This window comes from Allomuricauda sp. TY007 (assembly GCF_010468565.1).
Lineage (GTDB): Bacteria > Bacteroidota > Bacteroidia > Flavobacteriales > Flavobacteriaceae > Flagellimonas.
Window position 1 is genome coordinate 115,344 of sequence record NZ_WUEG01000008.1, and the last position, 57,671, is coordinate 173,014.

Here is a 57,671-nt window from a genome sequence, read left to right on the forward strand (position 1 = left end):
AGCAGCTCTGTACTCCTTAACTTCAGCCTTCATTTCTTCAGGAATATCAACAACATCAAAAGTAGAACCGAAGTTATCTTCGTGCCACACAACAGCTCTGTTCTTGGCCAAGTCAACGATCCCCTTAAAGTCAGCCTCATCACCAATTGGCAACACAATCGGCACTGCATTGGAACCCAACATCTCACGAACCTGCTTACACACGTTCAAGAAGTTAGAGCCTTGACGATCCATTTTGTTTACGAACCCGATTCTTGGCACTTTATAGTTATCGGCCAATCTCCAGTTGGTTTCGGATTGAGGTTCAACACCATCAACGGCACTGAACAAGAAAACCAATCCATCCAACACACGAAGAGAACGGTTTACCTCAACCGTAAAATCAACGTGTCCGGGAGTATCGATAATGTTAAAGTGATAATCCTTTGTATCCGGCAATGCTTGCGCGTTCTCCATTGGGAACTTCCAAGTACATGTTGTAGCCGCAGAAGTAATGGTAATACCACGCTCTTGCTCTTGCTCCATCCAGTCCATGGTGGCCGCACCATCGTGCACCTCCCCAATTTTATGACTCACACCTGTATAGAAAAGAATACGCTCTGTAGTAGTTGTCTTTCCAGCATCAATGTGAGCTGCAATACCTATATTCCTTGTATATTTTAAATCTCTTCCCATTGTATTGTTTAGAATCTAAAGTGTGAGAACGCTTTATTGGCCTCGGCCATTTTGTGTGTATCTACTCTTTTCTTCACTGCCGCACCCTCTTCTTTGGCCGCCGCTAAAATCTCAGCCGCCAATTTTTGCGCCATGGATTTTTCGTTACGCTTTCTTGAAAAACTGATCAACCATTTCATGGCAGTGGATATCTTTCTATCTGGACGAATCTGCATTGGAATCTGAAATGTTGCACCACCCACTCTTCTACTTCTAACCTCAACGTGTGGCATAACATTGGAAAGAGCATCTTTCCAAAGTTCCAATCCGGTTTTTTCTTCGTCAGTATTTTTCTCATCAACGATTTCTATTGCATCATAGAATATCTTGAACGCAATTGACTTCTTACCATCCCACATCATCATGTTCACAAAACGCGTAACAAGTTGATCGTTAAATTTTGGATCTGGTAATAAAGGTCTCTTTTTTGCCTGCTTTTTTCTCATCTCTCTTTCTTAAAAATGATTAATTTTTAGGACGCTTTGCACCATACTTAGATCGTCGTTGCGTTCTTCCCGCAACACCTGCGGTATCCAAAGCACCGCGAACGATATGATATCGCACACCAGGCAAATCCTTTACTCTTCCGCCCCTTACCAATACTATCGAGTGCTCTTGGAGGTTGTGTCCTTCTCCAGGGATGTATGCGTTCACCTCTTTACCATTGGTCAACCTTACCCTTGCAACTTTACGCATTGCAGAGTTTGGTTTTTTTGGTGTAGTAGTGTAAACACGTGTACAAACCCCTCTCCTTTGAGGACACGAATCCAAAGCAGCCGATTTACTCTTCTTGGTAATCGTGGCCCTTCCTTTTCGTACTAATTGTGAAATTGTTGGCATTAAATTCCTTTTAAAAACTAAATAACCCTCATTTTGAGGGCTGCAAATGTAATGATAATTCCCAATAATTCAAACCCCCTGTAATTAAATTTAAAAGGAAACTGAAAAAAGTTAAGACACAAACTTAAAACCAGCCGTTCAACAGTAGAGAACAAACACAAAAAACAATCAAAATCAACCCCCTTATATATTAAGGTATAAAGCCCCAAAAGCCAATTCCACCCTATTAACATTGCCATAACACTTTCAAAAGACCCTTATTTACCACTTTTAAAATCGACCATATATCGACAAAAAAAACACACACCCCTATTATCTTTAGGGTGAAAAAATGAATTTTATATATAAAACAATTACATGCCCTTAAAATTACATAGCTATCAATAAATTTTACTCATTTTGTAGTTATTTCAATTAATGATGTTCTCTTAAAGATTTTATAAAATTAGTTTGGATTATTAACATGAAATTATGATTTTAGCGATTAGCTAATTCAAATAATTTAACAATGAGAACAAAACTTAATGGATTGTTAACGCTATTATTGGCGTTTGTTGTGCATATATCCTATGCGCAAGACAAGACGATTACAGGTACAGTTACGGATGCCGATGGGCTTCCGCTGCCTGGGGTCAACATTGTCGTTGAAGGGACCACTACTGGTACCCAAACAGATTTTGATGGAAATTACGCCATCAGCGCAAGTGAGGGGCAAACATTGCTTTTTACTTACATTGGGCAAAGACCCTCGACAAAGGTTGTCGGCGCTAGCAGCGTAATCAATGTCCAAATGGTGGAAGACACCCAAGCCCTTGAAGAGGTAGTTGTTACCGCACAAGGTATTAAACGTGAAAAGAAAGCCTTGGGTTATGCGGTTTCTTCTGTTGGTGAAGAAGACTTGGAGCAACGTGCCGATGGTGATGTTGCCAGAGTACTTTCCGGTAAAGCTTCTGGTGTTAACATTACCGCTGCGGGTGGTATGTCCGGTTCTGGTACCAATGTTGTGATCAGGGGTTTAAGCTCCTTTAGCGGAAGTAACCAAGCACTTTTTGTAGTGGACGGTGTTCCTTTTAGTAGCGACACTAACGCTCAGGGCAACTTCCTTGATGGAAACACAGGTTCTTCCAGGTTCTTGGATTTGGACCCGAACAACATTGCCAGTGTGGAAGTACTTAAAGGTTTGGCCGCTGCCACATTATATGGTACACAAGGTAAGAATGGTGTAATCTTGATTACAACCAAAGCCGGTTCTGGTGAAGGCGGTGCCAAAAAAACAGAGATTACTGTAAACCAATCTTATTTTGTCAATGCCATGGCTTCCTTGCCAGATTATCAAGATGAGTATGGTGGTGGTTTTGACCAATCTTTTGGATGGTTCTACAGTAACTGGGGACCTAAATTCGAAAGAAGTGGAGTTGCAGGATGGGGAAATCAACCTGCTATCGACGACAACGGTACACTGCCACACCCTTATTCGACAACTGCGATTCAAGCTACAAGGGACGCCTTCCCAGAGCTCCAAAATGCAAGATATGAATGGAGACCTTACGATAGTGTTGAAAACTTCTTTAGACCGGGTGGTGTAAGCAATACATCCATCAATATTAACGGTGGTACTCAAGATGGCTCTACATCATTCAACGTAAACCTAGGTTACTTGAACGATGAAAGTTTTGTCCCTGGCAACGATCTACAGCGTTTTAATATCTCTGTTGGTGGTAGAACACAACTTACAAACAAATTTACCATTAGCGCTGCCATGAACTATTCCAGAACTGACTACCGCACCCCTCCAATTGCGGCAAGTAGAGGTAATGGTAGTTTAGGTTTCTCTACGTTCGGTGCTGTATTCTTTACGCCAAGGAACGTTGACTTAATGGGATTGCCTTTCGAAAATCCTATAGACAATTCCAGTGTGTACTATAGAAACGGTAACGATATCATGAACCCAAGATGGATTGTGAAAAATGCACAAAACTCCCAGTTGACCAACAGGTTCTTCTGGAATGCTTCTGCTAACTACGCACTTTCCGACAACTTGGACCTAACCTATAGAGCAGGTATGGACTTCTATACCGAAAGAAACACTCAATATTCAAATAAAGGTGGTGTAACTTTCAACAATGCCATCTTCGGTTTCTTGAACACATACGACAACAACAATACTATCTGGGACCACTACTTGGCACTTAATGGTAATTATGACCTTTCTGAAAAATTGGGTATGACTTTCACCGCGGGTGCTACAACAAGGTCTACCACGTTTGACCAGCAAGGAGTTCAAAGTACAGGACAGTTGGTCTATGGAGTGGTACGTCACTTTAACTATTCCAACCAATTACCTATCCAGTATACCGAAAGAAGAAACATCGCCGGTGTTTTAGGTCAGGTAACCTTGGATTATGACAACATGTTGTTCTTAACAGGTTCCACCAGAACAGATTGGGTATCTAACTTGATTACGGAAAACAATAGTAGAACATACCCCAGTGGAAGTATTTCTTTCTTACCAACGGCTGCATTCCCAGAATTGCAGTCCCAAGGAGGCCTTAACTTCTTAAAGTTGAGAGCTGGTATCGGTTCTTCCGCTACTTTCCCAACAGCATACCCTACTGTAGGAATTGTTGAGCAGAACACACAAGTATTTGGTGAAGGTGGTGAGGTCACTACCAACCAAGTTGCAAACTTCAAAGCAAATCCAGACTTGAAGCCCGAGCTATTGTCTGAATTCGAATTAGGTTTTGAGTCCAGATTTTTCAATAGCCGAGTTTCCTTGGATTTCACATACTTTGACCGTACAACCAAGGACTTGATCGTACGCGAGCCTTTATCACCATCTACAGGGTTTACTTTTACTCAGAGTAACGTTGGTAAAATTGAAGGTGATGGTATCGAAATCGATGCTTCCGTGGACTGGTTCAGAAGTGATTCTCCGGATGGATTTAACTGGAACACTAGAGCAAATTTCTCCACGTACAATCCAGTAGTTACAGAACAAGAGCAAGACATCATTATATATGCAGGTAGTTCCACCCTGTTCGTGGGTGGTAACGCTGCAATTAAAGGTAAACCACTCGGAGCCATGGTAGGTACAGCTGTTGGTAGAGATGCAGATGGAAATTTCCTAGTAAATGATGCCGGTGATTATGTTATTGTTGAGCAAGATTTGGATGGGAATGTTCCTATAATTGGTGATCCAAACCCAGATTACATCATGAACATCATCAATACCATGTCCTTCAAAAACTGGAACTTTGGTTTCCAATTGAGCCACACCAAAGGTGGTGACATCATGTCAAATACAATCGCTACCCTTCTTGGGCGTGGTTTGATTACTGAAACTTTGAATAGGGAGAACACTTATATTTTGCCAGGAGTCTTGCAAAGCACAGGCGAAGTGAACAACAAACAGACAAACAACGCATCTTACTACTTCGACAACGTTTTGTTCGGTCCGGCCGAATTAAAGGTTTACGATGCTTCGGTAATCAGATTGCAGGAGGTTTCTTTGGGCTATTCTTTCCCGAAAAAGTTTTTGGACAAGACTCCATTTGGTACTTTGACCATTACTGCACAAGGTTTCAACCTTTGGTATGATGCCTACAACACACCAGATGGTGCTAACTTTGATCCAAACGTTCAAGGCGCGGGTATCGGTAATGCCCAAGGATTCGATTTCATCAACGGACCTAGTGCTAGAAAATACGGTTTAAGCGTAAAAGCATCGTTTTAAATAAAAAAATAGCTAAAATATTATGAAAAAAATAGGTAAATACATAACCGTTGTCTTTCTATTAGCAGGATTATTAAATTCTTGCGAGACAACCGATTTGGATCTCCGGGTGAGTCCTAACGACCTTGCTGCCGACCAGGCAGACCCTGCATTACTACTGAATTCGATTCAGCTCGCCTACGCGGCTAACATTTTCGATATCAGCCTGTTAGGAGGTGAATTAACAAGGATTGAGTATATGAGCGGAAGAAACTACTTTAACAACTATCCGGGTTCAACACTCGACGATGTTTGGGAAAGAACTTATAGTAGTGGTTGGGGGGACGATGAAGTATATTCAAGCGATTATGATTTGGGTATCTTCACTAATGTTCAAAGACTAGAGGACATCAACGCAACAAGCGATGTGGATTATTCCTTTCATATTGCAGTGGGCAAAACAGTTCAGGCCCACATGCTTATGTTGATTACCGATTATATCGGTGGGGCGGTTTACTCTGAAGCGGGTGACCCAGACCAGTTCTCAGCTCCATTATTGGACGATGGTGAGGCTGTTTATGCCAGTGCATTGGCTTTGTTGGACGAAGCTGAAAGTTTATTCGTCAAAAATACTGGGACAGTGGGAGCCACAGATTTCTTTTACGATGGAGATACTTCCCTATGGATCAAAGCGATAAATTCAATCAGGTTAAAAGCCTATATCACTACTGGCAACACTAGTGCTTTTGATGCTGTAATTGCTGAAAACAATTATATTGATGAAGTAGAGGAAGATTTCCAATTCCAATATGGAAGCCGTGAATTGCAACCGGATACTCGTCACCCTGACTATGCGGACGATTACACTCCGAGTGGCGCAGATCTTTACCGTGCCCTTTGGTTAATGGAGTATATGCAAAATGTGGACGATCCTAGAATTCGTTATTACTTTTATCGTCAAACTGGTGCTACTCCTGGAGCTCCTGGAGTTGATCCAGACGAAGAGTCATTAGCCTGTTCCTTAGCAGTACCTCCAATTCACTATCAAGAAAGTGAATGGCAATATTGCAGCCTACCAAACGGTTATTGGGGTAGACAACATGGCAACAACGAAGGTACACCCCCTGACGGATTTTTGAGAACTGCAATAGGCGTGTACCCAGCAGCCGGTAAATTTGACGACAGTGATTTTGCTGTAGATGAAGATGACCCCAGCTATGACCCAACAGTAGGTTTGGGCAAAGGTGGTGGCGGAGCTGGTATACAGCCGATTATCCTTTCATCCTATGTAGATTTCTGGAAAGCCGATAACGCTATGGCCAAAGGGGAGTCCGATGCCGTAGTTGCGGAATTTTTTAGGTCTGCACTCACCAAATCCATGGCAAAAGTAAGACCGTTTGGTGCTTTAGACCCAACTGCCGATTTAAGTTTTGCACCTTCAGAAGCGGATGTAACAGCATGGATAGATGGTATTATTGCCGATTTCTTGGCAGCTACTGGAGATGACCAAATGAACATCTTTGCCGATCAATATTTTGTTACTCTGTATGGTGGTTCGGCCGAGGCCTACAACTATTATAGAAAAACAGGATATCCAACGAACCTGGCCCCAAACTGGGAAGCTAATCCAGGCCCGTTCCCAAGAACCTTCCTTTACCCTCAAACCGAGGTTATCACAAATCCGAATTTGACACAAAAAACGGATATGACAGGACAGGTTTTCTGGGACACCAATCCGGCATCACCAGCATTCCCAGAAGCTCAATAACATAAAAAAATTGAAAATCATGAAATTTATAAATAAATCACTTTTAGCCGCAGCTCTAGCGCTAGTAGGATTCACATTCAATTCGTGTGATGATGGTGACGCTGTGATTGACGAAGTATTTGCCAATACCACAAGTGGTATTGTGCTAAGGACAGTGAATGTGGAATCGGACGAACTGCCTATTGGGCAATCCGACTCCTACTTTGCTGTCGAATTAGAAATGCAGGACGAAGAAGACGGTGCCCTGGTAGAAAGCCTAGATGTATACGTTTCCTTTAAAGACAACACAATTGAAGAAGGAGAAACGGATTTTAGTGCTGCTGAAGTTCAAGTTGGGACCGTTTCCAGTTCCGAGTTCACTATTGGGGAATATGGATTTCCAAGATACTCCTATAGCATTACTCTTCCAGAAATGTTAAGCGCACTTTCTCTATCCGAGTCCAACGTAGATGGAGGCGATGTATTCTCCATCCGTTTCGCAGCCAATTTGGTAGACGGAAGGACGTTCTCAAATGGTCAGAACACAGATACTTCTACAGGGTCTTTCTTTGCATCTCCGTTCCAATACAATGCAACGGTTGTATGCCCTCCAACTCCTCCAACTTCTGGGGAATGGACGATAGACATGCAAGATTCCTATGGAGATGGATGGAACGGTGCTTCAGTCTTGATAACCATTGACGGTGAGGCTACCAACTATCTAATAGAGGATGGAGCTGCAGCATCTGAGTCTTTCAATGTTCCTGATGGAACTGAGGTTATCTCCATTGAATTTGTATCTGGAGATTGGGATTCTGAAATAACCTTTCAAGTCACCTCTGCGAACGGTAATGTGATTTTGGACCTAGGTCCAAGTCCTACTGCCGAAATTGAATTGTTGAACTACTGCTTGGACAACTTATAGTCCATCAAACATTCAACCAAAAAAAACCTGGATTCAAGAATCCAGGTTTTTTTGTTCTTAATTAGAATTATCCTACGTAATTTCTTATCTTTTAATCACAAATAAAAACACAATACATTAACATTCAATTACATGAAAAAATTCATCACACCATTACTACTATTTCTAACGGTCAATCTAATGTCGGCTCAGTATGCCGGTCAAGTAGCATCGGGCAGTTCTTACAACGCTGCGTCCAATGCACTGGTCTCGTCTGTAATCGGCGACATGGATGATCAATATGATCGCCTATCCAAACAAACAGGAATCGACGATTTTGCCGGTTCCCCATATACGAATGATACATTTGTGCAAACCCCTGTTTTTTATGATGATGAAAGTATGGGCTCTTACTTTTACAGATACAATGCATACAACGAAGAGATTGAAATAAAAAAAACCAATTTATCAGAAGAAAAGATAGCTGCACTTACCAAAGATAAATCCATAAAAGTGATGGTAAACGGTAAACCTATGGGCTTTGCCACCTTTATTGACAAAAAAGGAAATACCCTGAACGGCTATCTAACCACAGTTTTAGATGGCAAAACCTACGACCTCTACAAAAGGGTAAATGTAAAGTTTACCGAGGGACAAAAAGCACAAAACTCCTTTGTTAAGGCTGTTCCCAATAGGTTTACACACTTTATTGAATACTACTACCAAGAAAAAGGGGTAAACAGAATAGATGAGGTTCCCTTGAAAACCAACAAAGTGGCCAAACTGTTCAAAGAGCCGTTAAGATCAGAGGTGAAAAACTACATTAAGGACAATAATTTAGATGTTAAGGAGGAGTCGGATTTAATTAAAGTATTCAACTACTTGAACGAGAAATAACATATCCTTTTTCCTTAATCAACCTACACATGTTAAAGTCATCAATCAAAATATCTCTGGCAGTAATTTGTTGCACACTCCTTTTATCTTGTTCCAACAACGACAACTCCATTACTCCCGAAGAGTCAGGAGAAGAAACCCCGGAACAAGGAGAAACACCAACGGAAGAAACTCCACAAGAAAACAACAAAGAGGTTGTGGAAGGTGATTTGGGCACAGCAACCTACTTTAACAAAGCTTTGGCAGAAGACCATTACATCCTGGTAAACGACGCCATGAGCAACCGTGTTTATTTAATGGACAAAAATGGTGGTTTGGTGTACGAATGGCCATTGGGAGACCGTAAAATTGGAAACGATGTTGTGCTGCTTGAAGATGGAACGCTATTAGCCGCATTACAAGCTGAAGGACCCGATATATTGTTTGGTGGCTTTGGAGGGAAAATCCAGATAATCGACAAAGAAGGCAATGCGCTGTGGGACTTTACCTATTCCAATAGCAACCACCGTTTGCACCACGATGTAGAATTATTGCCCAACGGCAACGTGTTGGGCATTGCATGGGAAAAAATGACCCAGGAAGAAGCCTTGGCCAATGGCTCCAACCACAATACCGACCTTTACCCGGAATCCATTCTGGAAATTAATCCTACCACGGATGAGATTGTTTGGGAATGGCATGCCAAAGACCATTTAATCCAAGATTTTGATGATACCAAATTAAATTTTGGGGAGGTTGCTGCAAACCCGCAATTGATCGACCTAAATTATGTAAATGCTGAAAACGGCAATATTATGCACATTAACGGTCTTGGTTACGATTCCATCAACGACCTGATATTTTTGAGCGTTAATTTTTACAGCGAAGTATGGATTCTCGACCACAGCACCACAACCGAAGTGGCGGCATCCCACTCGGGCGGAAATTTTGGAAGAGGCGGAGACCTGGTGTATCGCTTTGGTAACCCAAGTGCCTATGGCGACGATGATTCCGAAAGGATGTTTGTAAACAACCATTACCCAAATTTATTCGAGCCTGGAAAAATGCTCATTTTCACCAATGGAGGTGACCTTGGCCAATCCACTGTCCATGAACTGGCGCTTCCCGATGCACTTGACCAAAAGTCGGTTCCAAACCTTACCAATCCTGAAATCCTTTGGAGTTTCACCGATACGGAACTGTATTCCCCAAAAGTTTCCGGAGCTGTTCGCCTTCCCAATGGAAACACCCTTATTACCGAAGGTGATTATGGTATTTGGGAAGTTACAACCGAGGGAGAAGTGGTTTGGAAGTTTTCAGGAGATGGTTTTTTCTGGAGATCTTACCACTATGCTAAGGACCACCCTGGAATTATTGCTTTAGACTTATAAGTCTTGTTGCTACTTATCTTAAAAAATAATGCCCCCATTGGAAATGGATAGGCTACTTTATTGCATCTTTGCATTTAAATTGCAATAAAAATGAGCAGTCAAATCTATGGGATACGGGCCGTTATGGAAGCCATCAACGCCGGACAGCCCATCAACAAGATATTTGTCCAAAAGGGTCTCAAAGGCGAACTTTACAAAGAACTGGAGTCCACCGTTCGTAAAAATGGCCTTAGCCTATCCTATGTTCCGGTTGAAAAGCTGAACCGCCTCACCCGAAACAACCATCAAGGGGTAGTAGCGCAAATATCCCCTGTACAGTTTCATCAATTTGAAGAGTTGGTGGAACAAGTGCTATCCAAGGAGCAACTTCCCTTGTTTTTGATGCTCGACGGAGTTTCAGATGTTCGTAATTTTGGTGCCATTATCCGAACTGCGGAATGTAGCGGAGTGCACGGAATCATAATTCCAAAAAACGGAGCTGCACCAATTACCGACGATACGGTTAAAACCTCGGCGGGAGCAGCCTTTAATGTACCCATTGCCAAAGCGGACCATCTAAAAGATGCCATTTTCTACCTGCAATCTTCAGGTATTGTGGTTACCGGAGCTACCGAAAAAGCCGATGATGAGATTTACGGAGTGGACTTTAACCGGCCTACTGCCATCATCATGGGATCTGAAGAAAAAGGCATCTCCCCTTCTACCCTAAATATTATTGATCACCAAGCAAAATTGCCACTAATGGGAAAAATTGGTTCATTAAACGTTTCCGTGGCCTGTGGTGTTTTTCTTTATGAGGTGGTTCGGCAACGGAGAGGTTAATCATCACTGGACTTTTTATAGTGATATTTAATTTCGATTTTCTGTTCGGATTCTTCCGTAGTGGTCTCGATAAAATTACCATCTTCATCAAAATGTTTTAGGAAAGGGTCGTTGGCCTCATTAAAATCTTCCCGTTCCCAATCATATTTTCGAACCTCGGGAATCCGTACCTTGGTGACCAGCGCAAGCGCAAGCCCCGTAGCAAATCCAGCAAGGTGCCCTTCCCATGATATACCATCCTTTACAGGAAAAATATACCAAATCATGCTCCCGTAAATAAAAACCACGATCAATGACAGTGCTACCAACCGATAATGTTTGGCAAAAATTCCTTTAAAAAAAATAAAGCTCGCCAACAAATAAATTACACCACTTGCACCAATGTGGTACGATGGCCGGGCAATGGCCCAAGTAAGCAATCCGGACGCCAGTGTTCCGAACAATAATATCCGAAGCGCCGCACTTTGGTAAAAATAGAACAGAAAAGCCGTTAACACGGCCAATGGAATGGTATTGTTGTACAAGTGCGTTATGGAACCGTGGATAAATGGGCTAAAGAGTACTCCTTTTAATCCAGATAACTTTCTTGGGTAAACTCCATAATCGTTTAGGTTGATGCCAAACTGCACCTCGGCCCAAAAAACAATCCAAATAGAAAGTACGGCTACCAATGGCGCCAACACTACTGCATTAGAAAACTTAAATGTATCTGAATCCATATACCTACAAAATCAAACATCCCGCCACAACCTTAAATGTATACAAATTGTCAGGTCGACAACAAAAATCCTTTCCAAATTAAGAACAATGGACCATCAAATTTATTTTATTTTTGATGCATGAACGAACCTTTGGCAGAACGAATACGGCCTAAAACTTTAGAGGATTACATCAGTCAGCAACATTTGGTGGGAAAGCAGGGCGCTTTAACCACCCAAATCAAAAACGGTGTTATCCCCTCCTTGATTTTTTGGGGTCCCCCTGGAACGGGAAAGACCACCTTGGCCAACATTATTGCTTCTGAAAGCCAACGGCCCTTTTACACTTTGAGCGCCATTAGCAGTGGTGTAAAGGATGTTCGAGAGGTGATTGACAAAGCAAAGCAAAGTGGAGGATTGTTCACTTCCAAAAACCCTATCCTTTTTATTGATGAGATTCATCGTTTTAGTAAATCCCAACAGGATTCATTGCTTGGTGCGGTGGAAAAAGGTTGGGTGACACTTATTGGAGCAACAACGGAGAATCCCAGTTTTGAAGTGATACCTGCACTTTTATCAAGATGTCAAGTATACTCCCTAAACCCATTTGGAAAGGATGACCTTATTGCGCTGTTGGAACGGGCCATTAAAACGGATGTCCATCTTTCCAAAAAACAAATTGAGTTGAAGGAAACGGAAGCCCTGTTACGCCTATCGGGGGGAGATGGACGAAAATTACTCAACATTTTCGAGTTGCTGATCAATTCGGAGGGTAACGACAAAATTACCATCACCAACGATTTAGTGCTCAACAAGGTTCAGAAAAACACGGTGCTGTACGACAAAACCGGTGAACAGCATTATGATATTATTTCAGCCTTTATAAAAAGTATTCGGGGAAGCGACCCGAATGCGGCTGTATATTGGTTGGCCCGTATGATCGAGGGCGGTGAAGATGTAAAATTTATTGCAAGGCGAATGATCATCTTGGCATCCGAAGATATTGGAAATGCGAATCCCACGGCCCTTGTATTGGCCAACACCACTTTCCAGTCCGTTACCACTATTGGATACCCTGAGGCTAGGATAATCTTGAGTCAATGCGCCACCTATTTGGCAAGTTCGCCAAAAAGTAATGCCAGTTACATGGCCATTAACGAAGCCCAACAAAAAGTGCGTCAAACTGGAGATCTTTCAGTGCCTATACCACTCCGGAATGCCCCTACCAAATTGATGAAGGATTTGGGGTATGGAAAAGGATATGACTATGCCCATAACCACGAAAATAATTTTGTGGATTTTGAATTTCTTCCTGATGAAATTACCGGAACTACTTTTTACAAACCAGGAAACAACCCAAGGGAAAATTCCATGAAGGATTTTTTAAAGAAAAGATGGAAGAACAAGTATGATTTTTAGAACTTGATATTCAGTTCTTCCTGTACTTTTTTACCGTTCTCGGAATACTCCAACAGCCATTTGCCGTCTTTTTGAAAGACCACAGCATTGTTACCCTGGAAATCGGTCATAAAAACATTTTCCATTGAAGTAGCTTCCAGCCTTAGCACAACTTTCGGCGTCCTGTCCACCAATTGGTAGCCATTTTCGGTAGGTTGGGCATATAAAAGGCTTTTGGGAACCGTGGTCATCTTATCTTTACCGGAGTCCCTTATAATTGTTGAAGGTTTTGGCTCTACACTTTTATAAACCTGTTCTTCCATAGTGGCCTTTTGTTCCACAACGTGCTCTTTGGACACTTCTTCAACCGATTTTACATCATCCTTAAAACTAACAGTAACAGGTGCTTCCCTCTTTACTTCTTCTTTTTTGGGCTCATATGCATAATCCATACCGGCATAGGAAACAAATGCTTCCTGTATGGCATTTTTATAGGCCTTATCATATTCCTTGATCTTACTTTTCCCCTCAACGGACCTAAATACTTCAACATTGTTACAATCCTTGAGGGCAATGGTCACTTTTGTGGAAAAAAGCGAGGAATCATCAACCAAGTCGGCCATAAGTCCCAGACATCTATTGCCTGCCAAATCTACAGGCAAGGCATCATCATAAACAACATTAAAACCGTTTTGCTCAAAATAGTATTTTACCAAAGTGCTGGTCTGATACTCGTTTACTGATTTGAAAGCGTCAAACTTTTTTGGGACTATAATATATTTATAGCTGTTTAATTGTGCGTTTACGGCACTGCTCAATCCCATTGCCAAAAGCAATATGTACAATATTTTAGATTTCATATAGTGAAAAGTAATCAATTACTGTTCCAAGATATGATATTAAATCCGAACTGTAAAGAGGCGTAATGACTATCGGCCACATTGCTATAGCTTAAAAGGTTGTCTGCCAATACATAGAAATTAACGGGCCCAAATTGAAGGTTTGCACCCAATCCAATATTTGTAAAAGAATATTTATCAACGGTATATGTGGCTTTTAAGGATGCGGTTTTTCCAAACCTTCTTTGGTAAAAACCGGTCAATGCAGCCTGTACGCCCCGAGGCCTTTTCATCATAAACAATTGACCTCCGACACTATTTCTAAAATAATCAAGGCTACTTCCTCCTCCACTTCCACCATTAACAGCGCATCCACAATTGTCCAAAACAGATCCACCTCCCTGGCCAAAATCATATTTTATGGAGCCGTACACCTTTACTGGTCGCCAAGAAATATAACTGGATTGGTTTTCGCCTTGTGGCAGCGCCGCATCAATCTCATCTATGAGTTCCTGCCATAAATCGTTGTCCACATTGTTGATGTCCTCCGGAAGAAAAACAGAAATCCCGTCGGTAGTTGTACTTCCGCTAAAGGTGTAGTTCCATACATCTTTGGAGTTATTGATAAACCCAATATCCAAAACACTTCCCGTTATTGTGGTCTGCGGATTAAGATTATAACTAAACCCAAAATCAAAACCAAGCCCCAGGTTTCCACCCAACAATACCCGCTCCGTAAAAACACTTGCCAAATCTTTTTTTGTGGTGCCCGTATCTTCTTCAAGAATATCGTAAAACTCCCTTATGCCTGCCGTTTGGAGCTGCATATTGGCATTTATTGTGCTCTCGTATACATTATTCTGACCTTGTCGCGTAGTAAAGGAACCTGAGTTGTTTATGGACTGGAATTGAAAAATACTGGAATATATTTTAGCCCTTGCCCCCAAGGTAAGTGACTCGCTCACCTTTCTGTTGATTCCAAAATGAAACACATTGATCATCTCTCCACGAAGATTTAAATCCCCTAAATCAAAACTCCGCCCAATGTTGTTGCCTCCATTACCTTCAAATGCCAAAATAGCCAAATCCTTGGGCCAATACGAGATGATGTCCATTTCACCGTACATTCCAAAGGAATAATAATCATCTGGTCTGTTCTTGCCCCTAAACCCTACGGTGATTCCCTCTATCTGGCTTGTGGTACTGAAATCGTCTTTGTCCGACATTACATCCAACAACCGTTCTTGGACTTTTGTGGTAAAATCAACACCATCGTTGGCAAAGAGATCGTTCACGGTAACACCACTGGTTGCACCTTGTACAGATAGTCCAGAAATCACCGGAATGCCGGCATGCCATTTTTGAGAAGTCTTGACCCCTGGATTTACCATCAAAGATTGTGGGATTTCATAAAAATCGTACAACAACTCCTTGTTTTGGGCAAAAACAGTGGTACCACAAAATAAGACAATAAATATAAGTTTTGGGGCTATTCTCATTGTAGTTGAAATACAAATTGCGCTCCAGAGCGTAAAATAATTTTAGGGTCTTCGGCCGACGAAACACTTATGCTGTCACTCAAATTATTGGCTGTAATTCTTAAGCTCGAAGTGTTTGTGAGTATATCAATGCTTTTGCCTCCGGGGCCATAGGGGATATCCCAAGTTTCCGAAGAGTTTGCTTCAATAGTAAAGAGTTCCGTGTCCAATAATTGTCCTGCATCATCCAAAAATTCAATGATTATCTGCAATTCCTTGCTGGTGGTATTATCCATCTCGTAGGTAATGACGCCCTCCAAAAGACGCTCTGCCACATATTGCTCATTGAATGCATCAAAATTTACTTCTTGAAAATAAAAAGAGTTTAGTGGCCCTGCTGCGTTTATGGTCTCTTCATCGGATTCCAAATAAAAAAGACCCGAGGCCAAAGTTGGGGTTACCCTTAAATCATCAATCTGATCAAAATCTTGTTCTTCGGTACACGAAACAACAAAAAATATGAAACCAATTGCCAAGAAGATCGAATAGCATAATCTTTTCATCGCCAAAAACATTTTCGAGTGTCAAAAAAATGGGGCACACCACTTTTTATATAACTCTATAAAATGTTTTTTATTTCAATCAGGTCGTCAATCATTGTACATTCACCATGGTCGGAATCCTTATGGAAATTGTAATGGAGTACCTGCATTCCCATGGCTTTTGCTCCCAATATATCCGCTTCGAGGTTATCCCCGACCATCAATGAATTTTGTGGATCTACCTGTGCCATATCCAATGCAAGCTCAAAAATATAACGATTTGGTTTCTTGACCCCCGCCATTTCGGAGTCAATAATTTTCTGAAAATAATGATCGATCCCGCTCCCTTTCAGTTTTTTTGACTGCACTTCTTGAAATCCGTTTGTAATAATGTGCAGTTTGTATCTTGGAAAGAGATATTCCAAAGTCTCCACAGTATTGGGCAACAAATGGGTAAAAGATGATAGGTGAGCAATATAATCGTTGGCCAACACATTGATTACCTCATCGGAAACATGTACGCGGAGCACATCAAAAGTTCGTTTTAAACGCTGATAGCGCAGTTCGGACTGACTAATCACGTTCTCCCGGTACAATGCCCACATTTGCATATTGATGGGCGCATAGACCTCCAAAAAACCGTCCAAATCCACCTTTACATTATTATCTACCAATATTTTGGCAAACGTAAGGGCCGAGTTCTTCTCAAAGTCCCAAAGAGTGTGGTCCAAATCAAAAAAGATGTCGGTTACTTCGTGATCAAACATAATAGCGTTTTAAAATGGATTGATAGAGCTCCATCCACTCCAATTGTTGCTTGCCCCCTAAGAGTTCGTTGGAAAAAACCAGAACAAAATCACCCTTGACTTGTTTCACCAATCGGTACACTCTATCCATTTTCTCAAAAACCTCTTCTTTGCTTTTATACTTGATCAGGGCATAGTCGTGCATGGCAAAGGGATGTATTTTTATCGGTTGCCTTACCTCGGTGTTGATGTCATAAAAATAAAAAGGGGTGCAGGTTCCGGCCCTAAATCCGATTTCGTGGGTATATCCCATGGAAAAATCATCGGTAAATTCGGTTTCCACCAAGTTTCGATAGGTAGCCGGAACATTTACTTTGTTGTACCTAAGCCTTGCATAGCTAATGGGCCTATTGATCAAATTGCCCAACTGTTTTTTCTCTTCCCGAAGCACCTCTTTATCCATGGTCGACACAAAGGATGTACTCAAGGAAACTACGCTGTAATCGGCCACGGATTTTATCAGATAACGGAACTTATTGTTATTGGTGGATACATTTTTATCGTGGGCGGAATGTTTGGCGAACTGGAAAAAGAACATGGTCTTGATCGGGAATTTCTTGTGGATGTCCACCAGCTTGAAGAAGTTATCGTACGGGTCTTTTTTGAGTCTCAGCATAACGGAGAAGCGCTCCCATATATCCCGAAACCTGAGCCTCCATAAATCCAATAAAAAGCCACCTATGGTACGTGAAATTCCACGCATGGCATAAGCGTGGGAGGTAGTTACATTGATAATCGGGGTAAAATGGTAGTTCTTCTCTTTATTTTCAAGGTCGGGAAAACGCTCTTTGAGCACTTCCAACAATTTGTAGGCCCAAAGGTCTACCACTGGAAGTTCCAGAAAGTTATTTTGGTAAGCTATGCTTTCTTTCACGGGAAACCTACCAACACTGTCCTTAACATGTGGCAAATATTCTTCATATCGGCTCAAGAGAAAAAAGCTGGCCGAAAAAATATCAAAAGGAATGGTGCTCTTCTCTCCTGCTGAAAAAAAACAGGGAATACCATCCCAATCAGAAACTTTTATTTCCAAATCGTTGATTCCCTGCTCAAACAAAAGATCGTTGCTCCTAATAAAAAATTCATTCTGGAGCGGTTGCTTGGAATAGGTCATCTTAGGCCCAGTGTGTTTAATAAAATCCTCGACCTTTGTGGTAAACCCCATCTCCACCCCCAAGATTTTCTCAAAAATCTGCTTGGCAGTATAGGTTAAACGGTTGGTTACCTTATGGGTGAAAATCAATAACATGGGCTATAGTATTCCTTTGTCCGCAAAACTCAGGTATTGGTTTTGGGCCAAAATCAAATGGTCCAAAATCTTTATATCCAAAGCTTCTGATGCCACTTTTAATTTTTGTGTAATCTGTTTGTCGGCAGCACTTGGCTGTAAAGTTCCCGATGGATGGTTATGGGCCAAAATAATTCCAACGGCCCCGAGTTCCAAAGCCTGTTTCAGCACCAATCGTACATCCACCAAAGTTCCCGTAATACCACCTTTGCTGAGCTGTGCCTTGTGTACAACCTTGTTGGAATTGTTAAGGTATACAATCCAGAACTCTTCGTGCTGCAATTCCCCTACCAATGGATACAATAGTTCGTAGGCATCGTGGCTGCTCTGTATTTTAACGATTTTTGAAGTATTCTCCAACCGTCTTCTTCTACCAACCTCCAAGGCTGCAGCGATGCTTACCGCTTTTGCTTCACCAATTCCTTTGAACCGCATCAATTGGTTTACCGACAGTTTCCCGAGCTCGTTCAAATTATGGTTTACGGAAGCTAGTATGCGCTTGGAAAGTTCCACGGCACTCTCGTCCCTACTTCCCGATCCAATCAAAATAGCGATCAACTCGGCATCGGACAGTACAAAACTGCCCTTTTGCACCAATTTCTCCCTGGGCCGATCATCATCTGCCCAGTTTTTAATGGAAAAGGAAGCTAGTTTTTCTTGCATGGGCTAAAGATAGGAGAATAATTTTATGTAATTTTCAATATAAATCCTTCATTATGAAATCCCTTTTCAACACTGAGGCACACAAGGAAATCGTATCACGCATCGATCAACTTTCGGAATCTTCAAAAAGGCAGTGGGGCAAAATGGAGGTGGGTCAAATGCTCCATCATTGTCAATATCCCTTAAAAATATCTTTAGGGCGGCACAATCCCAACAACAAACCTAATTTTATATTGAAGGTCATGGGCAAATTCTTTAAAAAGAGCTTGTACAACGATAAGCTTTGGCGTAAAGGACTTCCCACGGCCAAAGGTTTAAAAGTAGTGGACGATAAAAATTTTGATGAAGAAAAGAAAGTGCTAGTGGGCCTAATCAATGATTTCCACAAAGAAAAAGGTAAAAAAGAATGGGACCCGCATCCCGTATTTGGCACTTTTACTCCCAAACAATGGGGACAGATGCAATACAAGCATTTGGATCATCATTTAAGGCAATTTGGGGTTTAGCTACTATTGATAAGTGGCCATAGCTTCGTAAAATTCCACTTCGTCAATTCCCATTTGCTGACAAATCCACTTGGCACCTGCCATATTTCTTAAATCGGTGATCTCTGAAATTTCCAAGGGCATTTCACCATCTGGCGTGTCCAAAAATACTTCACCATCCACTTTTTGATACTCTGGGGTTCCATATGGAAACTTTCTGATAGGGTTTTCGGATGATTCCACAAGTTGTTTTACTTCGGCATCCTCATCATAATAGGTAATGCTTCCACCTTTTACAATACTATCCACAAAAATACCGTACTGTTCCGCGCAAGTCTCGAAATTGGTGTAAAAACCACCTTCTTTAAATGCAATATCGCTCAATAGAGCAATGTTGGGTTGATACTTATGAAATTGTGGTTCGGTATCAATAACGGATGAAGGTGTATCTCCTCCTTCAATGACAATAAAGTCGTTTTCTTCTGATAGATGGATTCCATTGGGAGATGTCACAGCATAATCCACTTCAATTTCGTTATAGTCGAGCACGTGCAAAATCATTGAGGTTAGCCTTGCAGTATTTTCACTCCCCGCCACTACCACACGTGTTTTGTATCTGTTCAGTTCGAACAATAATTCTGGGTAAGATACCAATCTGAGGTTAAGCTCTCTTGCCTTGACCAACTCCGGATTGTCTTCCTCCACGGTGGCACCCAAGACAACCACATCCAATTGATCATTGATTTTATCGGAAAACCATCCTTCGCCTTCAGTTTGCAATCCCTGTTCTTGCATTATGGTCTTTAGGGATTCATCAAACACCGCATCGCTGCCCGTTACGGTTTCGCCTTTTTTGTGCAATGCAATGGCCAAGTTGTACATCTGTACCTCGCCTAAACCTATAAAATGTACCTGCATCAGTTCAATTTAGGATTCAAAAATAGCCAAAGCTGAAACCATTGCAAACATGGAAGCTCTATATTAATTTTTATCTTGGTGCTAAATTTGAGAACCATGAACCTATCAGAAATAGAACCACGGGAAATAATGCCCGGTTACCACGGAAAGTTGGTCCACGGAGAACGGATGAGCTGGGTGTTTTGGGATGTGGAGCAAAATGCGGAAGTGCCAGAACACCAACACGATCATGAACAAATCATGCACGTAGTGGAAGGAACATTTGAGTTTACCCTAAACGGAGAAAAAGGAACCTACACCAGTGGGGACATTGTAGTAATCCCTTCCAACGCTCCACATAGTGGAAAAGCATTGACCCCATGCAAATTAATGGACATTTTTAGTCCCACAAGAGATGAATACCGATAACCATGAACATATCACTAAAAGGAAAAAATGCTCTCGTAGGAGGTAGTAGCAAAGGAATTGGAGAAGCCATCGCGCGGCAACTGGCCGAAAGTGGCGCCAGCGTAACGCTTATGGCGCGAAGTGAGGGACGGATGCAGGATTTAATTGATGAAATGGACAGCACCCAAGGGCAAAAACACCAATACCTGTCCGTTGATTTTACCAATTTTGAGGAGTACAAAGCAAAAATATCAGCTTTCTTCGAGACCAATACCGTAGACATTTTGGTAAACAACACCCAAGGTCCCGAAGGTGGAGGTGCCTTGGAAAAGAACGTTGAGGATTATCAAAATGCCTTTGACCTCTTATTCAAATCGGTGGTGTACACTACTGAACTTGCCCTGAAACATATGCAGAAAAACAAATGGGGCAGAATTATAAACATTGCATCCATATCGGTAAAGGAACCTTTGAATTATTTGGCGCTTTCCAACACCATTCGGGCTGCGGTGGTCACTTGGGCCAAAAGTTTGGCTTACGACGTTGCCAAAGATGGCATTACCGTGAACAGTACCTTGACGGGCTATTTTGATACCGATCGTATCGCGCAATTGAACTCCAAAAAAGCGGAAAAATTAGGAATTTCCCCAGATGAGGTGCGTGCCAACATGGAAGAACAGGTTCCTGTAAAACGGATAGGCGATCCTAAGGAGTATGGTTATTTAGTGGCATTTTTGGCCTCGGAACAAGCCGCTTTCATTACCGGAACCAATATTCCCATTGATGGAGGACTGCTAAAATCTCTTTAAAAAACTGATTTATAACAAATTAAACCTTATAAAAACTATCAGATATTCATTTTTTGAATACTTTTATTGAGTAACCAATAAAAATTCAACTCTATGAATTCAAAAGTTTTTTTGGTGGTCCGCATACTTTTGGGGCTTTTTGTCCTAGTGTTCGGACTAAACAAGTTTTTAAACTTTCTACCTGCGGGTGGCGAAATGCCCGAAGCGGTCATGAACTATTTTGGTGCCCTGTCATCCACTTACACCCTAAAATTAGTGGCCGTGGTCGAGGTATTAACCGGGCTTGCCCTGATCTTTAACAAGTATGGCGCCCTCATGGCGTTAATTTTGATGAGCGTTGCCGTAAACGCTGTTTTGTTCCACATCACGCTCTCGCCAGATGGCCTTCCCCCCGCTCTTGCCCTACTGATATTGAACATTGCAGTTCTGTATGGGTACAAGGATAGGTATAAGGAACTATTAAGGGCCTAAAACAAAAAGACAGCTTTCTGTCTATATGGGCACCCACCTGCCGAACGGACAGGTGGGCGCTTTTTTATAAACTCATACGATCTTTAAAAATGTAGGATTGTCTGCGGGACACCTCCACTTCTTCTCCGTTTTTTAGGGTAAGCTTTAGTTTGCCATTGAACCATGGTACCACATTTTCTATATAGTTGGTATTGACAATTTGCTGTCGGTTCGCCCTGAAAAAAGAATCTTCCGGCAATTTTTCCTCTACTTGGTTAAGTGACTTGTACAACATGGGTTTCTTGTCATCAAAGAATACACGGGTGTAATTGCCCACAATTTCGAACAAGCAAATATCGCCTATCTTCACCAACCAACAAGATTCGCCATCCTTTATAAAAATTTGACTGTTCTCCGTTAGTTTTTTATCTGTGGATGTGTTTTCTTGCTTGTACGCCATCTTGGCGCGAACCTTTTCCAAAGCCATATCAAAGCGTTTATTGCTCACGGGCTTTAGCAAATAATCCAAGGCATTGTACTCAAAGGATTTTATGGCATACTCATCGTAAGCCGTGGTAAAAACGGTAATTGGAACATCGTCCAGCATCTCCAAAAGATCAAAACCATCCTTTTCGGGCATATTGATGTCAAGGAATAATAAATCCGGGGATTCGGAATCGATAAGTTCCGCACCTTCATCTACGTTGCTTGCTTCCCCCACCAACTCTAAATCATCGTGTAATTTAATGAGTTCCTTGAGCTCATTACGAGCCAATCTGGAGTCTTCAACTATTACCGCTCTGATCTTCATACCAAGGGAATTATGATTTGTGCCACTACTTCATCCGATACTTCTTCCAATTTAAAGGACGCACTATCGGCATACAACAACTTTAAGCGCTGTTCGATGTTTTTCAATCCCAGTTTGGTGGAATCCTTCGAAATATTCAGTTTTCCCGTATTCCGCACCTCAATGAACAAATCGTTGTTCTTCTTGAAGATGGCCAACAGAATCCGGCCGCCATTTTTAAGGTTGGAAATACCGTGCTTGACTGCATTTTCTATCAGTAATTGAATGATCATGGGCGGAATCCTAAGGTCCAATGTATTCTCCTCTACCTGTTTTACAAACTCCAAACGATCCTCGAACTGTATTTTAGACAGGTCGATATAGTTATCCACTACCTCCAATTCTTCACGAACGGGGATATCGTTAATGTTGTTCTTAGTAAGGGAGTATCGAATAATCTCGGAGAGCTTGGTGAGCATTTCCCTAGATTTTTCCACATCTTCCAGCATTAAACCACGTATATTGTTGAGGCTATTGAACATAAAGTGTGGGTTGATTTGTCCTTTTAAGGTGTTTAACTGAGCTTGTTTCAAGCTAGTGTTCAACTCCAACCGCTCTATCCTGTTCTGATTTAGTTTTAAAAGCAGTTTGATGACCAAATAGGTAATTGCCCAAGCCCCGACCAAAAAGACCGAATTAAGTACTTGCACCATGATTTTGTCATAGCCTTCGAACATGTGCAATTCCGTCTCTGTCAGTTCTGGACCAAATTTTATGTAGATATATCCGAAAAATACATTTAAAAGCCCAAAAATTGTAGAAGCCACCAAGGTGGACACAATAATTTTAATGACTTCTTTGCCTCCGAAAGAATCAAAATGTACATTTCTTTTAAGGTACCAGCGCAGCATCGAAGTGGAGAAAATACCTATAAAAATTCCGACGACCACCGAAAAAATGGTCATCTCTATACTAATATTCTGGGGAATCAACGCTGCTATGGAGTTAATAAAACCCCACCCCAATAATTGAAGGGTCCAAAATGCTATATTTCTTTTACGAGAACTTAATTCCATTCCATTGGGCCAGATTTGCCCAAATTTACATTAAACCAATACAGTATTGGCTATACTAGGGTTTTTGTACCGATTTTCTTTTAAAAGGGTTGCAACACGCCTTTTTCTGAGGTAGAAATGCAATCCACATCATGGTTATGCCCGAATAGAAAAATGGAAAGTATTCCATGTATTCCCACGCATTGAATCTTCCGAAAATCCCTATTAGTAAGCTAAGGATCCCCATGGCAAAAACAACTTTTTGTGTTGTGTTCAGCTTTCTCATATTAATGAATTTTGTGACTGTTCGGACAGATTATAAAATAATACTTACTAAAAGTGAAATAATCAATTTGGCTAGTGCTATCATAACTTTTGTGTTTTAGAATTTATTTCTGAAGCTAAAATACAGGACCTCTCTTGCCTGATGAAGTGATTTATGACAAGTGGTAATTTTGCCCGACCGAACGGTAAAATCATTAAATTTTGGCTAAAAAACCCGTAACAAACTGGTTTTAAAGGCTATTTCACCTTTGGGGGAAATTTGGAAAATACCTTTTTTACCAGGTTCCTAAGTTTGTCCTCCCTAACACTGGGAGAAGCATTTTCCCGGAATCCGCTCTCGGCCACAGCCTGCCAAACAAGGGCATCCCTTTGTGCATCCACCAAATCGAACTGAATGCTGCGCTGCATGTTGGAACCGCCCAAGGGCAATCCTACGGATATACCCCCACCTACATTTCTGCCACCGCCACCAATTCCCACCCCTACATTGTTACTGGGCGCACTCCTGTATTCATTGCTCATGATGTTGATGAAGAGTTCCGGTTCCTCGGCCAAACGGTAACCCCTGGCTTTTAAGGTTGAATCCATAGCGCGAAGCAATCTTTTTTCATCCAATTGGCTCAGCCCAGATTTCATGTCCGAATAATAATTGTAAGTGGAATAACTTGAAAAATCGACCGCCTTATCGTAGTCATAATTTACCTTAACGGAGCTACAAGACATTAGTGCCGACACCAATAGTATGGAAAATAAATAACGCATGATGGGTCTTTTGGGTTCTCCTAAATTTAATCAATAAATTGATTAGATGGCAGATAGTGAGCCGCTATTCGTTCAATAGCTTCCAAAGTCTGTCCTTAAGTTGTTGAATTCCCAATCCGCTGACGGAAGATATAAACATGTAAGGCACATCTTTAAAATCCTCTTTCATGTCCTCATCCATTTCATCAATAAGTTCCTGGTCCAGCATATCGCATTTGGAAATAACCACCAATCGCCCCTTATCCAACAATTCTGGATTGTATCGTCTCAACTCGTCTAAAAGAATATGGTATTCTTGACTGATGTCCTTACTATCGGCAGGAATCAAGAACAACAATGTGGCATTGCGCTCAATATGGCGCAAAAAATAGTGCCCCAGTCCCTTGCCTTCGGCAGCACCTTCAATAATTCCGGGGATATCTGCCATCACAAAACTCTGAAAGTCCCGGTATTCCACAATGCCCAAATTAGGCTTTAGGGTAGTAAATTCGTAATTGGCGATTTTAGGCTTGGCCGAGGTCATTACCGAAAGTAACGTTGACTTCCCCGCATTGGGAAAACCTACCAGTCCAACGTCCGCTAAGACTTTAAGTTCAAGGGTCAAATGGCCCTCTTGCCCCTTAATACCGGGCTGGGCATACCTCGGGGTTTGATTGGTAGCACTTTTAAAATGCCAATTGCCCAATCCGCCCATGCCGCCTTCCAGTACAATTTTTTCTTCGCCGTCCTCAGTAATCTCAAAAAGTATCTCGTTGGTTTCGGTATCCCTTACCACGGTGCCCAAAGGCACTTCCAAATACACATCCTCTCCATCGGCCCCAGTGCTACGGCTTTTGCTCCCGTGCTCTCCGTGGCCTGCTTTAAAATGCTTTTTAAACTTGAAATGGACCAGCGTCCACAAGTTTTTGTTCCCTTTGACTATAACATGACCTCCACGACCACCATCACCACCATCGGGACCACCTTTGGCCACATATTTTTCGCGACGTAAATGCGCAGAACCCTTACCTCCGTTTCCGGAAGAAATGTGCACCTTTACATAATCGACAAAATTTCCTTCGGTCATATTCTAATATAAAAAGTCTTTGTTTGGAATCAATTACAGGGAGTCGATTACTTTGCTCAACCGCTGGGTAATCTCATCAATCTCTCCGATTCCGTTTACAGAATGGAATTTTCCCTGCTTTTCGTAATATGCTTTTAAGGGAGCCGTTTTCTCATTGTATTCATCAAAACGATTACGGATCTTGCTTTCGTCTTGATCATCGGAACGGCCGCTACTTTTGCCGCGCTCCAACAAGCGGGCCACCAAAACATCATCCTCTGCTTCAAGGGCGATGGTAGCATTTATTTTCATGTCCTTGGATTCCAAGAAATTATCCAATGCTTCTGCCTGGGCCGCGGTTCGAGGAAATCCATCAAAAATAAAACCTGCCGCCTCTGGACTTTTCTCCACTTCGTCCTTTAGCATATCTATGGTTACCTCATCTGGCACCAAATCACCTTTATCAATATAAGATTTGGCCAAATTTCCAAGTTCGGTTCCGTTTTTAATGTTATAACGGAACACATCTCCTGTAGAAATATGTTTCAAATTATACTTTTCCTTTAGGAACCCTGCTTGGGTGCCTTTTCCTGCTCCTGGCTTTCCAAAAAGCACTAGGTTGATCATATCTGTTTGATTTAATTGGTAAACTTCTCTTAGATTTCGGCCCAACTCGTTATAATCCAGCCCATACCCCACAATAAAATGGTCGGGGATCTCCAGACCCACATAATCTATGACATACTCACCATTGTATACATCCGACTTATAAAATAGTGTGCCGATTTTAAACTCTTTTACATTGGTATTGGAGAATAGATGAACCAACTCTTTCAAGGTGCGGCCGGTATCCACAACATCTTCCAAAATAATGACACTCTTTCCTTCAATTTCCTCAGGAACATCCAAAAGGGTCTCTACAATACCTGTTGATGTTAAACCTTGATAGGAACTTAACCTTACAAAAGATACTTCGCAAGGGTGCTGGTAAGCCTTCAAAAAATCGGCCACGAACATAAAGGCACCATTGAGCACACCCACAAACAAGGGTGTTTCATCCTTGTAATCCTCGGCAATCTCCTTGGCCATTTTATCTATGGCCGCAAGGATTTCCTCTTCTTTTATATAGGGCTTAAAAAACTTATCGTGGAGCTTAATCAATGTTCTCAAGTTATGGTCAGGTTGGCAAAGATAATATTTTTAAAGCTGCTAAGCCTTCACATCTTTTACAGCCTCGTGGATTTCACTTATTTTTGCTCATATTCAATATATAAATCAATGCAATTTTTCTCTTCCGATTTTAAACTGGGAATTTTAGGTGGTGGACAATTGGGCAAAATGATGCTCTACGAAACCCGAAAATGGGACATACAAACCAAGGTGATGGATGCTTCGGCCGAAGCTCCTTGCAAAATAGCCTGCAACGAGTTTGTTCAAGGTAGTTTGATGGATTTTGATGCCGTCTACAATTTTGGAAAAAATGTGGATGTCCTCACCATCGAAATTGAAAACGTAAATGTGGATGCCCTTGAAAAATTGGAACACGAGGGAATTAAAGTCTATCCTCCAACCAAAACCTTGAGGACCATCCAGAACAAGGCCGTTCAAAAATTGTTCTATACCGACCATGGAATTCCAACAGCTCCTTTTACAAGGTTTGCCTACACTTCGGAAATAGAGGATAGCATAAGCAACGGTGGCCTTTCGCTGCCATTTGTTTGGAAGAGCGCCCAATTTGGGTATGATGGACAAGGGGTAAAAGTCGTTCGAAAAATGGACGACCTTAAAGACCTGCCCAATGTGGAGTGCATTGCCGAGAAAATGATTGATTTTAAAAATGAATTGGCCGTTGTGGTAGCACGGAACGCCAAGGGCGAGGTAAAAACCTATCCCGTGGTGGAAATGGAGTTTCACCCAGAGGCCAATCAGGTGGAATACGTAATCTGCCCCGCAAGAATTGATGATGCCGTGGCCAAAAAGGCCCAAGAAGTTGCCTTAAAAGTTTCGGAGCACATAAAACACGTGGGGTTGTTAGCCGTGGAAATGTTCCAGACCAAGGAGGACCAAATTCTGGTGAACGAATCCGCCCCAAGACCACACAACAGCGGACATTACAGTATTGAAGCAGCATACACCAACCAGTTTGAACAACATATCCGTGCCATTTTAGGATTGCCACTTGGAAAAACGGACAGCAAAGTGGCCGGAATTATGGTTAATTTGGTAGGAGCCGAAGGCCATACTGGTGATGTGGTTTACGAGAACATCGAAGAAATATTGGGGATGGATGGGGTTACACCGCACATTTATGGTAAAAAACAAACCCGTCCGTTTCGTAAAATGGGTCATGTAACCATTGTGGACGAGAATATGGCCAGAGCTCGGGAAGTAGCACAGCAGGTAAAAGAAACGATTAAAGTGATAAGCAAATAAGATATGAGCAAAGTAGCCGTAATTATGGGAAGCACAAGCGACCTTCCCGTTATGCAAGACGCCATCGATATATTAAAAGAATTGGGTGTTGCCGTGGATGTGGATATTGTTTCTGCCCACAGAACTCCAGAAAAACTCTTCAGCTTTAGCAAAAGTGCCCACACCAATGGCTATGCTGTGATTATTGCAGGAGCGGGAGGCGCCGCACATTTGCCTGGAATGGTGGCTTCGTTATCGCCGTTACCTGTTATCGGAGTTCCTGTAAAAAGCAGCAATTCCATTGATGGTTGGGATTCCGTTTTGTCCATTCTACAGATGCCGGGGGGTGTTCCCGTTGCCACCGTAGCTTTAAACGGAGCAAAAAATGCTGGAATACTTGCCGCACAGATTATCGGAAGTTCCAATAGTGAAATTATGGACAACATCATTTCCTATAAAGAAGGCCTCAAGGAAAAAGTCATCAAAGGTGCCGAAGAGGTAAAAAAGAGCTTTTAGAAAATCATTTTTGGTTATGAACTATAATCAAATTGGCATATTGTTGGGGATTTGTGCTATTGTCTTTTTTGGTTTTACACTAAAGAAAGTAAACAACCCTTACCTAAAAGGTCTCTGGAAGAGTGGCCTTTTGGTCTTCTCCCTATATGCAGCTCTTTTAATCTATGTTGAAATACGTTGGCAATTCATTTCAGATTATGCCAGCAAATACGATCTCAACGGAAATGGCTTTGTGGATTTAAACGAGTATTCCGAAGAGGCCATCGCCGCCATGAACAAAATGACCAGTGGCGCCAAAGAAAAAAGTTTCGCCGCCCTCACCATTGCCGGACTTTCTTCAATAATCGGTTTTGCTTATTTGTTGAGTGATTGGGCCGTAATACGTTTTAAAAACAAAGAACAGAAGTAACAACTATGAACAACCCATTGTTAGAGCCGTTTAACCAAGCTCCATTTTCAAAAATAAAGAACGAACATTTTAAACCTGCTTTTCTTCAAGCCATTGAGGATACCAAAAAGGAAATCGATACTATTGTAAATAATCCAGAACCGCCCACTTTTGAAAATACCTTGGAGGCCTTGGACTTTTCAGGTCAGCAATTGGACCGTATTTCGAGTATCTTTTTCAATTTGAATTCTGCCGAGACCAACGAAGGAATCCAAAAAATAGCCCAAGAAGTATCCCCCCTATTGTCGGAGTTCAGTAACGATATTACTCTAAATGAAGGTCTTTTTGCTCGTATCAAAACTGTTTATGAACAACGAGATTCGTTGAACCTCACCCAAGAACAACAAACCCTTCTTGAAAAAAAATACAAGAACTTTAGCAGAAACGGGGCCAACTTGAAGGAAGAAAACAAAAAGCGTCTTCGTGAGATAGATGCAGAACTCTCCAAATTAAAGCTCACCTTTGGTGAAAACGTATTGGCGGAGACCAACAAATACGAAATGCTGCTGACGGATGAAAAAGATGTGGAAGGACTTCCCGAAGGCACCAAAGAAGCAGCTGCCCAATTGGCCGAATCCAAGGGCAAGGAGGGTTGGTTGATTACGCTGGACTATCCGAGCTACATCCCATTTATGAAATACGCCAAAAACAGGGAATTGCGCAAGAAACTATCCCTGGCCTTTGGCAGCAAAGGATTTCATAATGATGAACTGGACAACCAAGAAAACGTAAAGCGCATTGCAAATCTTCGTCACGAAAGGGCAAATTTATTAGGCTATAAAACCCATGCGCATTTTGTGCTAGAAGAACGTATGGCCGAGACCCCAGAAAAAGTGATGGATTTTTTGAACGAACTTTTGGAGAAATCCAAACCAGCCGCCGAAAGGGAATTTGCCGAACTGGAAGCTTTCGCCAAGGAGCTGGACAATATTGACCGTTTGGAAAAATGGGACAGTGCTTATTATTCCGAAAAGTTGAAACAAAAGCTGTTCAATTTGGATGATGAAAAACTGAAGCCCTATTTTAAATTGGAAAATGTGATAAACGGGGTGTTCCAAGTTGCGGAAAAACTCTTTGGACTTACGTTTAAAGAAGTGGACAACATTGACAAATACCACGAAGAGGTAAAAACTTTTGAGGTTTACGAAAACGACAAATTCATTTCCTTGTTTTATGCCGACTTCCACCCCCGACCCGGAAAACGTGGCGGTGCTTGGATGACCTCTTACAAACCCCAATACACTTTGGGCGGAAAAAATAGTAGGCCGCATATTTCCAATGTGTGCAATTTTACCAAACCCACAAGTTCCAAACCTTCTTTGCTTACCTTTAATGAAGTTACAACGCTGTTCCATGAATTTGGGCACGCCTTGCACGGCATGTTGGCCAATACTACTTACCCTAGCCTATCCGGAACTTCTGTGTACTGGGATTTTGTTGAACTGCCCAGTCAAGTAATGGAAAATTGGTGCTACGAAAAAGAGGCTTTGGAACTCTTTGCCCATCATTATGAAACTGGGGAATTGATTCCTATGGAGTTGATAGAAAAAATAAAAGAATCCGCCACTTTCCAAGAGGGAATGGCCACGGTTCGCCAATTGAGCTTTGGGTTGTTGGACATGGCATGGCACGGAAATGACCCATCAAGCATTAAAGATGTAAAAGCTTACGAAACACAAGCCTTTGAAAGCACCAATTTGTTCCCAGAAACACCAGAAACCTGCATGAGCACCTCTTTTGCACACATTTTTCAGGGAGGATACTCATCGGGCTACTACAGTTATAAATGGGCGGAAGTATTGGATGCGGATGCCTTTGCATATTTTAAGGAAAATGGAATTTTCAGTAAATTGGTAGCGGACAAATTCAAAGAGCATGTACTTTCCAAAGGAGGCACGGAAAATCCGATGGACCTCTATAAAAAGTTTAGGGGAGCCGAACCGAACATTGACGCCTTGTTGAATCGGGCAGGACTGATAACTAAATAGCAAGGGTTTTTACACCAATTTGGAACCGCAATAAGAAAAGTGATGGAAATTTACTATCTTTCATTACCTGACCCCATAAAGCTTGAGAGCTCCCATAAATAATCAAGGCTTACTTTGTTATAACCAACCCCGAAGTATATGAAAAATTGGGACATTAAGGATCTTGGATCAGATAGTTTGTTTACGGAAACCATCAAACTTGCCAAAATAGGTGTCTATGAACTTAACGTAGTCTCCAACGAAATTTATTGGAGCGATGTTACCCGCGAAATCACCGAAGTTCCTGATGACTTTGTCCCATCCTTGGATAATCTTGCTTCCTTTTTTAACGAAGGTCAATACAGGGATATGGCCCGTGACGCCATGCAAGAAGCCATCTCAAAAGGTAAGTCCTATGATTTGGACATGGAGGTGGTAACAGCCAAGGGCAATATCAAGTATGTCCGTAATGTGGGAAATCCAAAAATGGAAAATGGGTTTTGTGTAAAATTATTCGGTTTCCTCCAAGACATTACTGAAAGAAAACAGACAAAAGTTGAGCTTACCAAAAAAATCCAACAACTCAATCTTGCCGAACAATTATCCCAAATTGGCTATTGGGAATGGGATATTTTGGCCGACAATATTATTTGGTCGGACAACCTATATCGCATATTTGGTCTGGAAGTGGGCACTCCCATCCATTTTGAACGCGTTGTCGAAGCAATACATCCCGATGACCGAAAAACTTTTCGTGAGAATGCCCAAGAGTTTATCGACGAGAAACGGTTTCGAAAATTTATGCACCGCATAATTCACAAAGACGGCAGTGTCCATACAGTTGAGTTGATCGGGGAACTCATCATGAATCAACATGGCGATGTGGTAAAAATGATCGGAACCACACAGGATATTACCGAACACCGAATGTCCGAAATCAAGTTTAGAGGTTTATTGGATTCCGCACCGGACACCATGGTCATTGTTGATCGAAAAGGTATCATCCAATTGATCAATAAGCAGGCAGAGAAAATGTTTGGCTATAAATCATCGGAACTTATTGACGAACATGTGACCATTCTTGTCCCAAAACGACTTTGGGACACCATGGAATATTATGCTGAGACATTTTTTAAAGCCCCAAAACATACCGGGCTTCCTGCGGACCTTGATTTTTTTGTACAAAACAAATCAGGTTTCCAAATACCCGTCCAAATTACCCTAAGTCCACTGGAAACCTCCGAAGGCCTTCTGGTATCGATTGCCGTCAGGGATATTACGGTTCAAAAACAGGCAGCGCATCGAATTATGGAGACCAACAAAAGTTTAAAGGAATCGGCCAAGCGACTGAAGGCCCAAAATCGCCAATTGGAAGAGTTCAACCAAATCACATCACACAATCTGAGATCCCCGGTAAGCAATCTCAATGCCTTATTGGATATTTACAAAACGGAAAAAAATTCCAAAACCAAGGAGATGATCATCGGTAAAATTGAGTCAGTTACAAAACATCTTACATGGACTTTGGACACCCTTGTGGAATCCTTGCTCATTAAAAAAAGTGCTCAACAATCTTTAGAAAAAAGCCATTTCGACAAAACATTGGAAAGAACAAAAGAGATGCTCGCGGCCGAGATTTTAAAGACCAATGCGGTCATTACCTCTGATTTTTCCGAAGCTCCCACCGTGATGTACAACAAAATCTATTTGGAAAGTATTTTCATTAATCTGATCAGCAATTCCTTAAAATACAAGGCGAAAGACAGGGCTCCCGAAATTTTTGTGAAATCAAGGATAAACGATGGAACGGTACAGCTGGAATTTAAGGACAATGGTTTGGGAATCAATCTTAAAAAGAATGGGCACAAACTCTTCGGGTTCAGCAAGGTTTTCCATAGAAACGATGACGCCAAAGGTGTTGGCTTATTTATAACAAAGGCCCAGGTGGATGCCATGGGCGGGAAAATTTGGGCCAACAGCGAAGAAGGCAAAGGCACTTCTTTTTTTATAAACCTATAACTATTGATGATTATGAAATCAGTTAATGTCTTTGTGGTCGATGATGATGACATCTATCAATTTACAATCGGTGTAACACTTAAAAGTATTCCTGCAGTGCGTTCTACCCGTACCTTTTCCGATGGTGCAGAAGCACTGGAATATATTGTAGTACACCAGAATGACGTTGATGAATTACCGGACATCATCTTTTTGGATATTAACATGCCTATATTGGATGGGTTCCAATTTATGGAAGAGTTTATCGAACTACTTCCCAAATTGAACAAAAGTATCAAAGTATATATGGTGTCCTCTTCGATGGATCCCAAGGATATCAAAAAGGCGGACAGAATTGAGGAAATATCCGATTATTTGATCAAACCTTTAAACTCCAACGACATCAAGGAAATCGTGGCCAAACTGTAATCCGAAGCGCCAGAAGAGCTAAACTTGACCGTTTTTTCAAGGTACTTTTTGGAACGACAAATCAAAAACTTTTGTAAAACCTTTACTTGGCTGTTAGACTGATTACTTTTATACGTCTAATTCCAGCCAAACATGGATTAGGTGTCCAAAAACCATTACATTTGGTAATTCGATACGAAAATGGCCAAACACAAACTTCAACCGGACAATTGGGTCGACCTGTACGCAGACTACCTGTTCAACTATGCGGTCTCGCGCGTGAGCGATGCTGAAATTGCCAAGGATTTGGTACAGGAAACCTTTTTTGCAGGTCTCAACTCGGCCAAAAACTTCAAAGGTGATGCTGCCGAGCGTACTTGGTTGGTATCCATTCTTAAGCGAAAAGTAATCGACCATTACCGAAAAATAAATTCGAAAAAGGGAAAAGCAGAGGTACGCATAAATTATAACTCAGATTCGGAAGTAGAAGGAGATTGGTTGGAGGAGCAAGTAGCAGACCCTTTCAGTAAAGACGGAGATCACTTGATCGAAAATGAGGAACTCGGTTCGGCAATTCAGGACTGCATCAAAAAATTACCCCAAAAACAGGCTTTGGTATTTAAATTGAAAACCATACAAGGCATGAGTACCGAAGATATTTGTAATGAACTTGACATAAATCCGTCCAACTTGTGGGTAATGATCCATAGGGCAAGGACATCGCTTATGGGTTGTTTAAACGAAAATTGGTTTTAGGTATGAAGATTTCGTGCAAAGAAGCATCGTGCATATGTGACAAATCCCAATATAAGGAAGCGAGTTTGTGGGACATTATAAAACTTCGCTTTCACCTTCTTTATTGCAAGGTTTGTCGCAGCTACTCCAAAAAGAATGGTGAGTTGACCTCGTTGTGCGACCGAGCCGGACTTACCATGCTCTCAGAAGACGACAAAAAGAAAATGAAGAGGGAATTGGAAGAGAAACTCTAAAAATAATTCTCCGTCCACCAGAATAAGCAAAACCAAAAAATCGGGATAGCCTCCACCCAAAACATCACAAAATACTTGGATTGCATTCGCTTCTTTGAAATCAGCACAAAAATAAGTGCTGCGGACAAAATGAGCCGCAACACGATTTCATTTTGATGTATTGAATCCTTTAGAAAAGTCATCAAGAAAAAAATCAAAATCAATCCCACTCCCAATCTAGTAGTGTTTTTCACACCCAAGACCTGTGGCAAAGTTCGGAGTCCCCTATCATCCCATTGCATATCCCTGATTTCAAAAGGAAGAATCAACACCAACACCAACAACATACGTTGGATAAATGTTACGGCAAAATCCCAATCCAAGGTCATTTTTGCATCCAGCACGGGCAACAAAACCGTAAATCCGGCCCAGACAAAGGCCACAATATAAATTTTAAGGCCAGCCAAATTCCTTAAGTTCTTGGCGCGTGGCAACAAAGGAACTGCATACAGAGCGGACAACACGCCCAAAACAACGGTCGCCACCCATATTTCCTCATCCAATTGTAGCAAAAAATAAATGGCGAAAGCAAACGAAACAAAGCTGAATATTTGAATGATTTTGTGATAAGCATTCGATACTATGAGGTACTTATATGCCTCAACACCATACTTGATAAAATTGTAACAAACGATTACACTAAAAAAGATAAAGCCCAATAAATTGATATCCGAAGAGCTGCCCAACAAATGAAAGGTAACGCCCGCCATGGAAATAACCGCAATGGCCACATGAATACTGGCATCCAGATAAAAATCGAAAATAGTTTTCAGGCTTTGCATAGGGTAAAATCCAATAGCTTTAACCAAGGGTTAACTTGTGGTTAACAACTTTGGTTCAGAGACCTTCAAAATTGACCATTTTCATCGAATTAATCCCTAATTTTGTGCACTTTATTGGATTGAACATGAACACAGAGGTTTTTGCCGCCAGACACATTGGCATCACAGAGAGAGACTTACCCCACATGCTCGAGACCATTGGGGTGGAAAGTATGGAACAGCTCATTTATGAGACCATTCCCGATGACATCAAATTAAAAAAACCATTGGACCTTCCGGAAGGAATCAGTGAACACGAGTTCCTGAGCCACCTGAACGAACTGGCCAAGAAGAACAAGGTTTTCAAAACCTACATCGGATTGGGATATCATGAATCCCTAACGCCATCGGTCATCAAAAGAAACATTTTGGAAAACCCGGGCTGGTATACCGCCTACACCCCCTACCAAGCAGAGATTGCACAAGGTAGATTGGAAGCCCTCTTGAACTTCCAGACCATGTTAAGCGACCTTACTGGCATGGAAATCGCAAATGCGTCACTTTTGGATGAAAGTACCGCTGCAGCCGAGGCCATGAGTATGCTGTTCGAACTGCGAAGCCGAGAGCAGAAAAAGGAAAATGTTGTAAAGTTCTTCGCTTCTGAAGAAATACTTCCCCAAACCCTGAGCTTGCTGAAAACACGCGCTATACCTTTAGGTATAGAATTGGTTGTGGGCAATCATGAAGATTTTGATTTTTCCGATGAATATTATGGTGCGTTGTTGCAATACCCAGGAAAATACGGTCAAGTCAATGACTACGAATCCTTTGTGGAAAAAGCCAAGGAAAAGGACATAAAAGTGGCGGTTGCTGCCGATATTTTGAGCTTGGTGATGTTAACCCCTCCAGGTGAGTGGGGCGTGGATGCCGTGGTGGGAACAACACAGCGTTTTGGAATCCCATTAGGTTACGGTGGCCCTCATGCTGCATACTTTGCAACCAAAGAAGCATATAAAAGAAATATCCCGGGTAGGATTATCGGAATTACCCGAGATACCGATGGCAACCCTGCTTTACGTATGGCGCTTCAAACTAGGGAGCAACACATAAAAAGAGCCAAGGCAACTTCCAATATATGCACTGCCCAAGTATTATTAGCGGTCATGGCTGGAATGTACGCCGTTTATCACGGACCGGAAGGCTTAAAATATATTGCCAACAAAGTACACAACAACACCAAAAAGTTGGCAAAAGCATTGGAAGCCCACGGGTTTGAACAATTGAACAATGCTTACTTTGACACCATTAAGGTTAAGGTTAAAAACACAGGTCGACTTAAGGAGGTAATGGAAAGTAAAAGCATCAATCTATTTTACATTGATGATACCACCGTATCCATTTCCTTGAACGAAGCTGTTTCCGAAGCAGATGTAAACACATTGGTATCCTGCTTTGTGGAGTCACATAATCTGGATGAAAAATCCATCGAAGGAATGGATTTAGATGAAGTAATTCCAGCTTCGCTTCAACGACAATCTCCATTTATGGAGCATCCTGTGTTCAATTCCTATCATTCCGAGACCGAACTGATGCGCTACATCAAAAAATTGGAACGTAAGGATTTGGCGTTGAACCACTCCATGATTTCTTTGGGAAGTTGCACCATGAAATTGAACGCAGCTTCCGAAATGTTGCCATTGAGCTGGGGCGAATGGGGCAACATCCACCCATTTGTTCCTTTGGACCAAGCCGAAGGTTACCAAGAAGTACTAAAATCCCTTGAAGAGCAATTGAACGTAATAACTGGGTTTTCCGCCACTTCTCTACAGCCCAACTCAGGTGCTCAAGGAGAATATGCCGGTTTGATGGTCATCCGAGCCTACCATGAATCCAGAGGCGAAGAACACCGGGACATTTGTTTGATTCCAGCTTCGGCACACGGCACCAATCCAGCCTCGGCAGTGATGGCTGGCATGAAAGTCGTTGTGACCAAAACTGACGAAAAAGGAAATATTGATTTGACCGATTTGCAAGAAAAAGCAGAAAAACATGCGGAAAACCTTGCCGCATTGATGGTCACATATCCCTCTACCCATGGTGTTTTTGAATCATCCATCAAACAAATCACAAAATTGATTCATGATAACGGTGGACAGGTCTACATGGACGGTGCCAATATGAATGCCCAAGTAGGGTTGACTAATCCTGCGACCATTGGAGCCGATGTTTGCCACTTGAACCTGCACAAGACCTTTGCCATCCCACACGGAGGTGGAGGCCCGGGCGTAGGTCCTATTTGTGTTGCAGAGCAATTAAAACCGTTCTTACCCACGAACCCAGTGATTCCAACAGGAGGAGAAAATGCCATAACAGCCATCTCTTCGGCACCTTGGGGGAGCTCCCTGGTATGTTTGATTTCCTACGGATACATCAAAATGTTGGGAGCGGAAGGACTTACTAACGCAACCAAAGGTGCTATTCTGAATGCCAATTACATCAAAGACCGCTTAAAAGGTAAGTTTGATGTACTCTACGCTGGCGAACGAGGACGTGCGGCCCACGAAATGATCGTTGACTGTAGACCTTTTAAAGCAAATGGCATAGAAGTGACCGATATTGCCAAACGCCTTATCGATTACGGATTCCACGCACCTACGGTATCCTTCCCCGTTGCTGGAACTTTGATGATAGAGCCCACAGAAAGTGAGAGCCGAGCGGAACTTGATCGTTTTTGCGATGCATTATTATCAATTCGAGAGGAAATTGACGAAGCTTCAGTGGATGAAACGGACAATGTGCTGAAAAACGCACCACACACCTTGGCAATGCTCACCAGCGACTCATGGGAACACCCGTATAGCAGGGAAAAAGCGGCTTTCCCATTACCTTATGTGGCCGAGAACAAATTTTGGCCAACTATCCGAAGAACGGATGAAGCGTTTGGGGATCGTAATTTAATGTGCTCCTGTGCACCCATAGAAGATTACGCAGAAGCCTAAAACCCACTATAAACATTGAGAAAAGCCTTGATTCTAGAATTAGATCAGGGCTTTTTTCGCATCCTGCAATATATAAGTTACCTTTTGAACATTGTATAATTTACTATGCATGCATAATATTAACAGCCCAATACCTTAAATTGTATTGACCAAAACCTCCACACAATATGAAAATCGGCATAACAGGTACTGGAAGTTACATACCTTCCATAATTACCAAAAACGAAGATTTTTTGAATCATAAGTTCATGGAAACCGATGGATCGTCCTTTGAACAACAGAACAATGTGATCATTGAAAAGTTTGAAGCCATAACGGGCATAGCCAACCGAAGATATGCGAGGCCCGACCTTAAAACATCGGACATTGGGTTTTTGGCGGCCGAGGAAGCGATTGCCAGTGCCAAGGTCGATAAGGAGGAACTCGACTACATCATATTTGCCCATAATTTCGGAGATCTCACCCCAGGAAAAATCCAAGGGGACACTTTACCAAGTCTAGCAACCCGCGTGAAGCATTTGTTGCGCATCAAAAATCCAAAATGTGTGGCCTACGACCTTATTTTTGGTTGCCCGGGTTGGATTGAGGGTATAATTCAAGCAAATGCATTTATTAAAAGTGGGATGGCCAAAAAATGTTTGGTCATTGGAGGAGAAACCCTCTCCAGAGTTGTAGATCCTCATGATCGTGACAGTATGATTTTTTCCGACGGCGCAGGGGCTGCCATACTCGAAGCCAACACAGCCAATGGTGAAATATTGTCCCATGCTTCAGTAACCTACGCCAATGAAGAAGCGTATTATCTGTATTTTGATAAATCCAACAGCCCTGCGGAACCCCAAGAGACGCGGTACATAAAAATGCAGGGGCGAAAAATCTACGAGTTTGCCTGCATCAATGTACCCAAGGCCATGGCTTCCTGCCTTGATGACAGCGGAGTCAATATTGACGACGTTAAAAAGATTTTTATACATCAGGCCAACGAAAAAATGGATGAGGCTATCATCAAACGGTTTTATAAAATCTACGGCAAGACAGTTCCCAAGAACATTATGCCCATGAGCATACAGGATTTGGGAAACAGTTCTGTTGCCACTGTGCCTACCCTTTACAATATGGTTCTTAAAGGAAAACTGCCCGAACATGAAGTAAAAAAAGGAGACGTTGTAATTTTTGCGAGTGTCGGAGCCGGAATGAACGTTAATGCGATTGTTTACCAGTGTTGATGTAGAAAAAACAAACTCAATAACTGAACAACCCAATAACATAAAAACTAATTTGGGATTTGTGGTTTGTTTTTTGGAATTTTAGCCCATGTACGAAAACAACTTTCCCAACAAACGTTATAAACATACCTTAGCGTTCCTCAAAAAACATATCGACCCTTCGGAGTCCATCTTGGACCTTGGAGTTGAAAATCCATTTTCAGAAATCATGAAATCCAACGGATATCAAGTAAAGAATACCTCTGGCGAGGATTTGGACCTGGATTTTCAAAGTGTTGCCCAATCTGATGCCGATGTAGTGACCGCCTTCGAGATTTTTGAGCATTTAGTCGCTCCATTGAATGTACTAAAGGAGGTAAAAGCGAATAAATTGGTAGCAAGCATCCCCATGCGATTGTGGTTCTCCCCAGCTTACCGAAGCAAAACCGACCCATGGGACCGGCACTATCACGAGTTCGAGGATTGGCAATTTGATTGGCTCTTGGAAAAGGCAGGATGGACTATCAAAGATTCTGCTAAATGGACAAACCCAGTCAAAAAAATTGGATTACGCCCTATTCTACGGTATTTTACAAATAGGTATTACATTGTTTATGCTGAACGTGTGCCATCAAAAGGCGAAGGGTAAAGGGGCAAAAGGTGAATGAAGTTCAAGTATCAAGTTCAAGCATCAAGTGCATCTAACTAAGTTATTGGGTTACTGAGTTATTTAGTTACTTCTGACATCGAGCATCGTACATCAAACCCAAGTACAAGTGCAAAAACATAGAGAAGAGAAACAAGAGCAAAGGCTCAAGTTCAGAGTTATGAGTCATGAGTTAGCAATTTACAAGTTATTGGGTACAGCACACCGCCACTGGCAACTGACTGACTTCCGACGTTTCGACTTTAGTTTATCCTGACCGTAACCGAAGGGTTCAACATGGCAAATCAAAACGACATTTAACAAGAGTTTCAAGCAATTGGTGTAATTCGTGTCAAAAGAGAGAAGAAAAACAAGAGCAGAGAATCAAGGCACAAAACTTCGTGCATCGTGCTTCGGACATCTGACTTCTGACAAGTTCAAGTGCAAGAACCAAGTTCAAACTCAAGTGTATCCGACTAAATTATTGGGTTAATGAGTTATTTAGTTACTTCTGACATCGAGCATCGTACATCAAACCCAAGTGTAAGCCAAAACTCAAGTGTCAAATTCCAAAAATCAAAAATTGGAATTACTGCGAACTGCATACTAACTCCAATCTCCTAAACATAAAACTAATTTGGGATTTGTGATTTGTTTTTTGGAATTTTAGCACATGCGCATCAGTATTGTTATTCCAGCACATAATGAAGCTTCTTATTTAAAAGACTGTTTGGATTCTTTTGTGGCCCAAACTTACTTGCCCAATGAAATTATTGTGGTGGATGATAATTCTTCTGATGATACATATGCAATTGCAAAAAGCTATGCACAAAAGTACGATTGGGTAAATGTGGTACAGCGTAATTCTACCGATGAACATATTCCCGGCAAAAAAGTGGTGGACACCTTCAATTTTGGATTGGAACGAGCTTCGGAACACGACCTTATCGGCAAGTTTGATGCGGACATTATCCTGCCCCACAATTATTTTGAACTTATCGTCAATCAATTTCAAGCCAATTGGAAACTGGGAATGTGCTCTGGACTGTTGTACATCAAAAAAGGCGACGAGTGGATCTATGAAAATATCGCGGACAAAAATCACATCCGAGGTCCTATAAAACTCTATCATAAAGCTTGTTTTAATAAAATTGGCGGATTACGCCCAGGTGTAGGCTGGGACACCGTGGATACCCTTTTGGCCAAATACCACGATTTTAATACCCTGACACTCCCGGAACTCCAAGTAAAACACCTCCGCCCAACTGGACATGGGTACAGTACCAAAAATTATCAAGCAAAGGGTGTTGCCATGTACAAGATGCGTTACGGGATTATCCTCACCAAAATTGCCGCATTAAAAATGGCTTGGCAGGCCAAAAGTCCCAAATTATACTTCCAAGCAATATGGGGCTACCTCAAAGCTTTCTTCCAACGGCAAGCAAAATATGTCTCCAAAAAAGAGGGAAAGTTTATCAGAAGCTATCGTTGGAAGGGAGTTTGGTCCAAAATCCTATAAAACCACTTGTAATTCTTCATCCGTCAATTGAAAATGGGCATTCGTCAATTAACAAGGCTTTGCTATGTACGAAACTGGTATTTTGCTGGAGCAAAAGAATTTGCATAAAGTAAATCCATTCATAAATCAAACAATACTATAACGTATGGATCCATCTACCCAAAACCTACATCTTATCCCCAACCCAGTTGACTTAAAAAGAATATGCAAAGCTTATGCAGCTTTGGAAGCTATTCTTGTACCCGACCGAACAATACGAAACAGCAGTTACAACAAAGATCATGGCGAAACCATGGAACTTTTTAATTACCGTTTGGATCCAGCGGGTACGGACATGGCTATTGTTTTTGGCAAGCAGGGAACCTGTATTGTCGGATTCTATTATGAGTGTGACCTTATCGCCCGTTTTGAAAAAGCCCACTTGGCAAAGGAAGAACTCGAAAGGAAAAAATATAAATGGTGGATGCTAAAAAAGTTCAAACCCACACCCGTTTGGGAAATTTACTATGATGCGGTCAACTTGCCCGAAGAGATTGAAAAATTGATGGAAGAACCTGTGATTGACCAAACATCATTTTGTGTTTGGCAGACCAAAACGGATAAAAAGTGGCAAAAAGGGTGTATTTCAGCTTCCAAAATCGAACTTGACGAAGATGTTTCCGATCTGGAAGATGGTTCGGATTTTTTTCTCCGCGATTTTGATGGGAACCCTGTTACGGTTAAAAATACTCTGGGTCAATTTATTGAAAAAGATTTAGACATGGAAACCATAGAAAAGGTTGTCAATGGGGAAGCAATTACAAAAGAATTTGTCCAAAAACTAAACCCTGAATACCAAGATCATGAAAGTTTAAAATCCGATCTGGATGAAATTGGATTCCCCCATCAACTATAGTAACCCGTTTACAAAATTTATAAATCACAAACTCACTCCAAAACCTCCCCAATTGGCTGTCCCGTAGTTCCACTTGGGAACGCAATACCAAGCAACGCTGCTATGGTGGGGGCAATATCGGGTATTTCGGTACGGTTTACCGTACTACCCTGCTTAATACCTTTTCCGTAAAGCAATAAAGGCACATGAGTGTCATATATTTGAGCTGAACCATGAGTGGAACCTGTTCTGCTGTACGAAATGTACCCCACATTTGGCACAATAAGCACATCGCCCGAACGCTTTTGGTTATAACCGTTCTGCAATATGTAAGGTATGCCTTCCAAATACTCGTTTGTCCACATTTGATGGGCCGTGTACACTTGACCTATTCCTTCGTAGGACAATAGTTCTTTGGCAATATCTTCTTGGGCATCATCAAGGTCTATATCCAAATTGGTCAAAATCTTATGGTCCAAAAACAATTGGTAATTGGAAAGGTCACGCACCACATCCGTTGTCCCATATTTATACTGAAGAAATTCGGCAAACTTTGTTTGCGTACCCTTCATATCCAAATAACCTGCTGGAATCTTGGAATCCATCAAATAAGAAGGCACATTAATGGCAGCATGGTCGGCAGTCAAGAAAACGGTATACTCATCTTTACCTACTTTTTCATCCAAAGTTGAAAAAATTCGGGCCAAATCTTGATCCAACCTTATGTAGGTATCTTCCACTTCTTTGGAATTAACTCCATAAAAATGCCCCACATAATCGGTACTGGAAAAACTAATGGCCAAGAAGTCTGTAATGGTATCGGCCCCTAAATCCTCGCCTTCCAAAGCAGCCAAGGCAAAATCTGCGGTAATGCTGTTTCCGTACGGCGTAGCACGCAACAGACCAAACTGACCGTTGGCATCCCACAAGTTGGGTATATCGTGCGGGAAGGTGTTACTTGTCTCCCCTTTTTGCAAACCTTCATAATTATTGGCATCCAAACCACTTTCCACATAAGTTTCAATGGGTTTTAGGGTCTTCCAAGGTTTTTTATAGGCTTCAACCGCGTCTGAATTGTTGAAATCGGTCACCCATTGCGGTAAGGTTTCCATGTAGTAGGAACTGGTAATCCAGTTTCCCGTTGCCCCACCTTCAAACCAATAGGCTGCATTGGCTGCGTGACCCGCAGGTAAAATAGCGCCTCTATCTTTTAGTGCCACGCCAATTACCTTTCCTCTTTTTTGAGTGTGCAAGCGCAACTGATCGGTAATGGTGGTTGTAAGCATCCTGTGGGGGGACATTTGCCCTGCATCGGAGGTAGTTCCTACGGATGTGTAACTATCATCCCCTGCACAATACACGTCTTGCCCAGACTCCTTATCGAACCAATCATTGCCAATAATACCGTGCATGGAAGGTGTTGTACCGGTATAAACCGATGCATGACCGGGCCCCGTGCTAGTTGGAGCATAGTTAAAATGGTTGTTTTTACAATTAAAACCCTCGTTCACCAATCTTTTAAACCCTCCTTCTCCATATTGGTTCCAAAAACGGGTAAGGTAATCGTACCGCATTTGATCCACTACAATACCTACGACCAATTTTGGTGTTTGGGCAATGGGTTTGGGCTGTACTTCAGCATCGTTCTTTTTTCTTCGTTGTCCGTATGAAATACTGATGATGCACAATGCTAAGATGGAAACTATAAGGTTGGTCTTTTTCATGGTATGGATTTAATCAAATAAGAGCAAAACTATTGATTTCTGTCGTTTAAAAATTTAAATGAAGGTTAAAAGCTGCACAATATTCTTATTTTTATCAACTCAAGTCCAAAAAAACGCATGAAATACCTAGAAGCGATCGGGAAATACTTCATCATGATTTGGGAAGTATTTAAAAAACCTACCAAGTGGCGCATTATGAAAACCTTGATCTTCAAGGAAATTGATGAGCTTATCTATGGCGCCATGGGCATCATTATATTCATCTCCTTTTTTATAGGTGGAGTTGTTACCATACAAACTGCCCTGAACCTAACCAACCCCCTTTTACCCAAAAGTCTTATTGGATTTGCAGCAAGGCAATCCGTTATATTGGAATTTGCACCCACCTTTACCTCCATTATAATGGCGGGAAAAGTAGGCTCGTACATTACATCCAGTATAGGCACCATGAGGGTTACCGAACAAATTGATGCCCTCGAAGTAATGGGAATAAACTCTTTGAACTATCTGGTTTTTCCTAAGATTGTGGCCACCATGTTGTATCCCTTTGCGGTTGCAATTTCAATGTTCGTTGGTATTTTGGGAGGATGGGTAGCAGCTGTATTTGGAGGTTTTGCTCCGAGTGGCGATTTTATTCAGGGACTACAAATGGATTTTGATTCGTACCATGTAACCTATGCGCTAATAAAATCGGTAGTTTTTGCCTTTGTGATTGCCACTGTTCCCTCTTTCCATGGTTTTTACATGACCGGCGGTGCTTTGGATGTAGGAAAGGCCAGCACCACATCCTTTGTTTGGACGAGTGTTGTTATTATTATTGTGAATTACATTTTAACACAATTGTTATTAGGCTAATGATCGAAGTAGAGAACATACATAAATCTTTTGGGGACAACCATGTTCTAAAAGGAATTTCCACACGTTTTGATAAAGGCAAGACCAACCTGATCATTGGACAGAGTGGTTCGGGAAAAACAGTATTCCTTAAATGTCTATTGGGACTTTTTGAGCCTGATGAAGGTAACATTTATTACAATGGTCAATGTTATTCCGAACTTTCGGCAAAAGAGAAAAGGAATCTAAGGCAAGAAATGGGTATGGTTTTCCAAGGAAGCGCCCTTTTTGATTCTATGACAGTGGAAGGCAACGTGATGTTCCCCTTGGATATGTTCACCAACCAATCACTATCCGAAAAACAGGATAGGGTAGACTTTGTTCTAAAGCGTGTTAACTTGGTAGATGCCCACAAAAGGTTACCCGCAGAAATTTCTGGGGGAATGCAAAAAAGAGTGGCCATTGCACGGGCCATTGTAATGAATCCCAAATATTTGTTCTGCGACGAACCCAACTCCGGGCTTGATCCCAAAACAGCTATTTTGATTGATAACCTTATCCAAGAAATCACTCAGGAATACGACATAACCACGGTAATCAATACCCACGATATGAACTCCGTGATGGAAATCGGGGAAAAAATAATCTTCTTAAAAAACGGGCATAAAGAATGGGAAGGCACAAACATGGAAATCTTTAAAACCGACAATGAAGCGGTAACCGATTTTGTCTACTCCTCGGAACTCTTTAAAAAAGTTCGACAAATGTATATTGAAGAACGGAATTGATGCTTTGTTCTTAGGTTATTGGGCTATTGGAATTTGTGATAATGCTTTAACTATCTTTCGAGAAGCTCAAGTTCAATGGTCAATTTTCAAAAATCAAAAACAGGAGTTATTGCTGACTTCCAACAAGTTCAAACTCAAGCATCAAGTTCAAGAACAGAAAAATTCGTGATGATTCGGGAAATTTGTGTCAAAAGGAAAATAGAACAAAGAGAAGAGAACCAAGAACCAAGAACCGAGTTAGGAGTTAGGAGTTACGAAGTTATTGAGTTACTGCCAACTGCCTTCGTGCTTCGAGCATCCGACATCCGACATCCGACTTCTAAATAAAAACTACTCCACTTCCTTAATTACAAGGGTTGTATCCTGAAGCCTCAATTTTAACCAAGCGAGCATTTTTTTAGTGTCCGTCTCTTTTTGTCCAGAACTTACCTCATCTTTCCAATCCACCTCAAAAACTGGAACCGTGTCCATTTTTTTAAAATCGGTACGCACCTGATAGGAAAAACCAAGTGCTTCAATATTTTCGTAATTAGCTTTGGCCTCTGCACTAATATCTTTGAAAGGCACCTGTTTTCCTATATTTTTGGTCAAAGTGGTCAATTCCTCTTCTAGCATTCTGATTTGCTCATCCTTGTTCAGCAATTCGGCCTTGTTCTTCTCGTACAATTCACTTACGTAATTGAACTTTTCCTCTGAATCATCTTGTCCTCCCTGAATTATATGTAGCTCGGCATTTTTAAGTCGGTTATATTCATTTTTTTGGGTTCGCCATGTATTGACCACATTTTCAGGAACCGATTCATCTCCCATGAACACAACCTCTATCATTGAGGTTCCATCATCCACATATTCCAATTTGGTAAGGTTATCCACATATCTTCCAGCACCCTCAAACTGGTACACTTCCACGGTATCTTGTAAAAAGCTTTGTGCCTGCTTCATAAAAAGTGATTCTTGGAATACCTTATAAAAGGTGAATCCTGCAGGTATCATCACCAAAATTCCTGTAATGGAAGCCAAGCGGGCAATTAGTCTCCTGCGCTGCGAATTGGCGTAGCGCACCATGGGAAACCGCAAAAACTTGATGACCAAAAAGGTGGCCAGACCAATAAAAATGGTATTGATGGTAAATAAGTACATGGCTCCCGCCGCATACCAGGGTTTACCAATGGCCAGTCCAAACCCTACTGTACAAAGAGGCGGCATCAAAGCGGTTGCAATGGCCACACCAAAGATAACACTGGCAATGGTGCCTTTTTTGGCCCGTGCAATCACAAGGGCAAGCCCTCCAAAAAACGCAATCAGCACATCCCGAATATCCGGTTTGGTCCGTGCCAAAAGTTCGGACGATTCATCACGAAGTGGGAAAAGGTAGAAGAACAAAAAAGCAGTGATAACACTCAAAACCACCATAACGGCAAAATTTTTGAGCGATCGTCGCAACGTATCAATATCATTTATGGCCAAGGACATCCCCATTCCCAAAATAGGGCCCATTAGCGGGGAAATTAACATGGCTCCGATCACCACAGCGGTCGAGTTGGCATTTAATCCAACGGAAGCAATAAAAATAGAACATATCAAAATCCAAGAGGTGTGCCCCTTGAAAGGAATATCTGCAATAATGGATTCTTTGGTAGCGGCTGGGTCGGTATTGGAACGAATTTCCAACAAGTCCGAAAGAAACTTCCGCATACTCCCCAAAAGTCCCTTAAAGTCCTTTTTTACTTCATCTCCGCTGTCCTGAGCTGGAGATGTTTCCCTATCTTTTTTTTGATCTTCACTCATCTATTATTATGCAAACTGGTCCCCAAATTTATCTTTTACTCGGTTCAATACTTTTTTAATATCCTGTTGTTTGTCCTTGGGATAAATCAAAAGTACCTCTTCTTTATCCACAATAATATAATCTTCCAGACCGTCCACCACTACAATTTTTCCTTTTGGTGAACGAATCATATTGCCTTTGGCATTTTCCAAGAGCACTTTGGCATTGACCACGGCGTTTTCTTCTTCGTCCTTGTCCAATTTATCGTACAGTGCTCCCCAAGTACCTAGATCGTTCCAATCAAAAGCTGCGGGCAAGGTGTAGATGGATTTGGATTGTTCCAAGATAGCATAATCAATGGATATGTTTTCTGCTTTGGCATAATTTTCTTGGATAAAGGCTCTTTCATCTTCGGTATTATAACTGGAAATACCTTTGCCGAACAATTCATATTGACTTGGCTGATACTTTTTGAAAGCTTCAACAATGGTTTCCACGCTCCACATAAAAATACCCGCATTCCATAAAAAGTTGCCCTGCGCCAAAAATTCCTTTGCAGTTTCATAATCCGGTTTTTCCCTAAACTGAGACACCTTCTTAAGGTTTTCGTCACTCTCTTTTTCAAATTCTATATAACCAAAACCAGTGTTGGGAAATGTTGGTTTTATGCCCAAGGTGCAAAGTGCATTTTCCTTTTCGCATTTATCAAAACAAGTTACGACGTCTTTTTCAAAGGCAGCTTCATCCTCTATCCAATGGTCACTGGGTGCCACGATCATTACCGCATTGGGGTTCATTTTTTGGATCTTTAAGGAGGCATACAAAATACAGGGAGCCGTGTTTCGCATGGCAGGTTCCAAAACGACCTGGTCCTGCTTTACCTTTGGTAATTGCTCCAAAACCAAATCATTGTATCGTTCATTGGTCAAAATCAAAATGTTTTCGGTGGGGATAAACCTGTTTAAGCGATCAAAGGTTTTTTGAATCAAGGTTTTGCCCGTCCCCAACATATCGTGAAACTGTTTGGGGTTGGATGATGTACTCACGGGCCAAAATCGGGAACCAACTCCCCCTGCCATTAAAACTGCGTAATAATTCTTGTTCATTTTTTTATTTTCTGTCATTCCTGCACTTCATTTTATTCAGCATAAACTCCAGCAAGAATCTATTTTGATTTTTCACTATTGATGGACCTCCTCTCGACTGCGCTTAAGATGACCAGTTATTCAACCAGCTCAACCTCGGCGTTGGGCTGAAACAAATATAATCGCCCCGTTGACAACTCCACACATTCGTACCGTTTTACTTTTTTATTTCCTTTTTTGAACAGTCTACCATTGTACAACCTAAAAACGCTGCCTTTAGGCAATTCGTACACGTAACTGTGCTGCCTTTCTTCCACATCAAAAGCTTTTAGCGCAATGGACAATCTGGCATCGGTACTACTACTTGCCTTTGGGTTTTTAAAATGGTTTGCAATAATGGGCAACAATTGCGAGGGAAACACTTCTGGTCTAATAAAGGGAACCATTAAATGCTGAAAGGTGCGTTTCCATTCCACACCATGTGGTTTTATCCGACGCCCGTACGTTTCAAAGGCCACCAAATGCGCAATTTCGTGAACAAGTGTAATTAAGAATCTGTATTTATTGAGCGAGGCATTGACCGTAATCTGGTGCAATCCATTGGGCAACCTACGATAGTCTCCATGCCGAGTGACCCTATGATTTACAATCTTTAAATGCACGCCATGTGTCTTGATCAATTCAAAACAGGGTGCTACGGCAAGCTCTGGAAGGTATTTTTGAAGGGTTTTGTCCACTGGGATAAAGTTACAAGTTTATCCATAGAGTTTCACCTAAATTAAAACTAGGGCGTACTATTACTAACCTGCAACAACTTTCCATTATAGAGTTTTTGTCCGGTCATGGCAAAATCTTTGATATATGTGGCCATTTCCAAGGCGGTTACAGGAGCTTTGTAGCCAGGAAATGCCTCTTCCAACATTTCGGTCTGTACCGCACCCAAGGCCAACACATTAAAACTTGGGCCAGTTTCTTTATATTCTTCGGCCAAGAGTTCGGTAAGGGTAATAACAGCTCCTTTACTGGAACTATAGGCGGAAAGTCCGGGAAATTTCATGCTGCCCTGCACCCCGCCCATTGAACTTACGGTCACCACGTGTCCTTCTTGCCCCATCATGGGCAGTACGGCCTTGGTAATTTCAGCAACACCAAACACGTTTACTTTGTAAACATTTTCAAACTCTTCCGCTGTGGTTTCGGAAAAAGGTTTGTTCAGCAATCGCCCTGCATTGTTGATGAGCACATCCACCACATACCATTGCTCCAAAAATTCATTCAGTTTTTGAAAGTCCGTTGAGTTGCCCAAGTCGAACGGAATGGAATGCACATTGGGCAGATTGAGATTTTTCACAGGCTCGGCATTTCTAGACAAAGCCAAAACCTGATGTCCTTCCCTGGCAAAAAGCTTGACCAGTTCAAAACCTATTCCTCTGCTTGTTCCTGTAATTATAATATTTGCCATATTTATGTTGATTTGTCATTCCTGCACTTCATTTTATTCAGCATAAACTCCAGCAGGAATCCATTTTGATTTTTACCAATGATCTTTAATTCAACTTAGAATCTCTCGACTGCGCTCGAGATGACATTCTACTCCCTCAATTTGATTTCTTGAGTAGCAGCATTGGCAATATCCTCTATTACCGGAATGGTCTTGTTCACTAAAGTAGCCATGTGACCGAAATCCATCAAATCTGACTCATCGCCAACTTTGTGATAATAAGCAAAATTTGTGAAGTCAAAGGTGCAGAAAGTGTGTGATGGCACGCCAAATTCTTCATGGAACGGATAATTATCCGAACGTTGATATAAGTTGAACTCTTTTGCCGTAGGCAAAAAGCCAACTAAATTCTCTTCTGCATACGTATTGCTGACCTCTGCCAAATTGGACATATCATACCCTGTTATGTACATGAAATAATCTTTTCCTTTCAAGGGAACTCCGGTCATTTCAAAATTGAGCATGGTATAAAGGTTCAAATCCTGTTCCTTTAATTTTTTGGCCAAGTGCTTGGATCCCAACAAACCTTTCTCTTCGGCGCTGAACAAAGCAAAAATCAGACTACGTTCGTTGGTCTTTTGGGTACCGAAGTAACGGGCCATTTCCAAAACCGTTGAGGTTCCCGAAGCATTGTCGTTGGCCCCGTTTGCAATATAGTCCCCATTTTCGGGCTCTATGGTACCGATATGGTCGTAATGCGCACCAATCAGGATGAATTCATCTTTTAAATCAGGGTTGTTACCCTCAATTACCCCAACAATATTGTAAGATGTCTTTTTAAAGTTTGATAAGGTATCGCGATAGGTTTTAAAATACGGTTTAAGTCCGTAGGACTTGAAATAGTTCTCGATATATTTTGCTGCCATTTCAATCCCTTCACTCCCTGCTTCTCGTCCTTTAAGATCGTTGGAAGCCAAATAATCCATCATCTCCCCTATTCGTTCAGCATCGGTAAATGTATTGTTTGATGCTGTGTGCTTTGATGATCCAGTAGTTTCAACCGTTGCAGTTTGAGCTACCTGCGTGGATCCGCAGCCTACTGCAAAAATTGTCGCCAGAGTATAAAACAGTATTTTCATTTGTGTTGCTTTTTGAATTTTTTAAAGATAAAAAAAGCATCCCGAAAAGGATGCTCTTTGATGTATGTTATTGAACTCGTCTTGAGTTTCCAATATTCGCTGCAAATTGGTCTTTTGCACCCATATTTCGTCTTTTTTTTACCCCGTAGCTCTGCTATGAGGCTCAAAAAAACCTTCATCTGGGCACAAAATCTTTAATTTTCGCTTGAATTTGACAACTCAAGACGAGTTCATTGAATGTCCCCTTCGATTGCGCTCAGGGGTGACATTTTAAAACTATGCCAACATGGTAACCGGGTTTTCCAAGTATGCCCTCAATGTTTGAAGGAATTGAGCACCGGTGGCGCCATCAACTGTTCTGTGATCGCAAGCCAAGGTAATCTTCATGGTGCTGCCTGGTACAATCTCTCCATTTTTCACTACTGGTTTATCCACAATAGCTCCAACGGACAAAATTGCTGAATTCGGCTGGTTGATGATGGAAGTGAATTCCAAGATACCGAACATTCCCAAGTTGGATACGGTAAAGGTGCTACCTTCCATTTCATCCGGCTTTATTTTCTTGTTTCTAGCTCTTCCTGCCAAATCTTTGACCGCGGTTCCAAGTTGGGTCAAACTCAATTGGTCGGCAAATTTGATTACGGGAACCACAAGACCTTCATCTACGGCAACGGCCACTCCCATGTGAACATGATGTTTGTACAACATGGAATCACCGTTCCAAGAGGTATTTACCTGCGGATGCTTTTTAAGGGCCATAGCACATGCTTTCAAAACCATATCGTTGAAAGACACTTTGGTATCGGGCAAATTGTTGATTTGTGCACGTGAAGCCTTTGCATTGTCCATATCCACCTCTATAGTAAGGTAATAGTGCGGTGCGGAGAATTTGGATTCCCCCAAACGCTTGGCAATCACCTTACGCATGGTAGAGTTTTTAACCTCCTCTATGCTTTCTTCGCCAACAGGCAAAGCAACAGGTGCTACTGCAGGAGTTGCCTCTGTTTTATCCGCTGAAGGAGCTGATTTTGCAGCTGGCGTAAAGTTCTCTATGTCTTTTTTTACAATTCTTCCATTATCGCCTGTTCCTTTTACATCTGCCAAGTTGATGCCTTTCTCTTCGGCAATCTTTTTGGCCAATGGCGAAGCAAAAATGCGCTGTCCATCTTGTGAAGTTGAAGCGGCCTCTTCTTTTTTGGAGGTTTCCTCAGCCTTTGGAGCTTCTTCTTTGGATGCTTCTTGCTTAGGAGCACTCTTGGAAGAACCTCCCGAAGCTTGTGCCTTTAATATGGCATCAACATCGGTTCCTTCTGGGCCTATAATGGCCAATAGTGAATCTACAGGAGCTCCTTCGCCTTCTTGAATACCGATATGCAACAAGGTTCCGGAGTAGAACGATTCAAATTCCATGGTAGCTTTATCGGTCTCGATTTCAGCCAATATATCTCCTTCTTCCACTTCGTCGCCAACACTTTTTAACCAGCTGGCCACGGTTCCTTCTTCCATGGTATCGCTCAATCGCGGCATGGTCACGATTTCCACTCCTTCAGGGATATCGGCTGGCGCACTTGCCGGAGCTGAACTTTCCTCGGCCTCGGCTTCGGGTTCAGAAGCATCTTCTTCTTTCGCCGCCTCGGACGGACTACCAGAGCCGTTCAACAGACCGGAAATATCTTCTCCTTCCTCTCCAATTATGGCCAAAAGTGAATCAACCGGGGCTCCTTCACCTTCCTGTATTCCGATATGGAGCAAAGTTCCTTCATGAAAAGATTCAAATTCCATGGTGGCTTTGTCCGTTTCGATTTCAGCCAATATATCTCCTTCTTCGACTTTGTCCCCTACGTTCTTGAGCCATTTTGCCACGGTTCCTTCTTCCATGGTATCGCTCAATCTAGGCATGTTGATTACTTCTGCCATCTAATTATAATTTATGTTGTAAAAATGGATAGTCTTCTTGCTCGTAAACGGTGTCGTACATTTGTTCTATTGGTGGGAAATCTGATTCTTCAGCAAATTTCTCGCACTCTTTTACCAAGTCCTTCACCTTTTTGTCGATTTTCTTGAGGTCGTCTTCAGATGCATATCCTTTCTCTAGGATAACATCTTTTACCTGAGTAATCGGATCTATCTTTTTATACTCTTCTACTTCTTCTTTTGTTCTGTAATGTTGGGCATCCGACATGGAATGTCCACGATACCTATATGTCTTCATTTCCAAGAAAGTAGGTCCGCCTCCTGTTCTTGCTCGCTCAATGGCCTTGTCCATCTCTTTGGCAACAATCGCAGGATCCATTCCATCTACGGGACCACATGGCATTTCATAACCGAGTCCCAACTTCCAGATATCGGTGGAGTGCGATGTACGGGCTACGGATGTTCCCATGGCATAACCGTTGTTCTCACAAATAAAAACTACGGGCAATTGCCACAGCATGGCCAAGTTGAAGGCTTCGTGAAGGGATCCTTGCCTTACGGCGCCATCACCCATATAACAAAGGGTTACGGAATCCCTTTTAAAATATTTATCCGCAAATGCCAAACCGGCTCCCAAAGGAATTTGTCCCCCTACGATTCCGTGTCCACCATAAAAACGGTGCTCTTTGGAGAAAATATGCATAGAACCGCCCATACCTTTGGAGGTTCCTGTTACTTTTCCATAAAGTTCAGCCATCACTTTTCTTGGATCCACACCCATACCTATCGGCTGAACGTGGTTTCGATAAGCGGTGATCATACGATCCTTTTCTAAGTCCATTGCATGCAATGCACCTGCTAGAACTGCTTCTTGACCATTGTACAGGTGTAGAAAACCTCTAACTTTTTGCTGAATATATACGGCGGCAAGTTTATCCTCGAACTTTCTCCAGAAAAACATGTCCTCGTACCATTTAAGATAAACTTCTTTGGTAATTTTTTTCATCTATAGTAGTATTAAATGAATTTCCCCTGTAGTAGGGAAGAGCAAAAATACATATATATCTGTTTTGGAAAAAGAATTGAATTAAGAATCGCCCAAAAATGAGCTATTGAATGCCAAAGGCAAAATATCGGCCATGGAACTACATTTGTAAATCGGGCCTTTTTCCGACCTTAACAACAACGAAATTGGAGTATTCTGTTTTTGTTCGTACTCCATAATGGATTGTCTACAATTGCCACATGGCGCCGCAGGGATATCTACCTCATGATTAGATGAGGAAGCACTTACTGCAATGGTCTTTATGGCTACTCCTGGATATTTTGCGCCTGCATGGAAAATGGCCACGCGCTCGGCACAAAGGCCCGAAGGGTAAGATGCGTTTTCTTGGTTGTTACCAATGACCACTTCCCCATTTTCCAACAATACTGCCGCACCCACTTTGAACTTAGAATAGGGCGCATACGCATTCTCCCTGGCCTCAGCAGCGTCTTGTAACAATTTTTGGTCGTTTTGTGACAACTCTGTTTCATCCTCAAAAATGAGCAGTTCAAAACCAATTTTCTTTTTTTCCATCTAAACTTGGGTGTATTCAAAAATAAAAAAACCTGCCCAAGGGACAGGTTTTTTCCTATTTATTTTATGCTTTCTTAATCATTGTAAAATTCTTCTCCCAAGTTAAAAGTGAGCGAGAATCGCAAGGTGTTTTCCAGTGGGTTTCTAACCTGTGAGGTTGAGAACAAATAGGAAAGATCTATTTGCGCTGATTTAAACATAAAGCCAGCTCCAAGCGTAAAGAACTTACGGGAACCTTTTTCTTCACTTTCGTTAAAGTAACCGCTCCGCAACATAAAAGCTTCTCTGAACCTATATTCGGCGCCAAGGGCCCATGTCACTTCTTTAAGTTCTTCCCCGAATCCATCCGGCGCATCACCGAAAGATTCAAAGACTCCCTTGAAAAATCCTATTTGCTGGTATTCATTGTTATCATCCGAATCAATATCCCCATCTCCATCAAAATCTCTTGGTGTGGGCACCAAAAGTTTATTGAACTCTGTATTGATGGCCAGCACATTGTCTTGGTCGAAGATAAAATCAAATCCACCACCGAACTTTAGGTTGGTAGGCAAAAAGTTTTCCTGTCCGCCTTCATCATATTGTATGGAACCGCCCAAGTTGGATATATTAAACCCAGCTCTCCAACGTCCATCAAAATTACTGTAAGCTATTTCCGGAGATCGGTAAAAACCCGATACATCTACTGCAAAGGCATTGGCCGCCTGAGAATCTTGTATACCATCCTGAAACCTGAGATTGGAACTGATAAATCTACCTGCCACGGCCATGGAAAAGGTTTGGCTCAATTTTAAGGAATAAGAACCATCCAAGGCAAATTCGTTGGGCTTCACCAAAGTGGCCTGCTGATCAAATGTTTGCCTCAATTCAATCTCTCCCAGACCAAAATAACGGATACTAAAGGCGAAAGCACTCCTATCATTTAATTTATTGTAAAAGTTGGCATTTAATAAGGATACATCGTTTACAATGCTTTCCAAATACGGGGTATAGCTAACTCCAATACCCATTTTTTGAGTGGCGAATGCATATTTTGCAGCGTTCCATTGTTGGGAATACACATCAAAAGAAGTGGCAACGCCCATATCTCCCATACCAGAGGCCCGTGCATCGGCGGCAATCGTCAAAAATGGTACGGCTGTTGTAATGGCCCTTTCTTGCTGAGCGCTAAGTTGTGCTGCCATAAACAGGAAGGCAACCACTATCAATAACTTTTTCATTCTAAAATTTTAGCATTTAGTGTAGTCTTGGTTCCAATAAAAAGTTTTGGAAGCAATACAAATTAAACGGTCTTTTGCCTAAATTCTTATATTGGAACACATATTTTTTAGAGTTAATCGTCCAAAACACTACTATTTTGGTTAAATGGTAAAATTAGGGTCGAACATCTTTCCCAAACCGTTAAAAGCCAATCATCTTATACTAATTTACCCCCTTCTCCGTTACAGAAGTGTAGCATGTACCAATTATCACATTGCTAGAAATATTTGATGAGCACAAAATATAATGGCAAAAACACCGTTTTAATGCCATTGAAGGATTTTAAAAATCAAAACAAGTCGAAGTTACTGAGGGCAAATAGCCCTGAGTTTTAAAGTACTCAAGCCCAAATTATGAAAAAACACTTAATTAAAGTTGTACTTTCTTGCGCCGTAGTGATGGGAGGTTTTTCCAGTTGCAAAAATACCTCTTCATCCAAGAACGTCTCCAGAGCCACCGGTTGGAAAATTAATGCCAAAGAAGGGGGATTTCAATACAATTCGGATTTTAAGGAGCAAGAAACTCCTCCAGGAACCGTATTTGTAGAGGGTGGAACGTTTACCAAAGGTAAGGTCCAAGACGATATTATGCACGATTGGAACAACACCCCGACCCAACAACACGTGCAATCCTTCTATATGGATGAAACCGAAGTGACCAACGTAATGTACTTGGAGTACTTGGACTACCTCAAAGAAGTTTATCCTCCGGACAACCCCAATTACGCCAACATATACAAAGGCGCACTACCGGACACCTTGGTTTGGAGAAACCGATTGGGCTTTAACGAAACAATGACCAACAATTATCTAAGACACCCTGCCTATGCAGAATATCCCGTTGTGGGTGTCAATTGGGTGCAAGCCACCCAATATGCCGAATGGAGAACAGATAGGGTGAACGAAGTAATGCTGGAAAGAGAAGGGTATTTGGCCGAAGATTCCAAATACAAAGTTCTAAACGGCGAAATTGAGGGCACTTTTAGTACCGAGGCTTATTTGAACAATCCAGAATCTGTTTATGGAGGCGAAATAGATTCCCTGCAAGGAAAACAAAAGAAAGATTCCATAAATGCATTTGCCAAAAGAAGCAGTGGTGTAATAATGCCCGCCTACAGGCTACCCACCGAAACCGAATGGGAATATGCCGCCCAAGCTCTTGTTGGAACCAGAGAATACAACAACTACAGAGGCAGGAAAAAATATCCATGGGAAGGTGATTACACCCGTAACGGACAACGAGTAGGTCGAGGAGATCAATTGGCCAACTTTAAACAAGGTAAAGGTGATTACGGCGGTATTGCCGGATGGTCCGACGATGGTGCCGATATTACCGGAGAAGTCAAATCTTACAAGCCCAACGATTTTGGACTTTACGACATGGCCGGAAACGTAAACGAATGGGTGGCCGATGTGTACCGTCCTATTGTTGATGATGAAATAAGCGATTTCAATTACTACCGCGGAAACGTTTTCATGAAAAAAGCCATTGGCGAAGATGGAAAAGTCGAAATATTGAGAGATGAAATAGTTTATGATACTTTGCCCAATGGTAAAATCGTGGCCATCAATCTTCCAGGAGAAATCAAGGAAGTTCCGGTTACCGAAGAGGAAACGTATTTAAGGACCAATTTTGACAAAAGTGACAACCGTGG

The 57,671-nt window shown here is 41.8% G+C and carries 55 protein-coding genes (2 of these 55 cut by a window edge); 27 read left to right on the plus strand and 28 right to left on the minus strand.

What is annotated here, in order from left to right:
- The 3 genes in view from fusA to rpsL are tightly spaced (at most 19 nt apart) and all read right to left on the minus strand, a layout consistent with a single transcriptional unit that may run on beyond the window.
- A protein-coding gene (fusA, locus tag GO009_RS10455) for an elongation factor G (protein ID WP_163626146.1) crosses the window boundary here: on the minus strand, positions 1 to 675 show its start. The gene continues 1,452 nt to the left of window position 1, outside the view; 675 of the gene's 2,127 nt are visible here — the first part of the coding sequence; it begins with the start codon at positions 673 to 675; the stop codon falls past the left edge of the window.
- An 8-nt stretch (positions 676 to 683) separates the two neighbouring features.
- Positions 684 to 1,160 (minus strand): 30S ribosomal protein S7, encoded by a 477-nt coding sequence (gene rpsG, locus GO009_RS10460; protein WP_108246806.1) that lies wholly within the window; start codon positions 1,158 to 1,160, stop codon positions 684 to 686.
- 19 nt (positions 1,161 to 1,179) lie between these two features.
- Entirely contained in the window at positions 1,180 to 1,554 is a 375-nt protein-coding gene (gene rpsL, locus GO009_RS10465) for a 30S ribosomal protein S12 (protein WP_014032016.1), read from the minus strand.
- 508 nt (positions 1,555 to 2,062) lie between these two features.
- On the opposite strand from rpsL, the gene GO009_RS10470 reads away from it, so the two are divergent.
- From GO009_RS10470 to rlmB, 6 genes are all read left to right on the plus strand, one after another.
- Positions 2,063 to 5,287, plus strand: coding sequence for a SusC/RagA family TonB-linked outer membrane protein (locus tag GO009_RS10470; RefSeq protein ID WP_163626147.1), 3,225 nt, complete (start codon positions 2,063 to 2,065; stop codon positions 5,285 to 5,287).
- Between the two features lie 22 nt (positions 5,288 to 5,309).
- The gene (locus GO009_RS10475) at positions 5,310 to 7,034 is read left to right on the plus strand and encodes a SusD/RagB family nutrient-binding outer membrane lipoprotein (protein WP_163626148.1); all 1,725 of its coding nucleotides are present in this window, start codon (positions 5,310 to 5,312) and stop codon (positions 7,032 to 7,034) included.
- Positions 7,035 to 7,053: 19 nt separating this feature from the next.
- A complete protein-coding gene (locus GO009_RS10480) occupies positions 7,054 to 7,938 on the plus strand; it encodes a hypothetical protein (protein WP_163626149.1) in 885 nt (294 codons plus the stop codon).
- A 132-nt stretch (positions 7,939 to 8,070) separates the two neighbouring features.
- Positions 8,071 to 8,814: a hypothetical protein gene (locus tag GO009_RS10485; RefSeq protein WP_163626150.1), complete on the plus strand. Its 744-nt coding sequence runs from the start codon at positions 8,071 to 8,073 to the stop codon at positions 8,812 to 8,814.
- Between the two features lie 29 nt (positions 8,815 to 8,843).
- On the plus strand, positions 8,844 to 10,184 hold the full coding sequence (locus tag GO009_RS10490; protein ID WP_163626151.1) for an aryl-sulfate sulfotransferase: 1,341 nt from the start codon (positions 8,844 to 8,846) through the stop codon (positions 10,182 to 10,184).
- A 90-nt stretch (positions 10,185 to 10,274) separates the two neighbouring features.
- Positions 10,275 to 11,006 carry a 23S rRNA (guanosine(2251)-2'-O)-methyltransferase RlmB gene (gene rlmB, locus GO009_RS10495; RefSeq protein ID WP_163626152.1) on the plus strand — a complete coding sequence of 244 codons (732 nt, stop codon included), beginning with the start codon at positions 10,275 to 10,277 and terminating at the stop codon, positions 11,004 to 11,006.
- Here the strand turns inward: rlmB and GO009_RS10500 are convergent.
- Positions 11,003 to 11,725: a rhomboid family intramembrane serine protease gene (locus GO009_RS10500; RefSeq protein ID WP_163626153.1), complete on the minus strand. Its 723-nt coding sequence runs from the start codon at positions 11,723 to 11,725 to the stop codon at positions 11,003 to 11,005. The genes rlmB and GO009_RS10500 overlap by 4 nt on opposite strands.
- A gap of 120 nt (positions 11,726 to 11,845) precedes the next feature.
- On the opposite strand from GO009_RS10500, the gene GO009_RS10505 reads away from it, so the two are divergent.
- Positions 11,846 to 13,123, plus strand: a complete 1,278-nt coding sequence (locus GO009_RS10505) for a replication-associated recombination protein A (protein WP_163626154.1) — start codon at positions 11,846 to 11,848, stop codon at positions 13,121 to 13,123.
- Here GO009_RS10505 and GO009_RS10510 read toward each other — a convergent pair.
- The 6 genes from GO009_RS10510 to radC are packed head-to-tail and all read right to left on the minus strand — an operon-like array spanning position 13,120 to position 18,718.
- Entirely contained in the window at positions 13,120 to 13,962 is an 843-nt protein-coding gene (locus tag GO009_RS10510; RefSeq protein WP_163626155.1) for a hypothetical protein, read from the minus strand. The two genes, GO009_RS10505 and GO009_RS10510, sit on opposite strands and share 4 nt — an antisense overlap.
- 14 nt (positions 13,963 to 13,976) lie before the next feature.
- Positions 13,977 to 15,440 carry a DUF5723 family protein gene (locus GO009_RS10515; RefSeq protein WP_163626156.1) on the minus strand — a complete coding sequence of 488 codons (1,464 nt, stop codon included), beginning with the start codon at positions 15,438 to 15,440 and terminating at the stop codon, positions 13,977 to 13,979.
- Positions 15,437 to 15,982, minus strand: coding sequence for a hypothetical protein (locus GO009_RS10520; protein ID WP_163626157.1), 546 nt, complete (start codon positions 15,980 to 15,982; stop codon positions 15,437 to 15,439). The genes GO009_RS10515 and GO009_RS10520 overlap by 4 nt, the downstream gene beginning before the upstream one ends.
- 56 nt (positions 15,983 to 16,038) lie before the next feature.
- Complete coding sequence (locus GO009_RS10525; RefSeq protein WP_163626158.1) at positions 16,039 to 16,728, minus strand: YjjG family noncanonical pyrimidine nucleotidase; 690 nt, start codon at positions 16,726 to 16,728, stop codon at positions 16,039 to 16,041.
- Positions 16,721 to 18,016, minus strand: coding sequence for a polysaccharide deacetylase family protein (locus tag GO009_RS10530; protein ID WP_163626159.1), 1,296 nt, complete (start codon positions 18,014 to 18,016; stop codon positions 16,721 to 16,723). The genes GO009_RS10525 and GO009_RS10530 overlap by 8 nt, the downstream gene beginning before the upstream one ends.
- Before the next feature lie 3 nt (positions 18,017 to 18,019).
- On the minus strand, positions 18,020 to 18,718 hold the full coding sequence (gene radC, locus GO009_RS10535) for a DNA repair protein RadC (RefSeq protein WP_163626160.1): 699 nt from the start codon (positions 18,716 to 18,718) through the stop codon (positions 18,020 to 18,022).
- A 53-nt stretch (positions 18,719 to 18,771) separates the two neighbouring features.
- Here radC and GO009_RS10540 point away from each other — a divergent pair, with 53 nt between their 5' ends.
- Positions 18,772 to 19,224 carry a DUF1569 domain-containing protein gene (locus tag GO009_RS10540; RefSeq protein WP_163626161.1) on the plus strand — a complete coding sequence of 151 codons (453 nt, stop codon included), beginning with the start codon at positions 18,772 to 18,774 and terminating at the stop codon, positions 19,222 to 19,224.
- Positions 19,225 to 19,227: 3 nt separating this feature from the next.
- Here GO009_RS10540 and GO009_RS10545 read toward each other — a convergent pair whose 3' ends face one another.
- Complete coding sequence (locus GO009_RS10545; RefSeq protein WP_163626162.1) at positions 19,228 to 20,121, minus strand: Mur ligase domain-containing protein; 894 nt, start codon at positions 20,119 to 20,121, stop codon at positions 19,228 to 19,230.
- Between the two features lie 96 nt (positions 20,122 to 20,217).
- Between GO009_RS10545 and GO009_RS10550 the strand changes: the two genes are divergently transcribed.
- The 3 genes from GO009_RS10550 (at position 20,218) to GO009_RS10560 (ending at position 21,788) form a co-directional block, all read left to right on the plus strand.
- Positions 20,218 to 20,529: a cupin domain-containing protein gene (locus GO009_RS10550; RefSeq protein WP_163626163.1), complete on the plus strand. Its 312-nt coding sequence runs from the start codon at positions 20,218 to 20,220 to the stop codon at positions 20,527 to 20,529.
- Between the two features lie 2 nt (positions 20,530 to 20,531).
- Positions 20,532 to 21,317, plus strand: a complete 786-nt coding sequence (locus GO009_RS10555; RefSeq protein WP_163626164.1) for an SDR family oxidoreductase — start codon at positions 20,532 to 20,534, stop codon at positions 21,315 to 21,317.
- Positions 21,318 to 21,410: 93 nt separating this feature from the next.
- Positions 21,411 to 21,788 (plus strand): DoxX family membrane protein, encoded by a 378-nt coding sequence (locus GO009_RS10560; RefSeq protein WP_163626165.1) that lies wholly within the window; start codon positions 21,411 to 21,413, stop codon positions 21,786 to 21,788.
- Positions 21,789 to 21,852: 64 nt separating this feature from the next.
- Here GO009_RS10560 and GO009_RS10565 read toward each other — a convergent pair whose 3' ends face one another.
- From GO009_RS10565 to GO009_RS10590, 6 genes are all read right to left on the minus strand, one after another.
- Positions 21,853 to 22,578 carry a LytTR family DNA-binding domain-containing protein gene (locus tag GO009_RS10565; protein ID WP_163626166.1) on the minus strand — a complete coding sequence of 242 codons (726 nt, stop codon included), beginning with the start codon at positions 22,576 to 22,578 and terminating at the stop codon, positions 21,853 to 21,855.
- On the minus strand, positions 22,575 to 23,633 hold the full coding sequence (locus GO009_RS10570; protein WP_163626167.1) for a sensor histidine kinase: 1,059 nt from the start codon (positions 23,631 to 23,633) through the stop codon (positions 22,575 to 22,577). The genes GO009_RS10565 and GO009_RS10570 overlap by 4 nt, the downstream gene beginning before the upstream one ends.
- A gap of 55 nt (positions 23,634 to 23,688) precedes the next feature.
- Positions 23,689 to 23,898 (minus strand): hypothetical protein, encoded by a 210-nt coding sequence (locus tag GO009_RS10575; protein WP_163626168.1) that lies wholly within the window; start codon positions 23,896 to 23,898, stop codon positions 23,689 to 23,691.
- Between the two features lie 236 nt (positions 23,899 to 24,134).
- Positions 24,135 to 24,659 carry a DUF4136 domain-containing protein gene (locus GO009_RS10580; RefSeq protein ID WP_163626169.1) on the minus strand — a complete coding sequence of 175 codons (525 nt, stop codon included), beginning with the start codon at positions 24,657 to 24,659 and terminating at the stop codon, positions 24,135 to 24,137.
- A 64-nt stretch (positions 24,660 to 24,723) separates the two neighbouring features.
- Positions 24,724 to 25,725 carry a GTPase ObgE gene (gene obgE, locus GO009_RS10585; protein ID WP_163626170.1) on the minus strand — a complete coding sequence of 334 codons (1,002 nt, stop codon included), beginning with the start codon at positions 25,723 to 25,725 and terminating at the stop codon, positions 24,724 to 24,726.
- Positions 25,726 to 25,758: 33 nt separating this feature from the next.
- Positions 25,759 to 26,865 (minus strand): adenylate kinase, encoded by a 1,107-nt coding sequence (locus GO009_RS10590; protein ID WP_163626227.1) that lies wholly within the window; start codon positions 26,863 to 26,865, stop codon positions 25,759 to 25,761.
- Positions 26,866 to 26,982: 117 nt separating this feature from the next.
- On the opposite strand from GO009_RS10590, the gene GO009_RS10595 reads away from it, so the two are divergent.
- The 8 genes from GO009_RS10595 (at position 26,983) to GO009_RS10630 (ending at position 34,442) form a co-directional block, all read left to right on the plus strand.
- Positions 26,983 to 28,137 (plus strand): 5-(carboxyamino)imidazole ribonucleotide synthase, encoded by a 1,155-nt coding sequence (locus tag GO009_RS10595; protein WP_163626171.1) that lies wholly within the window; start codon positions 26,983 to 26,985, stop codon positions 28,135 to 28,137.
- A gap of 3 nt (positions 28,138 to 28,140) precedes the next feature.
- On the plus strand, positions 28,141 to 28,632 hold the full coding sequence (purE, locus tag GO009_RS10600; RefSeq protein ID WP_163626172.1) for a 5-(carboxyamino)imidazole ribonucleotide mutase: 492 nt from the start codon (positions 28,141 to 28,143) through the stop codon (positions 28,630 to 28,632).
- A gap of 16 nt (positions 28,633 to 28,648) precedes the next feature.
- A complete protein-coding gene (locus GO009_RS10605) occupies positions 28,649 to 29,041 on the plus strand; it encodes a hypothetical protein (RefSeq protein WP_163626173.1) in 393 nt (130 codons plus the stop codon).
- A 5-nt stretch (positions 29,042 to 29,046) separates the two neighbouring features.
- Complete coding sequence (locus tag GO009_RS10610; protein WP_163626174.1) at positions 29,047 to 31,068, plus strand: M3 family metallopeptidase; 2,022 nt, start codon at positions 29,047 to 29,049, stop codon at positions 31,066 to 31,068.
- 138 nt (positions 31,069 to 31,206) lie between these two features.
- Positions 31,207 to 33,066, plus strand: a complete 1,860-nt coding sequence (locus GO009_RS10615) for a PAS domain S-box protein (protein ID WP_163626175.1) — start codon at positions 31,207 to 31,209, stop codon at positions 33,064 to 33,066.
- Between the two features lie 12 nt (positions 33,067 to 33,078).
- Positions 33,079 to 33,474 (plus strand): response regulator, encoded by a 396-nt coding sequence (locus tag GO009_RS10620; RefSeq protein WP_163626176.1) that lies wholly within the window; start codon positions 33,079 to 33,081, stop codon positions 33,472 to 33,474.
- A gap of 180 nt (positions 33,475 to 33,654) precedes the next feature.
- Positions 33,655 to 34,209, plus strand: coding sequence for a sigma-70 family RNA polymerase sigma factor (locus GO009_RS10625; protein WP_163626177.1), 555 nt, complete (start codon positions 33,655 to 33,657; stop codon positions 34,207 to 34,209).
- A gap of 2 nt (positions 34,210 to 34,211) precedes the next feature.
- Positions 34,212 to 34,442, plus strand: coding sequence for a hypothetical protein (locus tag GO009_RS10630; protein ID WP_163626178.1), 231 nt, complete (start codon positions 34,212 to 34,214; stop codon positions 34,440 to 34,442).
- On the opposite strand, the gene GO009_RS10635 is transcribed toward GO009_RS10630, so the two are convergent.
- A complete protein-coding gene (locus GO009_RS10635) occupies positions 34,439 to 35,263 on the minus strand; it encodes a hypothetical protein (protein ID WP_163626179.1) in 825 nt (274 codons plus the stop codon). The two genes, GO009_RS10630 and GO009_RS10635, sit on opposite strands and share 4 nt — an antisense overlap.
- Before the next feature lie 125 nt (positions 35,264 to 35,388).
- On the opposite strand from GO009_RS10635, the gene gcvP reads away from it, so the two are divergent.
- From gcvP to GO009_RS10660, 5 genes are all read left to right on the plus strand, one after another.
- Positions 35,389 to 38,241, plus strand: coding sequence for an aminomethyl-transferring glycine dehydrogenase (gene gcvP / locus GO009_RS10640; RefSeq protein WP_163626228.1), 2,853 nt, complete (start codon positions 35,389 to 35,391; stop codon positions 38,239 to 38,241).
- A 167-nt stretch (positions 38,242 to 38,408) separates the two neighbouring features.
- Positions 38,409 to 39,467: a 3-oxoacyl-ACP synthase III family protein gene (locus tag GO009_RS10645; protein ID WP_163626180.1), complete on the plus strand. Its 1,059-nt coding sequence runs from the start codon at positions 38,409 to 38,411 to the stop codon at positions 39,465 to 39,467.
- A gap of 88 nt (positions 39,468 to 39,555) precedes the next feature.
- The gene (locus tag GO009_RS10650; protein WP_163626181.1) at positions 39,556 to 40,095 is read left to right on the plus strand and encodes a class I SAM-dependent methyltransferase; all 540 of its coding nucleotides are present in this window, start codon (positions 39,556 to 39,558) and stop codon (positions 40,093 to 40,095) included.
- A 670-nt stretch (positions 40,096 to 40,765) separates the two neighbouring features.
- A complete protein-coding gene (locus GO009_RS10655; protein ID WP_163626182.1) occupies positions 40,766 to 41,611 on the plus strand; it encodes a glycosyltransferase family 2 protein in 846 nt (281 codons plus the stop codon).
- 145 nt (positions 41,612 to 41,756) lie between these two features.
- Complete coding sequence (locus GO009_RS10660; protein WP_163626183.1) at positions 41,757 to 42,506, plus strand: hypothetical protein; 750 nt, start codon at positions 41,757 to 41,759, stop codon at positions 42,504 to 42,506.
- Between the two features lie 32 nt (positions 42,507 to 42,538).
- Here the strand turns inward: GO009_RS10660 and pafA are convergent, their stop codons facing one another.
- Positions 42,539 to 44,209, minus strand: coding sequence for an alkaline phosphatase PafA (gene pafA, locus GO009_RS10665; RefSeq protein ID WP_163626184.1), 1,671 nt, complete (start codon positions 44,207 to 44,209; stop codon positions 42,539 to 42,541).
- Positions 44,210 to 44,326: 117 nt separating this feature from the next.
- Here pafA and GO009_RS10670 point away from each other — a divergent pair, with 117 nt between their 5' ends.
- Both GO009_RS10670 and GO009_RS10675 read left to right on the plus strand, forming a co-directional pair.
- Entirely contained in the window at positions 44,327 to 45,064 is a 738-nt protein-coding gene (locus GO009_RS10670) for an ABC transporter permease (RefSeq protein WP_163626185.1), read from the plus strand.
- Complete coding sequence (locus tag GO009_RS10675; protein ID WP_163626186.1) at positions 45,064 to 45,831, plus strand: ABC transporter ATP-binding protein; 768 nt, start codon at positions 45,064 to 45,066, stop codon at positions 45,829 to 45,831. Before GO009_RS10670 ends, GO009_RS10675 begins: the two co-directional genes overlap by 1 nt.
- Before the next feature lie 330 nt (positions 45,832 to 46,161).
- Here GO009_RS10675 and GO009_RS10680 read toward each other — a convergent pair whose 3' ends face one another.
- From GO009_RS10680 to porV, 9 genes are all read right to left on the minus strand, one after another.
- A complete protein-coding gene (locus GO009_RS10680; RefSeq protein ID WP_163626187.1) occupies positions 46,162 to 47,619 on the minus strand; it encodes a DUF389 domain-containing protein in 1,458 nt (485 codons plus the stop codon).
- 6 nt (positions 47,620 to 47,625) lie between these two features.
- Positions 47,626 to 48,705, minus strand: coding sequence for a mannose-1-phosphate guanylyltransferase (locus GO009_RS10685; protein WP_163626229.1), 1,080 nt, complete (start codon positions 48,703 to 48,705; stop codon positions 47,626 to 47,628).
- Between the two features lie 116 nt (positions 48,706 to 48,821).
- Positions 48,822 to 49,421, minus strand: coding sequence for a SprT-like domain-containing protein (locus GO009_RS10690; RefSeq protein WP_163626188.1), 600 nt, complete (start codon positions 49,419 to 49,421; stop codon positions 48,822 to 48,824).
- Positions 49,422 to 49,468: 47 nt separating this feature from the next.
- Positions 49,469 to 50,146 (minus strand): SDR family oxidoreductase, encoded by a 678-nt coding sequence (locus GO009_RS10695; RefSeq protein WP_163626189.1) that lies wholly within the window; start codon positions 50,144 to 50,146, stop codon positions 49,469 to 49,471.
- A 128-nt stretch (positions 50,147 to 50,274) separates the two neighbouring features.
- Positions 50,275 to 51,264 carry a M28 family peptidase gene (locus GO009_RS10700; protein ID WP_163626190.1) on the minus strand — a complete coding sequence of 330 codons (990 nt, stop codon included), beginning with the start codon at positions 51,262 to 51,264 and terminating at the stop codon, positions 50,275 to 50,277.
- A 276-nt stretch (positions 51,265 to 51,540) separates the two neighbouring features.
- On the minus strand, positions 51,541 to 53,181 hold the full coding sequence (locus tag GO009_RS10705) for a pyruvate dehydrogenase complex dihydrolipoamide acetyltransferase (protein ID WP_163626191.1): 1,641 nt from the start codon (positions 53,179 to 53,181) through the stop codon (positions 51,541 to 51,543).
- Positions 53,182 to 53,185: 4 nt separating this feature from the next.
- The gene (pdhA, locus tag GO009_RS10710) at positions 53,186 to 54,184 is read right to left on the minus strand and encodes a pyruvate dehydrogenase (acetyl-transferring) E1 component subunit alpha (protein ID WP_163626192.1); all 999 of its coding nucleotides are present in this window, start codon (positions 54,182 to 54,184) and stop codon (positions 53,186 to 53,188) included.
- A gap of 81 nt (positions 54,185 to 54,265) precedes the next feature.
- On the minus strand, positions 54,266 to 54,757 hold the full coding sequence (gene cdd, locus GO009_RS10715; protein ID WP_163626193.1) for a cytidine deaminase: 492 nt from the start codon (positions 54,755 to 54,757) through the stop codon (positions 54,266 to 54,268).
- Positions 54,758 to 54,831: 74 nt separating this feature from the next.
- Positions 54,832 to 55,977, minus strand: a complete 1,146-nt coding sequence (gene porV, locus GO009_RS10720; RefSeq protein WP_163626194.1) for a type IX secretion system outer membrane channel protein PorV — start codon at positions 55,975 to 55,977, stop codon at positions 54,832 to 54,834.
- 393 nt (positions 55,978 to 56,370) lie between these two features.
- On the opposite strand from porV, the gene gldJ reads away from it, so the two are divergent.
- On the plus strand, positions 56,371 to 57,671 hold the 5' portion of the coding sequence (gldJ, locus tag GO009_RS10725) for a gliding motility lipoprotein GldJ (protein WP_163626195.1). Its footprint extends 349 nt past the window's final position; only the first 1,301 of its 1,650 coding nucleotides appear in the window; its start codon is at positions 56,371 to 56,373; its stop codon lies off the right edge, out of view.

Excerpts from the sequence above, each read along its gene's own strand:
- GO009_RS10490 (WP_163626151.1), top strand. The coding sequence starts at position 8,844 with ATGTTAAAGTCATCAATCAAAATATCTCTGGCAGTAATTTGTTGCACA.
- cdd (WP_163626193.1), bottom strand. The coding sequence starts at position 54,757 with ATGGAAAAAAAGAAAATTGGTTTTGAACTGCTCATTTTTGAGGATGAA.
- GO009_RS10520 (WP_163626157.1), bottom strand. The coding sequence starts at position 15,982 with ATGAAAAGATTATGCTATTCGATCTTCTTGGCAATTGGTTTCATATTT.
- porV (WP_163626194.1), bottom strand. The coding sequence starts at position 55,977 with ATGAAAAAGTTATTGATAGTGGTTGCCTTCCTGTTTATGGCAGCACAA.
- pdhA (WP_163626192.1), bottom strand. The coding sequence starts at position 54,184 with ATGAAAAAAATTACCAAAGAAGTTTATCTTAAATGGTACGAGGACATG.
- obgE (WP_163626170.1), bottom strand. The coding sequence starts at position 25,725 with ATGACCGAAGGAAATTTTGTCGATTATGTAAAGGTGCACATTTCTTCC.
- purE (WP_163626172.1), top strand. The coding sequence starts at position 28,141 with ATGAGCAAAGTAGCCGTAATTATGGGAAGCACAAGCGACCTTCCCGTT.
- GO009_RS10660 (WP_163626183.1), top strand. The coding sequence starts at position 41,757 with ATGGATCCATCTACCCAAAACCTACATCTTATCCCCAACCCAGTTGAC.
- GO009_RS10620 (WP_163626176.1), top strand. The coding sequence starts at position 33,079 with ATGAAATCAGTTAATGTCTTTGTGGTCGATGATGATGACATCTATCAA.
- GO009_RS10635 (WP_163626179.1), bottom strand. The coding sequence starts at position 35,263 with ATGCAAAGCCTGAAAACTATTTTCGATTTTTATCTGGATGCCAGTATT.
- GO009_RS10705 (WP_163626191.1), bottom strand. The coding sequence starts at position 53,181 with ATGGCAGAAGTAATCAACATGCCTAGATTGAGCGATACCATGGAAGAA.
- GO009_RS10480 (WP_163626149.1), top strand. The coding sequence starts at position 7,054 with ATGAAATTTATAAATAAATCACTTTTAGCCGCAGCTCTAGCGCTAGTA.
- GO009_RS10470 (WP_163626147.1), top strand. The coding sequence starts at position 2,063 with ATGAGAACAAAACTTAATGGATTGTTAACGCTATTATTGGCGTTTGTT.
- GO009_RS10545 (WP_163626162.1), bottom strand. The coding sequence starts at position 20,121 with ATGCAGGTACATTTTATAGGTTTAGGCGAGGTACAGATGTACAACTTG.
- GO009_RS10580 (WP_163626169.1), bottom strand. The coding sequence starts at position 24,659 with ATGCGTTATTTATTTTCCATACTATTGGTGTCGGCACTAATGTCTTGT.
- GO009_RS10475 (WP_163626148.1), top strand. The coding sequence starts at position 5,310 with ATGAAAAAAATAGGTAAATACATAACCGTTGTCTTTCTATTAGCAGGA.
- GO009_RS10525 (WP_163626158.1), bottom strand. The coding sequence starts at position 16,728 with ATGTTTGATCACGAAGTAACCGACATCTTTTTTGATTTGGACCACACT.
- rlmB (WP_163626152.1), top strand. The coding sequence starts at position 10,275 with ATGAGCAGTCAAATCTATGGGATACGGGCCGTTATGGAAGCCATCAAC.
- gcvP (WP_163626228.1), top strand. The coding sequence starts at position 35,389 with ATGAACACAGAGGTTTTTGCCGCCAGACACATTGGCATCACAGAGAGA.
- GO009_RS10685 (WP_163626229.1), bottom strand. The coding sequence starts at position 48,705 with ATGAACAAGAATTATTACGCAGTTTTAATGGCAGGGGGAGTTGGTTCC.
- GO009_RS10565 (WP_163626166.1), bottom strand. The coding sequence starts at position 22,578 with ATGAAGATCAGAGCGGTAATAGTTGAAGACTCCAGATTGGCTCGTAAT.
- GO009_RS10570 (WP_163626167.1), bottom strand. The coding sequence starts at position 23,633 with ATGGAATTAAGTTCTCGTAAAAGAAATATAGCATTTTGGACCCTTCAA.
- GO009_RS10515 (WP_163626156.1), bottom strand. The coding sequence starts at position 15,440 with ATGAGAATAGCCCCAAAACTTATATTTATTGTCTTATTTTGTGGTACC.
- GO009_RS10540 (WP_163626161.1), top strand. The coding sequence starts at position 18,772 with ATGAAATCCCTTTTCAACACTGAGGCACACAAGGAAATCGTATCACGC.
- GO009_RS10675 (WP_163626186.1), top strand. The coding sequence starts at position 45,064 with ATGATCGAAGTAGAGAACATACATAAATCTTTTGGGGACAACCATGTT.
- GO009_RS10575 (WP_163626168.1), bottom strand. The coding sequence starts at position 23,898 with ATGAGAAAGCTGAACACAACACAAAAAGTTGTTTTTGCCATGGGGATC.
- GO009_RS10630 (WP_163626178.1), top strand. The coding sequence starts at position 34,212 with ATGAAGATTTCGTGCAAAGAAGCATCGTGCATATGTGACAAATCCCAA.
- rpsL (WP_014032016.1), bottom strand. The coding sequence starts at position 1,554 with ATGCCAACAATTTCACAATTAGTACGAAAAGGAAGGGCCACGATTACC.
- GO009_RS10670 (WP_163626185.1), top strand. The coding sequence starts at position 44,327 with ATGAAATACCTAGAAGCGATCGGGAAATACTTCATCATGATTTGGGAA.
- GO009_RS10500 (WP_163626153.1), bottom strand. The coding sequence starts at position 11,725 with ATGGATTCAGATACATTTAAGTTTTCTAATGCAGTAGTGTTGGCGCCA.
- GO009_RS10510 (WP_163626155.1), bottom strand. The coding sequence starts at position 13,962 with ATGAAATCTAAAATATTGTACATATTGCTTTTGGCAATGGGATTGAGC.
- GO009_RS10645 (WP_163626180.1), top strand. The coding sequence starts at position 38,409 with ATGAAAATCGGCATAACAGGTACTGGAAGTTACATACCTTCCATAATT.
- GO009_RS10560 (WP_163626165.1), top strand. The coding sequence starts at position 21,411 with ATGAATTCAAAAGTTTTTTTGGTGGTCCGCATACTTTTGGGGCTTTTT.
- GO009_RS10700 (WP_163626190.1), bottom strand. The coding sequence starts at position 51,264 with ATGAAAATACTGTTTTATACTCTGGCGACAATTTTTGCAGTAGGCTGC.
- GO009_RS10680 (WP_163626187.1), bottom strand. The coding sequence starts at position 47,619 with ATGAGTGAAGATCAAAAAAAAGATAGGGAAACATCTCCAGCTCAGGAC.
- GO009_RS10610 (WP_163626174.1), top strand. The coding sequence starts at position 29,047 with ATGAACAACCCATTGTTAGAGCCGTTTAACCAAGCTCCATTTTCAAAA.
- GO009_RS10550 (WP_163626163.1), top strand. The coding sequence starts at position 20,218 with ATGAACCTATCAGAAATAGAACCACGGGAAATAATGCCCGGTTACCAC.
- radC (WP_163626160.1), bottom strand. The coding sequence starts at position 18,718 with ATGCAAGAAAAACTAGCTTCCTTTTCCATTAAAAACTGGGCAGATGAT.
- GO009_RS10555 (WP_163626164.1), top strand. The coding sequence starts at position 20,532 with ATGAACATATCACTAAAAGGAAAAAATGCTCTCGTAGGAGGTAGTAGC.
- GO009_RS10615 (WP_163626175.1), top strand. The coding sequence starts at position 31,207 with ATGAAAAATTGGGACATTAAGGATCTTGGATCAGATAGTTTGTTTACG.
- GO009_RS10650 (WP_163626181.1), top strand. The coding sequence starts at position 39,556 with ATGTACGAAAACAACTTTCCCAACAAACGTTATAAACATACCTTAGCG.
- GO009_RS10625 (WP_163626177.1), top strand. The coding sequence starts at position 33,655 with ATGGCCAAACACAAACTTCAACCGGACAATTGGGTCGACCTGTACGCA.
- GO009_RS10505 (WP_163626154.1), top strand. The coding sequence starts at position 11,846 with ATGAACGAACCTTTGGCAGAACGAATACGGCCTAAAACTTTAGAGGAT.
- GO009_RS10695 (WP_163626189.1), bottom strand. The coding sequence starts at position 50,146 with ATGGCAAATATTATAATTACAGGAACAAGCAGAGGAATAGGTTTTGAA.
- GO009_RS10485 (WP_163626150.1), top strand. The coding sequence starts at position 8,071 with ATGAAAAAATTCATCACACCATTACTACTATTTCTAACGGTCAATCTA.
- pafA (WP_163626184.1), bottom strand. The coding sequence starts at position 44,209 with ATGAAAAAGACCAACCTTATAGTTTCCATCTTAGCATTGTGCATCATC.
- rpsG (WP_108246806.1), bottom strand. The coding sequence starts at position 1,160 with ATGAGAAAAAAGCAGGCAAAAAAGAGACCTTTATTACCAGATCCAAAA.
- GO009_RS10605 (WP_163626173.1), top strand. The coding sequence starts at position 28,649 with ATGAACTATAATCAAATTGGCATATTGTTGGGGATTTGTGCTATTGTC.
- GO009_RS10530 (WP_163626159.1), bottom strand. The coding sequence starts at position 18,016 with ATGTTATTGATTTTCACCCATAAGGTAACCAACCGTTTAACCTATACT.
- GO009_RS10655 (WP_163626182.1), top strand. The coding sequence starts at position 40,766 with ATGCGCATCAGTATTGTTATTCCAGCACATAATGAAGCTTCTTATTTA.
- GO009_RS10595 (WP_163626171.1), top strand. The coding sequence starts at position 26,983 with ATGCAATTTTTCTCTTCCGATTTTAAACTGGGAATTTTAGGTGGTGGA.